Raw genomic sequence first — 57,671 nt, 5'->3', positions numbered from 1 at the left:
GTGAAACGGCGCGTTTTACCGTCAGAACTTTTTCAAGCTGGTTCCGCTCTCCTTCAGCGCTGCTGATATAATAGGCGGCAAGCCGCTGTTCAAGTGAAGCAGGCAGCGGTTCCTGCCGCTCCGCCCAAGGCGCGGGCCGGTCTGATTCGGGAAATTCGGCTTCGGCCTTTTTCCAAATGGTTTCCGCAAATTCTGTGCGGCCTGTCCCGTAGGCTGAGGCGGCAAGCCAGTAATAAAACGTTTCGTCGCCTTCGAACCCGCTTTTGTAAAGAGAACGGAGCCATTTATAACCGAGATCATGTCTGCCGACAAGCGCAAGCGTCGCCCCCAGCTTATAACGCTGTTCGAATAAAATCGGATACACGTTGGCGAGTTTTCCGCTCAATTCTCCGACTTTTTCATCTTCCCTCTCGTAATAGCAGAATACAAGGAGGTTGCACAGGGCATGGAGATTGCCTTCATTTTTCTCAAGCACTTCGAATACCGTCTGTTTCGCTTTTGTAACATTGCCTGAGTAAAAGTAAGCGAGCGCCAGGTTGTTGTATGCAGACCAAAGCTCGGGGTAATCGGCCGTAATCTCTTCAAGCATGACAACCGCTTCATGAAGCTGGCCGCTCTCAAGAAGCATTTTTGCCCGGTCCTGCCTGATCAGCAGCTCATCCTGGTCATAGAGCGATTCGTTTTCACCCGCTTCGCCGAAATCCAAAAGCTCCATCAGATTTTCAATCTCTTCGCTGAATTCCCCGTCCGGATCGGCATCTGAATAAGCCGCCGCTTCTTTGTATGCTTCCTGAAAGAGCCCCAAATGCGCGAAATTATTCGCTTTAAAATAATGACACTCGGGCATTTCTTCTTTCAGGTTCACCAAAATAAAGTCGAACAGCTCATTTGACTGCTGGTAGTGGCCCATTTCAGAATAAATCACGGCCAGCCGTGACAGCATTTCGGAATCATTCGGCTCGAGGTGGACGGCCCGCTGAATCAGTTTGCTGGCCCGTTTTAAATTCCGCTCTTTATATGCTTTTAAGCCTTTATGAAAAAAATATTGTCCATCCTGAAGCAGCTGGACAATTTGCGCGTGCTTTTTCTGTTCAGAAGTGTGTTTTCCCACAAATATCCTCCGTTTTATACGTATTACCGTCAGTAGTATACCATAAAACGGTTTCGCCTCAATAGTTCAAAAGACAGGATCGGCTTCGTTTTTTACTGGCTGGTTCGACCAGATTTTAGCTGTTTTTTTCACGAGGCTCGGCTGGAAGAATGACGCGGAAAAGGGTTCCTTCGCCGCGCTTGCTCTCAACCTCTATCGAACCGCCGTGCAGCTCTGCGATTTTTTGGGCGATGGACAGGCCGAGCCCGCTTCCCCCTGCGTTTCTCGCCTTATCCGCTTTATAAAACCGTTCAAATACACGCTCCGCCTGTTCAGGCTCCATTCCGATTCCGTCGTCGGCGATTTCGACAGCCGCCGCTCCCGGCAGATCAACAATTTTAACGGAAATGCGGCCGCCTTCACCGGTAAATTTTACGGCATTGTGAATCAGATTCATCCATACTTGGCTGAGCAGCGCTTCATCTCCGTACACATACGACTCCTGTAAATCAATGAGAAACTCAATCTGTTTGGCGGACCATTCAGGCTCACAGGTCAATATGGTGCGCCGCAGCTGTTTGTCAATGCGGAACGGTTTTTTTTGTATCGGTTCGGTTTGGCGTTCAAGCGCAGTGAGCTTCAGCAGATTTTCACTGATTTTTGATAATCGTTCTGTTTCTGTCTCGATGATGTGTAAGTAGCGCCCCCGCTCCTCATATGATAAATCCGGTTTTTTCAGAAGATGCGCGTAGCCCTTTAATGAAGTAAGCGGAGTTTGGATTTCATGGGAAACGTTCGAAATAAATTCTTGTTTCAGCTTTTCCATTTCACTCAGTTCCGCGGCGAGTGTCGACAGTTCATCAGCCAATTTCGTCACGGGGTGGTCCCGTTCAATCTTCTCCATTTTCCGGGAAGCGGCCGCTGTGAAGTTGCCGCTCGACATTTGCTTGATCGTGGCGGTCAGCGAATCCCAGATCGCATGATGTCTTTCACGTGCTGACTTTGAAAAAATAAACATCGTTACAAACAGCAGGCCGAAAACAAGCCAAAGCGTCAGAATCTGCTCGGCGTACGGCACAAGCAAAATCGGCCATATGAGACCGAATCCCTGAACGATCAGGTGAGCCGCCAGCCATAAGAATGCGGTGACGGTGAGAAGGATGATGATTTTTCCAGCCGTTCTGAAGATCCGTTTCATTCTGTCACCACAAACCGATACCCGAGCCCCCGCACCGTATGGATGGCAAACGGATAGTCCTTTTCCGGAAACCGTTCCCTCAGCCTTTTAACATGCACATCAACCGTCCGCTCGTCACCTTCATAATCAAAGCCCCAAATATCTTCTATTAATTGTTCTCTTGAAAACGTCTTATTCGGATAACCGGCGAGCTTAAATAAAAGCTCAAATTCACGCCGGGGCAGTGTCAATCCCGCTCCGCCGCCGCGCGTTACGGTGCGGGATTGCTTATCTAATGTGACATTTCCGATGGTCAGCAGTTTTTCAGCGGTGATCCGGTACCGTTTCAGCAATGCTTTGACCCTTGCTTCCAGCTCAAGCGGCTCAAACGGTTTGACGAGATAATCATCCGCTCCGGAAGTAAAACCTTGCACTTTGTCCAGCGTTTCGCCTTTTGCCGTCAGCATCAAAATCGGAATGTCCGTAAAGCTGCGGACGGCTTCACTGACTTCAAACCCGTCCATTTTCGGCATCATCACATCCAGTATGATGAGATCAATAGGTGCTGATTCGATCAGCCTCACCGCCGCTTCCCCGTCTTCCGCTTCTGCGACGTCAAAGCCGCTCTGCTCCATCATGAGGCGGACAAGCTCACGGATATGGCGGTCGTCATCCGCAACCAATATGACAGCCATGAAAATCCCTCCTTCTGCTTTTTTGCCTGTCTTCTTTTAATGAATCGACATGATGTCTATTAACCGTCTTATTTTTTCATTGTCTCCTGTATCGACAGACACTTTTTTTGTATGGCGGATCATTTCCTCCGTCACTTCTTTCATTACGCCTTGATCAGTATCTTCACGAGACTCCCAGCGCAAAGGAACATTGTATACCTGAATGGTGCCGTCACCATTGCTGCTGTAAGTGACTGACCCATCGACTAACCGGGAGCCTGCTAACTGCGTAACATCTTCCGGATAGCGGGCGCTCGTATGATCGTCAGGGTTGACGAGTGCTCCGGCCGGAATGCGGCGAACGTTCAATTCATCTATCTGCTGATTTTCCCCAAGCTGCAGCCAGATGCGGGCATATTCAATTTGCAGAGGAGAATAATTTGCCGACATGTTGTTCGGTTCGCTTTTGTCCGCAGAGATGTGATGTGAATCTTTGATTACGGGTTCTTTTTTTTCTGCCGCTGATGCTGTTTCAGCCTTGTTGATGCCGCTGATTTCTCCGGCCGGACTTGAAGAATGGCTCGGCTCTTCATCGTTACCGTCCGTACACCCGGCAGTCATGAATACGAGCAGTAAGGCCGCGTGACAATAAAAAATCTTTGTGCGTTTTTTCATAATTCACCCCCCGCTTCCAATGAATAGGATTCCGGCTGCAAAATAAAAAGCAGCTTTTTCAGCTGCTTTCTATTCATAAAGTCTTGCTTTACACAGCTTTGTTTTCTAAGTCGGCATTCAGCTTCAGCTGCTGCTCCGCAAAATCGCGGTACAGCGAATGGGATGCCATTAATTCATGGTGTGTGCCCCGTCCGGTGATTTCACCCTGTTCGACAAAGAGAAGCTGATCTGCATCCACAACCGTGGATAAACGATGGGCGATCACAATCGTGGTGCGGCCTTCCATTAGAACTTCCAGCGCCTGCTGCACCCATTTTTCAGATTGGCTGTCCAGACTTGATGTCGCTTCATCAAGCATCAGAATGCTCGGGTTGCGAAGGAGCGCTCTGGCAATGGCGATGCGCTGGCGCTGTCCGCCTGACAGCATAATTCCCCGCTCACCGACCTCTGTTTCAAATTTCTTCGGTAAGTCTTCAATAAATTGCAGGGCGTAGGCCATGTCAGCCGCTTGCCTCAGTTCCTCATCGGTCACCTCGCGTTTTAATCCGTAGCAGATATTGTCGCGGATGGTGCCTGACATTAACGGGCTTTCTTGCGACACGTAGCCGATATGCTCCCGCCATGACTCAAGGGAATACGCATCAATCGGTTCATTTCCGAGCAGGATGCTGCCCGCAGTCGGATTGTAGAATCGTTCAAGCAGCTTAAATAACGTTGTTTTTCCGCCGCCGCTCGGTCCGACGATCGCGGTGACTTTGCCGGCCTCAATCGTAGCCGTAATGTCTTTTAAGATGGTTTGATCTGTTTTGTAGCCGAATGAGACTTGTTCGAGCTTAATCGGCTGATCTGCGTTTTCAATGGCTTTTCCGGTTTGGATATCTTCTTCTTTTTCTGCAAGAATATGAATCATCCGTTCCGTTGCGCCGACGGATTTTTGAAGCTGTGTGAAAAATGAAGTGATCTGGCCCATCGGCATAATGATCTGAAACAAATACAGGATAAAGGCAACGAGTGCGCCGGCTGTCAATTCACCGGATGACACCTGCATCCCGCCGTACCCGATGACAGCGACCAGCGCCGCCATTAATACAAGTGTAATAAGCGGGCCTACGAGCGACTGCACCTTCGCTTCACGCAGCCCGAGTTTAAAGAGCGCCATGATGCCTGCTTTTCCGCGTCCGTATTCCGCTTCTTCAGCGTTTGACGCTTTTACAAGTCTGATTTCCGGGAGGATGTGGTTTAATAATCCGGTGAATCTCGCCGTTTCATCCTGTGTTTCCCGAGAAATTTTAAACATTTTCCGGCCGATCGGCACTAAAATCACCGCAGCCAGCGGCACGACGACCAGCACGAGCAATGTGAGCTTCCAGTTCATGAAAAATAAGATCGTCAGTGACCCGATAACGGAAATGATTCCGGTAATAAATCCGCTGATATTGTTTGTGATCAGCTCTTTTACCACCATTGTGTCATTGGTGACACGGCTGATCGTTTCTCCCGTGGCGTTTTTGTCAAAATAAGAGACGGGCAGTTTAATTAATTTCTGCCACAACAAATCACGCAGTCCCGAGATGATTTTCTGGCCGCTGTAGTTCAGGGCGTAGGTGGCGTAGGCGCTTAATGCGGCCTGTACGATGAACACGGCTGCGATGATTCCGATTTGCACGCCTGACAGCGACGACACGGAAAAGCCGTCAACGAGCTGCTTTGTCAACAGCGGAATCAGCAGGCTGACGAGCGTTGTCACAATACTGAGAGACAGCGCGAAGGCCAGCATACCGTATGATGGTTTTGTTTTTTTGACTAATGAAAAGAATGAGCTGAATTTCCCTTTTGGTTTTGGTTGTTTATTCGGCATATGTTTTCCTCCTATATCACTGTTTATACTATAACGGATGTGCATGAACGGAATATGAACAAAACGTATATTTTTGATAAAAACCAAAATAAACTCTATTAGTCAATATTATCAAATTCATCTGCCTCCAGTTGCGGAAATAAGGAATATTTTATTGATTGTTTAAGTTTGACAGAATAAAAACCTCACGGATCTCTCCGTGAGGTTTGTTTTACTCAGATGCTGAATGGCGTTTCGCAAGGACGTCAAGCACGTCATCCAAAGGAAGCGACTGCTCACGCAGAAGAACGAGCAAATGATACAGCAAATCCGCCGCTTCCCATTTTAATTCTTCATGGTCGCGGTTTTTTGCGGCGATAATAACCTCTGCGGCTTCCTCGCCGACTTTTTTGAGGATTTTATCGACGCCTTCCCGAAACAGGTACGTTGTGTAGGCTCCGTCAGGCATCTCCGCCTGCCGTTTGGCGATCACGCTTTCCAGTTCATTTAAGATGCCGAAACGATCCTGCGCGTCTGCTTTTTCCGTGGAAAAACAGCTGTAGCTTCCCTTATGGCATGCGGGTCCTAAGGGCTCCGCAAGCACGACGAGGGCATCTTGATCGCAATCATAACGGATGGCTTTCACCTTTTGGGTATTCCCCGATGTCGCTCCTTTATGCCACAGCTCTCTGCGTGAACGGCTGTAAAACCAGGTTTCTTTCGTTTCTATCGTTTTTTCGTAGGATTCTCGGTTCATATAAGCCAGTGTCAGCACTTCTTTGCTTGCCGCATCCTGTACGATGGCGGGTATCAGTCCGGCCTCGTCAAACCGCAGTTCATCTGCCTGTTTCATCTCACATTCACCCCGTGTTTCTTCATATAATCTTTCACTTCTTTTATAGATGTCTCTTTGTAATGGAAAATGGAAGCTGCAAGCGCGGCGTCCGCTTCACCGACTGTGAAGGCTTCAAGCATATGGCGCGCGCTGCCGGCTCCCCCTGACGCAATGACGGGCACCGGGACGGCACGTGAGACAAGCTGTGTGAGCGTATGATTAAAGCCTGTTTTCTCACCGTCTGCGTCCATGCTTGTCAGCAGGATTTCACCCGCTCCCCGGCTGACGGCTTCTTTTGCCCAGGCCGTGACTTCCCACTCGGTTTTCTTTCTGCCGCCGTGTGTGTACACTTTATAGCAATCCGAATCTTCGTCATACTTTGCGTCAATCGCCGCTACGATGCATTGCGAGCCGAAAAACTCAGCTCCTTCCGTAATCAGCTCGGGACGGAGAACGGCCGCTGTATTAACGGATACCTTGTCAGCGCCGGCGCGAAGCATTCGTTTCATATCGCTTAATTGATTGATTCCGCCGCCGACCGTAAACGGAATCGCCAGTTTTGCCGCAACTTGTTCTACGACGTCTGTCATCGTCTTGCGGCCTTCGTGAGAGGCGGAAATGTCGAGAAAAACAAGTTCGTCAGCGCCCTCCCTGTCGTAGGCTTCGGCCAGCTCGACAGGATCGCCCGCATCTTTCAGCCCGAGAAATTGAATGCCCTTGACGACGCGTCCTTCTTTCACATCGAGACACGGAATGATTCGTTTCGTGATCATGCGTCCTTCACCCCGCTGAGCGCTTCAGCCAATGAAAATTGTTTTGTATACAGCGCTTTTCCGATAATCGCTCCCGATACGCCGGCGTCTTTGAAGCGGGCCAGTGCTTTGAGGTCGGCGACTGAGCTGACTCCGCCTGAAGCGATGACGTCTTTTCCCGTTGCTTTTGCGAGCTGAACAGTACTTTCGATGTTCGGTCCTGACAGCATGCCGTCAGTTGCAATATCCGTGAAAATGAAGGTTTCCGCTCCTTCGGCCGCCAATTCACGGCCCAGATCGGCCGCCCTTACCGAGGATGTTTCCAGCCAGCCTTCCGTCGAGACATATCCGTTTCTTGCATCAAGGCCGATCGCGATTTTGCCGCCGTATTGTTTCAGCATGCTCTTCACAAATGCCGGATCGGAAACGGCCGAGCTGCCGAGAATGACGCGATCAACGCCTTGTGATAAATAACCGTACACATCCGCTTCAGAACGGATCCCGCCGCCGATCTCGACTTTGATATCAAGCTGCCGCGCAATGTCAAGAACATGCCTGTCGTTTACTTTCCTGCCTGCTTTCGCGCCGTCAAGATCCACGAGATGAATCCATTCGGCGCCTTCTTGTGCAAATTGCGCTGCCATGTCTAAAGGAGAGTCACCGTATATCGTTTCCTTGCCGTAATCGCCTTGGGTGAGGCGGACGCATTTGCCGTTTCTCATATCGATTGCCGGATATAATGTAAAAGCGTTCATTTCTTCACCTTCTGTTCCGCTGCCATTTTTGTAAATTGTGTTAAGATCGCCATTCCGGCTGTACCGCTTTTTTCCGGATGAAACTGTGCACCGAAGACATTGCGTTTCCCGACGACAGCCGGAACACGAACGCCGTACTCAGCGCTTGCCAGAAGATCGCCGTCTTCCATCCCGTCTATATAATAGGAATGGACAAAGTAAACGAATCCTTCTTCCGATTCCGAAAGCAAAGGAGACGTTTGGTGAAACGTCAGCCGGTTCCAGCCCATATGCGGCACCTTCAGCTTGTTTCCTTCGGCATCTCTGTCTTTGAGTCTCACAGCTTTTCCGGCTAATAAACCAAGTCCTTTTGCAGAGCCGTTTTCGGCGCTCTCTTCGAAAATGAGCTGCATGCCGAGGCAGATGCCGAGGAGCAGCTTACCCTCGTCAACCATACGGTGTATGAATTGATCAAGCTTCGTGCTGCGTAAATTGTCCATGGCGTCACTGAATGATCCGACACCTGGAAGAATAAAAGCATCCGCTTTTTCAAGCTCTTCCGGCCGGTCTGATACGACATACGGGACGCCGACGCGTTCCAGCGCTTTCGACACGCTGAATAAATTGCCCATACCGTAATCAATTACACCGATCATTTACAGCATTCCTTTCGTAGACGGCACACCCTTGACGCGCGGATCAATGGATGACGCTTCATCAAGCGCTCTGCCAAGCGCCTTAAACACGGCTTCTATCATATGATGGGTATTCGTGCCGTAATGAACGATGACGTGCAGATTCATTCTCGCTTCGAGCGCCAGTTTCCATAGGAATTCATGTACCAGCTCGGTATCAAACGTTCCGACTTTCGCTTGCGGAAATGCAGCGCGCATCTCAAGGTGCGGCCGGTTGCTCAGGTCTACGGCGACTTGGGCGAGCGCTTCGTCCATCGGCACAAGCGCTGATCCGTACCGTTTGATCCCTTTTTTATCACCGAGCGCCTCCAAAAAAGCCTGCCCTAAACAGATGCCGATATCTTCAGTCGTATGGTGATCATCTATCTCCGTATCGCCTTTTGCGTCAACAGTTAAATCGAATTGCCCGTGCTTTGTGAACAAATCAAGCATATGAGTCATAAACGGCACATCCGTGCTGATGTCGGCTTTTCCTTCTCCGTCTATTTCGAAAGCCAGCTTAATATCCGTCTCATTTGTTGTTCTGGCGCGTTCCGCTTTTCTCATCGGTCATTCCTCCGTTTCTCGCTTCAATCGATCTTGCGTGCGCTTCAAGCCCTTCCAGTCTCGCAAAGGCGGCAATGCTGTCCGCGTGCGTTTCAAATGCCTTCCGGCTGTAAGAGATGATGCTCGATTTCTTTTGAAAGTCTGTTACATTCAGCGGGCTTGAAAACCGCGCCGTTCCGTTTGTCGGCAAAACGTGATTCGGTCCGGCAAAATAATCGCCGACCGGTTCAGCGCTGTATCGTCCTAAGAAAATCGCCCCCGCGTGTCTGATGCTTCCAAGCAAAGCCTCCGGCGAATGCGTCATGATTTCTAAATGCTCGGGCGCCAGCGCATTCACCGTGTCCACCGCATCTTCCATCGATTCCGCGATATAAATGCGGCCGTGATCCCTGATCGACGCTTCGGCGATTTCTTTACGCGGCAGGGTCTGAAGCTGTTTATTCACCTCATCTGATACCGCTTCGGCAAGCTTCTGTGAATCGGTGACAAGCACGCTTGAGCTGAGCATATCGTGTTCGGCCTGTGAAAGCAGGTCAGCGGCGACTTCTTCGGGCACCGCCGTATCGTCTGCCAGGACCACGATTTCACTTGGCCCGGCGATCATGTCAATATCCACAACGCCGAAGACTTCGCGCTTCGCGAGCGCTACAAATATATTTCCGGGGCCCGTGATCTTATCAACAGGCTGTATCGTTTCCGTTCCGTAAGCGAGCGCGGCAACCGCCTGCGCGCCTCCCGCCTTGTAAATTTCCTTTATGCCGAGCTCAGAGGCCGCCGCCAGAACGCCTGGCGAAAGGCGGCCGTCTTTTCCCGGAGGACTGACGAGAACGATCCGTTCCACTCCCGCAGCGAGAGCGGGGATGACATTCATTAAAACGGAAGACGGATAAGCGGCCGTCCCGCCCGGCACGTATACGCCCGCGGAATCGAGCGCCGTTATTTTCTGTCCGAGCATCGAACCGTCTTTGCGATGGTAAAACCAAGAGGATTGCAGCTGGCGCTCGTGATATTCTTTAATATTGGCAATCGCCTGCCTGATCACTTCCAGCAGCTGATCATCAAGCAGACGGTATGCCTCGGTGATTTCCTCTGCGCTCACGGCCATTCGGTTCAGGCTGATGCCGTCAAATGTTTTTGTATAGGCCAAAACGGCTTTGTCACCGTTTTGTCTGACGTCTTCAATAATCCCCCTGACGGTTTTCCGCTGCTCTTCGGTTCCGCTGTCGATGGAACGCTTCAGTGAAAACCGCTCGCTTCTTTTTACTGCGGTTATTTTCATTTTGCCGTTTCTCCTTCCACAACCCTGGCCAGCCTGGCCGCCATTTCGTCGATTACATCATCCTTCATGCGGTAGCTGACCGGATTGACGATAAAACGCGATGTGATGTCACAAATATGTTCTGATTCAACGAGACCGTTTTCCTTTAATGTCCGCCCGGTTGATACGATATCTACGATTCTGTCAGCAAGCCCGATTAAAGGCGCCAATTCAATGGAACCGTTCAGCTTAATGATTTCCACCTGTTCGCCCTGCTCTCTGAAATAACTCGACGCAACATTCGGATATTTCGTCGCAATCCTCGGGGCGACTCCGTTCCAATCCGCTCCGGGAAGCCCCGCAACGGCGAGATGGCATTTGCTGATTTTCAGATCGAGCACCTCATACACGTCACGCTCTTCCTCAAGCATGACATCCTTCCCGGCAATACCGGCATCAGCGACGCCATGCTCGACATAAGTCGTAACATCCATCGGCTTTGCCAGAATAAAGCGGAGATTTTCTTCAGGAACGTCAATGATCAGCTTTCTCGATTCTTCAAACTCCTCGGGCAGCCTGTATCCGGCCTGCCGCAGCAACCCGGCCGCTTCTTCGAATATCCGTCCTTTTGGCATTGCCATTGTGAGTACCTTACCCATTCCGCTCTTCCTTTCTGGCACCGATAAAGTATGTGACGTTTGCGAATGATTTTGTCATATGATCGATATTTTCAATGCCCGCTAGATCCTGCAGGACGACTTTTCTGCCTCGCGCCCTTTCTTCCTCCGCGAATAAAATGGCCTGGGCCCGCTGCTCCTTGCTGAAAATCACGGCGTCCGCTTCACTTGTTTCTTCCTGAATGCCGAGCGCTTCAATCAGCCTGTCGATACGGAGCCCGAAGCCCGTGGCGGGAGCGGGATTGCCGAAATGGCCGAGGAGATTGTTATAGCGTCCGCCGCTTCCGATGACGAAACCGACATTTGCCGCGTACACTTCGAATAAAATTCCCGTGTAATAACTCATATGGCTTACCATATTCAGATCAAGGCGAATATGCTCGGCACACCCGTAATCCTCAAGAATGTCCCACAGGTCTTCCAGCTCCTGAATTAAGCTTTGTCCGGAGATTCCGATGATCTCCTCCGCTTTGGCGCATATCTCTTTCCCGCCCCGCAATTCCAGAAGTGCGAGCAGCCGGCTTTTGTCTATTGAAGAAAGCGGAAGCGATTTGACATGTTCCCTGTATCCCACGTAATTCTTTTCAAAGAGAAAGCGCCGCAGAACATCCGCCCGCTCGGCATTGCCCAAAACCTCGACAAACAGCTCATCAGCGAGTCCGGCATGGCCGATCGCGATTTTAAACCGGTGCAATCCCGCGTTTTTCAAAGCGCCGGCCGCCAGCGCAATGACCTCGGCGTCCGCGCTTGTTGATCCGTCGCCGATCAGCTCCGCGCCGACCTGTTCGAATTCGGCCGGACGTCCGCCTTCCCGCTCCTGAGCGCGATAGACGCTTGCCGCGTACCCCGCTCTGAGCGGATGATTGTGTTTGTGCAGCTTAGATGCCGCCACCCTGGCAATCGGTCCGGTCATGTCGGGTCGAAGCACAAGCGTTTTTCCGTCCTGATCGAGAAGCTTAAACAGCTGCTGTTCTTCAATGGCTGACTGGACGCCTACTGTTTCATAGAATTCAAGGGTCGGCGTCTCCATAAACTGATAACCCCATTTATCAATTAAATCCGTCAGTGTGGAACGGACTTTTTTCTTTGCTTCGTATAAACCGGGCAGCGTATCTCTCATGCCATGCGGTTTCTCAAACATAAACATTTGCCTTTTACACCTCCGCTTTGTCTGAAGGAAAATTCCGAATCCTTTAGTTCGCTAATATGATAATATGTTAGCAGATAAAAGAATGGATTGCAACGCCCAATGTCCGCCTATTCTTTTCCATAAACATGGCTAAAGAATGAACAAACCTGTAAACATATCGGAACAATCGAATCATATTGAGCAGAAGTGCTATAATACATAGAACAGCTTCATCAGAAACAAGGGAGAATAATTGATAATGAAGACGCTTGGAACATTATGTGTGCTGATTCTGACAGCCGTCCTTGTCTATCTGGGATATAACATCTATACAAACGATATTCATTTAAATTTTTTCAATCAGCAGTCCGACGAGCCTGATGAGAAAACACCGTTAAAAGGGAGCGCGTCACCGCTGAATGTCGTTCTGTACAGACAGATGGATTCTCCCAGACTGTACAATGGCTGTGAGGTGACAAGCCTTGCCATGATTTTGAACAATGCCGGATATCATGTGTCAAAAAATACATTGGCGGATAAAATCAATAAAGTTCCGCTCACATACAGCAGCGGGCTGAAGGGAGATCCGAATGAAGGATTTGCCGGAGATATGGAAAACGGCCCGGGTTTAGGCGTTTATCATGAGCCGATTGATAAACTTGCCAAAGAATATGCGGGAAACAAAGTATACGATCTTACGGGAAAAGACATTTCTTCAGTGTACCGCCAGCTTGAAAAAGGGCGGCCGGTCTGGGTGATTACCACCACATCCTTTAAGCCGGTTGATCATATGCAGACTTGGGATACGCCGAACGGAAAGATCGACATTACGTTCAGCATGCATAGCGTAGCCGTAACCGGTTATGATCACGATTATGTATACGTTAATGATCCTTACGGCTATAAAAACAGAAAAACAGACCGGTCTGACTTTGAAAAAGCCTGGAAGCAGATGGGCAGCCAGGCCATTGTGATCAAGTCATAAAAAAACCCCGCTGACGTTAATCTGCGGGGTTTTCCATTCGTTTTTTCATTTCTTCGCGCGTATAGATCAGCTTCATCGGGTTTCCTCCGACAAACGCCCCGGCCGGGACATCTTTGTGCACCAGCGTGCCGGCTGATACAACGGCTCCGCTCCCGATGGTGACGCCGGGCAGAATGGTTGTGTTTGCCCCGATCATCACCTCGTCACCGATTGTGACAAAACCGGTCCGGTACTCATGTATTAAATATTCATGAGCCAAAATCGTCGTATTGTAGCCGATAATGCTGTTTTTTCCGACAGTGATTTTTTCGGGAAACATGATATCCGGCATCACCATCAGCGCGAATGACGTCTGTTTTCCGACATTCATTTTCAAAAAGGTTCGGTACAGCCAGTTTTTCACGCTTAAAAACGGCGTATACCTTGCAATCTGAATGATGATGAAATTTTTCATCACCTTCAGGAAGGGAACCGTCTGATAAACATGCCACAATGAATTTGCACCTGAAACAGGATGATGGCGGTCTGTTTTTCTCACGGGTTACTTCACTCCGGTGATGTGCAATAAATCACTCATTTTCTCGAGCATATAATCGGGTTCATAAGCGGAAAGCGTCTGTGCGCCTTTAATCGTCCACGCGACGCCGGCTGTTTTCGTGCCGGCGTTTTTTCCCGCCATGACATCGTGATAATTGTCACCGACCATGATGGCTTCCGACGGATCGCACCCAAGCCGGCTGAGCGCAAGCCGCACAGGCTCGGGGTCAGGCTTCGGCTGCTTAACATCATCAAGCGTGACGACAGTATCGAAAAACGCCCCGATGCCTGTCAGCTTCAATCCCATATTGACTGTATCCCTCAGCTTTGTGGTGACAATACCAAGCTGATAGCCCGCTTTTTTCAATTCATCCAGCGTTTCATAAACCGTTTCGTACTCCTTGACGAGCTCATCGTGCTTTTCATGGTTGAATGCTCTGTACATGCTGATCATGTCATCGCACTTTTCGGCATTAATGCCTGAAAACGTTTCGTACAGAGGCGGGCCGATAAACGGAAGCACATCTTCCCTTTTGAACTGCCCCGGGCAATAATGATCAAGCGTATGAAGGTAAGAAGCGATAATCAGTTCATTCGTGTCAATCAGCGTGCCGTCGAGATCGAATAAAATGGCGGTTACATGTTTATCAGTCATCTTATGTCCTTTCCGATTTCAGTCGTCAGTCCGTGTCAGCATACCGCTTATCGGCATACCCCTTCATGCGTCTGAAAATCATTAAAATAATCGCAAGTACAATCAGCACAATGGAAATGACCTGCGCGATCCGAAGCTGGCTCGTAAGCATCAGGCTGTCCGTCCGCATTCCCTCAATAAAGTATCTGCCGATTGAATACCAGATCACATACGTCAAAAACAGATTGCCCCTGCGCAGGTTCACGCGGCGGAGCAGAAGCAGAATCACGACGCCCGCAAAACTCCACAGCGATTCATACAAAAACGTCGGGTGATAATATTGTCCGTCTATGTACATCTGATTAATGATGAAATCCGGAAGATGCAGACTTTCCAAAAATGACCGGCTGACCGCTCCACCGTGAGCCTCCTGGTTGATAAAGTTCCCCCAGCGTCCGATGGCCTGGCCGAGCAGAATACTCGGCGCGGCAATATCCGCCAGCTTCCAGAATGAGATGCCTCTTACTTTTGAAAAGACAATTCCCGTTGCGATCGCGCCGATTAATCCGCCGTGAATCGCGATGCCGCCTTTCCAAGTTTTAATGATTTCCCCGGGGTGTTCCGAGTAATAGCTCCACTCGAAAAGCACATAATATGCCCTTGCGCAAATGATTGCGATCGGGATGGCGAAAAGAACAAGATCAATAAAAATGTCCTTTTTCAGCCCCCGCTTTTCACTCTCCCTCATGGCCATCCAAAGCCCTAATAACGCGCCCGCGCCGATAATGATGCCGTACCAGTGCACGGATAAAGGCCCGAGCTGCAAGGCAATCGGATTGATCGGTGTTCCAGCTTCATTCATATTATTGCCAACTCCTATTCGTCTTGTTCGCCGTCCTCAATGACATCCGCCAGCTTATTCGTGAATTGTTCGGCAGCATTTAAGCCCATCCGCTTCAATCTGAAGTTCATCGCCGCAACTTCGATAATAACGGCGAGATTCCGCCCCGGGCGGACGGGAATGGTCAGTTTTGTAATTTCCGTATCAATGATTTTCATTTTTTCTTCTTCAAGTCCGAGACGGTCGTATTGCTTTCCTTGCTCCCAAAGCTCAAGGTCCATGACGATTGTAATTCTTTTATTGCTTCTGACTGCGCCCGCCCCGAACAGCGTCATGACATTTATAATGCCGAGTCCCCTGATTTCGAGCAGATGCTCAATCAGATCAGGCGCGTTCCCGACAAGGGTATCCTGATCCTCCTGCCGGATTTCAACGCAGTCATCCGCGACAAGACGATGGCCTCGTTTGACAAGCTCCAGCGCCGTTTCACTTTTACCGACGCCGCTTTTTCCCGTAATGAGCACGCCGACGCCGTATATATCCACAAGCACGCCGTGAATGGCCGTTGTCGGCGCGAGACGGCTTTCAAGAAAATTCGTCAGCCTGCTTGACAGCCTGGTTGTTTTCAGAGGGGATCTGAGCACAGGCACGCCGTTTTGCTCGGAAGCTTCTACAAGCTCCGGCGGGATCGGCATATCTCTGGAAAGTATGATAGCCGGCGTCACATCGGTGCACAGCGATTTCATCCGCTGTTTCTTATCTTCCTCGGGAAGCTGATCGAAAAATGACAGCTCCGTTTTTCCTAAAAGCTGCACCCGTTCTCTCGGGTAATATGTAAAATAACCGGCGATTTCAATACCGGGCCGTGATAAATCACTCATCGTAATCGGGCGGTTAATCCCTTCTTCTCCGCTGATCAATTCTAAATGGAACTGCTCCATTACGTCTTTGGTCCGAACCTTTGCCAAGATATGTTCCTCCTGTTCTGGGATGTTCCGAGCTTTGAACAGTTATATTTTATCACTTTACTGTCTGAACCAAAACAGATTTATACAATTCCGGCATAACTGGTCTAGATAACTAGTCTGAAAAGGAGTAAAATAAAACTAACAACTAACCAGAAAGGCGTGTTTTAAAGTGGCTGAAAGCTTGTTAATCAGCGGTGCGGACATCGTAACAGAAAAAGAAATCATCCGAAACGGATTTCTCGGTATAAAGAACGGCATCATTTCTTACGCGGGGAAAACAAGACCGCAAGAAATGTATGAGAATGAATGGAAGGCGCCCGCGGGCTCGTATGCGCTTCCCGGAATGATTGATATTCATATTCACGGCGGATACGGCGCGGATACGATGGATGCCGATGTTGCGGCTCTTGATATACTGTCCGCCCGGCTGCCCGAAGAAGGAACAACCTCTTTTTTAGCGACAACGATCACACAGCAGCACGAAAACATTGAAAAAGCGCTCATCAACGCCAAAAAATGGGCGTCTTCCTCACCGCAGACCCAAAAAGGCGCTGAGTTGATCGGCATTCATTTAGAAGGACCGTTTGTCTCTCCGAAAAAGGCGGGAGCACAGCCGAAACAATGGATTACGCCGGCCGATGCCGGGCTCTTTCAGAAATGGGAGCGGCTCTCGGGAGGGCTGATCAAAATCGTGACGCTCGCGCCCGAAGAAGATCCTGATTTCAGCCTGATCCGTTATTTAAAAGACCAAAACATCATCCCGTCAATGGGACATACAGACGCAGGAGCCGAGCTTTTACAAAAAGCGGCGGATGCCGGGGCGGTGCATATGACGCACCTCTTCAACGCCATGAGCTCCTTTCATCACCGTGAGCCGGGGGGCATCGGCACGGCTCTCGCCTGCGGCCGCATCACGGCGGAGCTGATCACTGACGGCATTCATTCTCATCCTCTGGCTGTAAAGCTTGCCTATTTGGCGAAAGGAAGCCAAAACCTGATCATGATTACAGACTCCATGCGGGCAAAAGGGCTTAAGGACGGAGAATACGAATTCGGCGGGCAAACAGTCACCGTTCGCGGGGACACGGCGCTTCTCTCTGACGGAACGCTGGCCGGTTCCATTTTAAAAATGAATGAAGGCGCGGCGCTCATGCGCAGGTTTACAAACTGCTCATGGCTGGATATAGCAAATATGACATCGGCAAATGCGGCCCGCCGCCTCGGCATATTCGACCGTAAAGGAAGCATCGCCGAAGGAAAAGACGCCGACGTTGTTCTGACGGACGGACAGTGCGGCGTGCTGGCCACGATTTGCCGCGGAAACACCGCATATATCTCAAGGGAGGCTGATTGGACATGAATGTTATCACATGCAGACATTATGAAGAATTAAGTGAAAAAGCCGCAGCGATTATTGCTGAAACAGTGAAACAAAAGCCGGATGCCGTTCTCGGCCTTGCGACGGGGGGCACTCCTGAAGGCGTATACAAAGAACTTGTGCGGATGCACCGCTCAGAAGGCTTGTCATTCCGGAATGTCACGACGATCAACCTTGATGAATACGCCGGGCTTTCTCCCGAGGACAAAAACAGCTATCATTATTATATGAATACACATTTTTTTGCACACATCGACAGCCGAAAGGACCGCCACTTTCTCCCTGACGGACGGGCAGACGATCTTGATGCCGAATGCGGACGATATGACCGATTGATTCAAACACTCGGCGGAGCGGATATACAGCTTTTAGGCATCGGACACAACGGCCATATCGGCTTTAATGAACCCGGGACGCCATTTGAATCCCGAACCCATGTCGTTGAGCTGAATGAAGAGACAAGACAGGCGAATGCGCGGTACTTTCCGTCAATTGATCAAGTCCCTGAAAAAGCCCTGACAATGGGGATCGGGACGATTTTGTCCGGCAAACGGATTTTGATCATGGCATCCGGAAAAAGCAAGGCCCAAGCGGTGAAGCAGCTTCTGGACGGGCGCGTCAGCGAAGCATTCCCCGCCTCCTCCCTGCACGCGCATCCGGATGTGACGGTCTTGATTGATGAAAAGGCTGCGGGCGGCGATTGAAAGGATTTGACCTATGCAGATTGATAAACAATCTCCGATTCCGATTTACTTTCAGATTATGGAACAATTGAAAACACAAATCAAAAACGGCGAGCTGAAAGCGGATGCGCTGCTTCCGTCGGAGCGGGAATACGCCGAACAATTCGGCATCAGCCGCATGACGGTGCGTCAGGCGCTTTCCAATCTGGTGAATGAAGGATTTTTATACAGACAGAAAGGCCGGGGAACGTTCGTCAGCAAACTGAAGATGGAACAGCCGCTTCAAGGGCTGACAAGCTTCACCGAAGATATGAGAAGCCGGGGCATGAAGCCGGGGAGCAGACTTGCCGAATACCAGCTGATTCAGGCGACGGAAGAATTATCTTCTATCCTGGGATGCGGCTATCCGGCAACGCTTCATAAAATCATCCGCGTCCGGCTGGCAAATGATATCCCGATGGCGATTGAGGCATCGTACATCCCGTTTGACAAGGCGGGAAAATTGGATGCCTCCCATTTTCAATCATCCATGTATGAGCATATTGAAGCGTACAATCAGATGCCGATCTCACGGGCAAAACAAGAGCTTGAACCGGGAGCCGCTTCTGAGGAAGAAGCTGAGCTGCTCGGTATTCAGCCCGGCGCGCCCGTCCTCTATATCAAGCGGACCACTTATCTGCAGGACGGCACTGCCTTTGAGCACGTCAAATCCGCCTACAGAGGCGACCGCTACACATTCGTGCATTATATGGACAGGGTGAAATGAAACATCTCCAACCGTTACGGGTTGGAGATGTTTTTTTGATCTGCCATTTTCAAATCAAGCCGGTGAATGTTCTCTATGACTCTGTCAAAACGAAGAGGCTGGGGTTCCGGTATCTATTTTTATAAAGAAAAGAGTAATAAAATGCTATCCTCTGTTTTGGACAATATACGGAACCTGCTTTGAAATCAGCAGCAGCGGTTCTTTGTTTTTATGAGCCAATGAAAACATGATTGCGCCTTCAATCATCGAGTTGATTGTCATCCCAAGCTTCTCCGCTTCCTCTTGTTCAAACCCATGCTCAAGAAATTTTGCCGCAAACACATCCGTCCACTTCTTGAACACCTCAACACATGTGCATCTTAACGTTTCATTGATCAGAGCGGTCTCACCCGCCAGCAATCCAACCGGCACGCCCTCAATATTCTGCGGATCATTAAACTGTTCAGCCGTTACATGAATAAAGTGCTGAATCGCTTCTACAGGGTCCGCGGATTGAGACATACTATTCTGTATCTGCTTTTCAACGCATCTTCCCGTATATTTGATCGCCGCAATGGCGAGTTCTTCTTTTCCGTTTGGAAAGTGATGATACACGGACCCTCTGGGTGCTCCGCTCTCTTTTATAATTTGATTCAAACCAGTCGCATGGTATCCCTGAATCTGAAAAAGATATGCAGAGGTTTGAATAATTCTTTCTTTTGTCCCGGTTTTACTGTTCATTATGTTTCCTCCTGCATATTACGAAAACCAATCGATTTTAGTATAGAAAAGGGACATAAAAAAGTCAAAAACACTTAGTACCGCCATTCATGTTACAGAAAAAATCCTGCTGACCGTCAGATTTTCTTCTGACCGATCAGCAGGCTGTATGTTTTCGTTATGGGTTTGAGGCATGCCTGAAATCAAACTGATCCGGAGCCGGGTGATACGGCGTATTTCCCGTTTTGAACATCCACAGCGGTGATATTGTTTTGCCGTTGTACGGGTCCTTCACGACGGTATACCAGTAATAAACGGAATCAGGCTGCAGGCCGTCCCAGACCCAATTTGCGGTTTTTCCGCTTTTTACGTGTTTTTTATGACCGAGCAGTTCGTTCGTATAAACGTTGCATTCAAAATAATCGGTCGCTACCCTTTTCCTCTTCGGCTGTAAATCCATTTCTGCTGAGAATTCGTCTTTATCAGCGAACAGATCGGTGTCATAGTAATTGATGTCATCCGTGTACGGCGAGTAGGAGAACATGTGAACCTGATTGGCGGCCTGATCAAATTGCATTATGCGCATAAAGCCCTGCCCCCCTTCCGGACCGTCCTGGTAGTCGGTCAGAATTTGGTGGACGAGGCGGTCCGGTTTTCCGTCTCCGTCATCGTCAAGCGCATCGGTTTTTTTCATGGCGTTATGGTAATGGCCGCTTAATACCATCGCCACATTGCGATTCGGCTTGACGACTTTTCGATAGATCGTCTCCCCGATCGGGCTTCGAATTCCGCTCACAAGCAAGTACTCATGAAAGCATAAGATGGCGGTTCGGTCCGGATACCTCTTCAGCACTTGATTGATCCAGTCAATCTCTTGTTCCGTAATGCCCCAGCCCATATAAATCATAATAAAATCGTTCCCGCTTGCCGACAGCAGATCATAATGCCCGCGGTTATTTTTGTATGATCCGCCGTAATGCATGTTCTGTTCAAACCGGCGGCTCCCGAAGAAATCCCCGAAGGTTCGGTATGTGCCGTCTTTATGGCCGACGTCGTGATTGCCGGCAAGCACTCCGTACGGAATCCCCGCCTTGTCAAGCGTCCGCATGGAGTGATCGGCGTTTTTCCACTGTTTCATCACCATTGAATCATCGACAATATCACCGGTATGAAAGACATATTTAATATTGTGCTTGTCCTTATTTTCTTTGATCCACTCCGTCATTTTGTCAAAAATGTGCGGGTGCCCTTGTGCGTAATACTGTGTATCCGACATCCAGACAAACGTGTAATTGCCTTTCGCCGGTATTTGATCCTGCACGATGACATTCATTTTTGAGTTCTTCACCACATCCGCTGCGGAAACGGCGGCTTTTAATGTAAACGGCTTTTTATCTTTGGCAAGGACGCTGTCCGCCTCCTGCCAGCGGCTTGTCCGGTAATTCCAAATATACATGGTTACCTTTCGGCCGGGCAGAGAGCTTCCTTTCCAGACCGCCTCGGCCAGATCCGTTTCGTCGATAGACGGGTCAACGGAGACTTCGAACCGGTGATAAGGAAAACGCTCCACACTTTCCGCCGAAACGGTTTTTCCGTCATTTGCCGAGATACGGTTCATTTCCGGCAGGGTAAACGGCATTTCATTTTCTTTTACGCCCTTCGGCGGTTCCGTTAATGAGGCGTGTTTATACACTTTCACGCTGCCCGGATTCCGCGCGGTATAACGGAAGCCGCGATAAAATGATACATTCATGTCATCCTTCGTCGGGTCTTTTACCCGGACGGACAGCTTTGCTTTGCGGGCGCCGATTTTTTGACCGGCAAGCTCCGGCTGGTTCGGCTCCTCCCGTTTGATATGGAAGGTGCGGACGGACGTTGTTTCATTTCCGGCAAGGTCTGCCGCAATGATGGTAAGGGTGTGCTTTCCGGGCTTGAGATCGGCTGATGACGTGTGATGCGGGAGCGTAATGCTTTCTCCGTCCAAAAACGCTTTCACCTCTTCCACTTTGCTCCATTTATCACGGATGTCCGCATTCAGCTCAACATTACCTTTCAGCGCCGCGCCTTCTTTAATACCCGGGACAATCTTCGGCCCCGAATTGTCCACCCTCACAGATTGGCTCAGCTGCTCCTCACCGTCACTGACAAAAATATGGTGATAGCCTTCCGAAAGCTTCGCCGTGTTCCACGGCAGCAGCCGTGACGTAAACAAATGATCCGGCAGGCTGAATGAGAAGGTCTTCTGCAGATTCGCCCGCCTGCCGTCACCGATAAACAGCTGCTCGGACGGATCGGTCTTCCCGTTTTTGATCACCGTTCCGTCCGAAAGCACCAGACGGGCATGTTTCACGACAAAATCATCCCGATTCTCTCCCGTGTCATACGGAGAAACCTTTGAGCCCGAACGGATGGATACTTTCTGTGTTTTGCCGCCTTTTTGCAGCAGACGTTCCGGAAGCAGAACCGAGTGCGTTCTGTAGCGGTGAGACGGATCGTCAAAAATGTGCAGCACCTCGTTTTCCATCATGACGGTGTTTTGAAAATAAAGATTCGTTTTCCGGGCATCGAAGGCGAAATAGACCTCTTTTTCCAGCGCCGGACGGGTCTCCTGCCGCTTGCCGTCAATCCACAGCTTGATCTTATCGGCGCTGACGTCGGAAGTCGCTTTGAGCAGATAGGTGCCGGATATCGTATCTTCGGGTTCAACATTCATTCTGAGTCCGTGTGATTTGCTCGTCTGTTCAATGTCAATCATCTTGACGGGCGTTTTTGCTTCATTTTCTCCATCACTGGCTGCGATATAATACTCAAGCTGATCCTGGCCGAGCAGTTCCGGGGAATAAAGAATGTGATGGTATAAGCTGTCGTTGCGGTCTTTTTCGGCCAGAATTCGTTTGAATGGTTTTTTCTCATTGGTCCGGTAATAAAACGCGGCTGTTTTGACAAGGTTTTTGTCTTTTATGTCAGCCTTTAATTCAATGCTTTCAGCGGGCCGGACGGGCTTTCTGTCTGTAAGGTCTTCAATGACCGGTTTTTCCTTGTCGGGTTTTATCACCCTTTTCTGCTGCGGAATCTGCGCCTGAAAAACGGAGCCCGGTGACGGCTTATGCTCGCTCGTGGAGATCTTCAGCAATTCTCCCGTTCCGTTCAGCGGATATTTGTACAGCAAAGAAGTCAGCCGGCGGAAAGCGTGTTTCCGGTATTGCGCTGAGGCGATATCCTTGCCGGTATTTGCCGACAGCACGACCGTACGCGGGCGGCCGTTGGACATTCCGTCCGTCCCTTCGATGACGGCGAGATGTTCTCCTTCCTTCAGACGTGTCCCGTAATAGCGGTTGAAATCATCTATCGTCAGTTCTGATGCGGCGCGTCTCAGCCAAAACACGTAAGTCCCGCCTGACGGAATGACGGTATCTTCTTTCGGCCTCCATATCATATCTGATTCCGGCCCTTCCTTCGGATAGCGGTAGCGGATATGATAGTCTTTAAAATGAATGGGCCTGTCCGTCGTGTTATACACCTCGATAAATTCATAGGCATCAGCGCCGTCTTCATTTTTCGTATCAACCGCAAGCTCCGTAATCATCAGCTCGGGAATATGATTCAAATCGGCTTGATAGCCGTCCAGCTTCAGCCGCTTTTTCTCCGATTCCGCCCGCTGTCTGCCGTTGGTGAAAACGAGGTAATATTCCAATTCTCCATTCCAGATATCCCGTTTTGAAACCTGGGCCGTAAACAGCCGGATTGCGCCTGGCGCTGGCTCCATCGGCACCATCTTAAACCCCAGCTCATTGCTTTGTTTATAAAAAAGAAACGCCGAAAACGCTTGATAGTCAGCATTCCGTACATGAGCCTGTATGAACAGGTTTCTTTTCATTTCCGCCTTTACTTCGATTTGGGGAGGATTCTCCAGAAGCGGTATGTAATGAGGCGGCTGTCCGAATTCCTGCTGATTCACGGGGATTGCCGATTCTTTGCGCGCCGCATCCGCAGAAGGACTCACACAAAGCAAACCAATCAGAAAAAAGAGCGTCATCACAAGTTTCATCTCATTACCTCCCTATGCATTATGTTGCGTCAGGAGGCTGCCGCTTATGTAAACCGCACATAAAAAAGCTGCCCTCTCGGGACAGCTTGTTTTTTATCCTTTTCTAAGCGGCTCCAATATGCCTTTTTGGATCAGCAAGTGGAAAACGGACAGCACGACGGATGCCCAAATGGCGGTGCCGAACCCGTCAATCTGAAAGCTGTCTCCCATCAAGGCTGCGGTCATCATTAACGTAATGGCATTGATGACAAACAGAAAGAGGCCGAGGGTCACAACCGTGACAGGCAATGTCAATATGACGATGATCGGTTTGATCAGCACATTTAACACAGAAAGAATCACACTGGCGATGACAGCCGCTCCGATACTGCTGATATGGACGGAATCAAAATATCCCGCGATAACGATTAATAATAAAGCATTTACTAAAATGCTGACTGCCCATTTGATCATTTATTTCAAATCTCCTTCTAATGGTACAACAAAACACCAGATAATATATACAATCGGCACGATTCCGCTCGTGACAAGCGCTAATACAACGGTTATAATGCGCAAAAGCGACGCATCCATATTGATGTACTCCGCCAAACCGCCGACGACGCCGGCGATTTTACGGTTTTTTTCTGAACGGTAAAGTCTTTTCATCCAATCACCTCTGAGTATGCTTGAGCTTAATGGCTCCTGTTAACGATTCTGAGAAAATCGAGAGATGCTGATCATGGCCTTGATTTGATGCCAGCATCAGTTCTTTTTGAATGGTATCATTCTTTTCCTTTAAAATTTCCGCATCAATCAGCTCATGGCTGAGAGAGCCGAGATTGCTTTTGAGCTCCGCTTTCACCGCCGAATCATCAGGCAGAGCGATCTCCACGTTTCCGGTCGTCGTTTTCGTGTAGATGGAGCGGCAGTGCGGCGCTGTCACGGTAAGCATGATATTGCCGTTAAAGCTTTGAACGTCAATGGATTCACTCGATCCGCGCAAATCAATCAAGCCGTTGATCGTTTCCGCTTCTATCGCGCCGCATTGATGTCCGGCCAGCTTGATTTGTCCGTTAGCCGTTTCCGCCGACGCTTTCTCAGCCGTCAAATGAGAGAATGACAGAACGCCGTTTGTCGTTTTCGCCGAGAATTCTTTTACATGTAAATGTTCCCCTCTGATCGGTCCGTTAAACAGCTTCACTCTTATCTTATCGTACTCTTTCTGGGGAACATAAAGCGTAACATTGGTTTTCATCGTTTTCTTTTCCGTGCGGACAAAAAACTTATTGCCCTTCACTTCACACTCAATGTGCTGAAGAAATGCGGTGCGCGCCGCCTCCTGACTGTCCGCCCGGTACACTTTCGCCTGGCACTCCGCTCTGATATCTTCATCCGCCCACGGCACGATATTGACGCTGCCGTTTGCAATCTGCATATCAATGGCCGAGAATTCACTGTCTTTAAATTGAAAAATATGCTGCACTTCGTGTGCGTGGCCGAAATTCAGATCAAGATCCGCTTCCTTCACTTTTTTGACGGCAGAATCAATCCAGTCGAACAGCTTCGCCCCGAGCGACGGCTTTTGGCTTTCTTTTGCCCCGCTTTCGAAATCTTCCGCAGGTTCCTGAACCTCCGCAGATAATGCGGTGATCTGCTCTTCTTTTTCTTTATATTCATGATCCAGTTTTTCAATGAGCGTCAGTGCTTCCTGCGCCGTCAGCATCCCGTCTTCCACAAGCTTTAAAATCCGTTCTTTCTCCTGTTTCATACAAAACTCCTCCCCCGACTTTTCTTACACCTGGCGTAACACCTTAATTCCCTGCACGATATTCCAAATGACCATTCCGATGAGGATCAGAAAATAAACAGCTGCTCCTGTTATCATAACAAAAACGGGCACCATACTCTCCCCCTGGGCCGTAATCAATCCGCCGACAACACCCGCGGTCACAATCAGCAAGCCCGCAAACGGAATGATATGGGAAATCAGAGCGCGCATGGCATGCCGCTTCGTCTCTTTTTCATCGACGACAAAATAAGCCACAATCGGAAGAATGAGCGGCGCGAGAAACACGCTGAAATAACAGATTGATGCGATAATCGCTTGATTTCGGTTCAATAAAAACACTCCCTGTGCCGTGATATAAAAAACCCTTCCTTATACATACGTATGACGAATGAGCGGGTTTCATTTTCATGCTAAGGACATGCTTCGTTATACGTAATTTTTGGTTTCAGAGATTTCACTATAGAATCTTTTCCCCGAACCGATTACAATATGTAACAAAGCCTGACCGTATGCAAGGAGGACATACAAATGGAGAAAGATCCCGAAAACGCCCAAGTAACGGAAGAGAGTCTTCGAAATTTAATTCGCGAACAGAAAAGAATGAACAGCGAAATGCTGGCTGAATTGGAACAGATCAAAGCAGCCCCTCTTCCCATTTCCCATGATATCCAATATATAAAAGTGCTGCTGGACAGCAGCAGCACCCATATTCTGCAGGACTTAATGCATTTAAGCAGACAGCTTCCCCAACAGAAAAAAAGCCTGTAACAACAACAGCCCAAAACCGATGAGTTTTGGGCTGTTGTTATTGATCTATTACGTGGCTGCCGTTTCTTTTTCGGCCAGCAATGTTTTCATCCGTTTTTTATCGCGTTCCATTACCGGTTTCAGATAGCGGCCCGTATATGATTCTTTCACTTCGACAACTTCTTCGGGCGTCCCGGAGGCTACGATCATGCCGCCGCCCGCTCCGCCTTCAGGTCCCAGATCGACGATGTAGTCCGCCGTTTTAATGATATCGAGATTGTGTTCAATGACCAAAACGGTATCACCGTTATCGACGAGTCTTTGAAGCACAACCAAAAGCCTTGCGATATCATCAACGTGGAGGCCTGTCGTCGGTTCGTCCAGAATATACAGCGTCCGGCCGGTGGAACGCTTATGCAGCTCGGAAGCGAGCTTGACGCGCTGCGCTTCTCCGCCTGACAGCGTCGTCGCCGGCTGGCCGAGCGTCACATACCCAAGTCCGACATCAGCAAGCGTTTGAAGCTTGCGTTTGATTTTCGGGATATTTTCAAAGAAAGACAGAGCATCTTCCACCGTCATATCCAGAACGTCGGAAATGCTTTTTCCTTTGTATGTGACCTCAAGCGTCTCCCGGTTGTAACGTTTGCCGTGGCACACTTCACACGGAACGTACACGTCAGGAAGGAAGTGCATCTCAATTTTGATGATGCCGTCGCCGCGGCAGGCCTCACAGCGCCCGCCTTTTACATTAAAACTGAACCGGCCTTTTTTATAGCCGCGCACCTTTGCTTCATTTGTCTGCGCGAATACATCGCGGATATCATCAAACACACCCGTGTAAGTTGCCGGATTTGATCTCGGTGTCCGGCCGATCGGCGCCTGGTCGATGTCGATCACCTTATCAAGATGGTCAAGGCCTTTGATTTCTTTATGGCTTCCCGGTTTCGCTTTGGCTTTATGAAGCTTTTGCGCAAGCGCCTTATGCAGAATTTCATTCACAAGCGTGCTTTTTCCCGAACCGGACACACCTGTCACCGCCGTAAAAGTGCCGAGCGGGAATTTGGCGTTCGCTTTTTTCAGGTTGTTTTCTGAAGCGCCTTTGATTTCAATGAACCGGCCGTCAGGCTTTCTTCTCTCCGGAGGCATCGGGATGAATTGAGCCCCTGACAAATAACGTCCGGTCAGAGAATCCGCATCATTCATCACTTCTTCAGGCGTCCCCGCCGATATGACGCGGCCGCCGTGAATGCCGGCGCCCGGGCCGATATCTATCAAGTAATCGGCAGCCATCATCGTATCTTCATCATGCTCCACGACAATCAGTGTATTGCCGAGATCCCTCATGTTTTTCAGCGCGCTGATCAGACGGTCATTGTCACGCTGGTGAAGGCCGATGGACGGCTCATCAAGAATGTACAGGACGCCTGACAAACGGGAGCCGATCTGCGTCGCAAGCCTGATACGCTGGGCTTCTCCGCCTGACAGCGTTCCCGCCGCCCTGCTCAGCGTCAGGTAATCAAGACCGACTTTATCTAAAAAGCTGAGACGCTCCACAATCTCTCTTAAAATTAAATCGGCAATCTGCATATCTTTCTCAGACAGCGTCAGGTTTTTGAAAAATTCCAGCGCATCGCCGACGGAAAGCTCGGTAATGGTGCCGATGTGGCGCCCGTTGACCAAAACGGCAAGCGCTTCTTTCTTCAGCCGGTAGCCTTTGCACGTCGGGCACGGCTTCTGTGACATGTACTGCTCCATCTGTTCACGGATATAATCGGAGCTTGTCTCTTTATACCGTCTCTCAATATTGCGCAGCACACCTTCAAATTCAATTTCATTTTCGCGCACTTGTCCGAAATCATTCTCGTATTTAAAGTAGATCCGTTCATTGCCGCTGCCGTACAGCACTTTATCAAGCTGATGCTTCGGCAGGTCTTTGACCGGAGTCTCCATATCAATGCCGTAATGGCGGCAGACCGCCTGAAGCAGCTGCGGATAATATTGTGAACTGATCGGCGTCCACGGCGCGATGGCGTGTTCCTTTAACGACAGTTCAGGATTGGGAATGACGAGCTCAGGGTCCACTTCCAGCTTCAAGCCGAGACCGTCGCAAGTCGGGCAGGCGCCGAACGGGCTGTTAAACGAAAACAGCCGGGGTTCAAGCTCCCCGATAGAAAAACCGCACAGCGGACAGGCGTGATGCTCGCTGAACATCAGCTCTTCCTGACCGATGACATCTATCATGACACGGCCTTCCCCTAAGCGGAGCGCGCTTTCCAGTGAGTCGGAAAGCCTGGCGGCAACCCCTTCCTTGACGACAATCCGGTCAATGACTACTTCAATGGAATGCTTTTTGTTTTTTTCAAGTTCAATATCGTCGGAAAGCTCGGCCATTTCTCCGTCAATCCGCACCCTTACGTAACCTTGCTTTCTGATTTGGTCAAGCACTTTGACATGGGCGCCTTTTCTGCCTGAGATGATCGGCGCAAGCACTTGAAGCTTCGTCCGCTCCGGATATTCAAGAATCCGGTCAACCATCTGTTCGATCGTTTGCGACGTAATTTCAATGCCATGCTCCGGGCAATGCGGCTTCCCGACCCTCGCGTACAGCAGCCGGAGATAATCATAAATCTCCGTTACCGTTCCGACGGTTGACCGCGGATTGCGGCTTGTCGTCTTCTGATCAATGCTGATCGCCGGAGAAAGCCCTTCGATCGCATCAACGTCCGGCTTATCCATCTGCCCTAAAAATTGGCGCGCATAGGCAGAAAGCGATTCAACATACCGCCTCTGTCCTTCCGCGTAAATGGTGTCAAAGGCAAGGGATGATTTTCCCGATCCGGACAGCCCCGTCACGACGACGAGCTGATCCCGGGGAATCGTTACATCAATGTTTTTTAAATTGTGCGCCCTTGCGCCTTTCACCTCGATCCGGTCAATTGCCATGTGTTCATCATCCTTCCGCTTTAAGCTCTAACAGTAAATCACGAAGCTCTGCCGCCCGCTCGAAATCAAGCGCTCTGGCCGCCTCTTTCATTTCGTGCTCCATTTGCTCAACGACTTTCTGGCGTTCTTTCTTCGTCATCTTCGCCAGTTTAGGCGCGGCTTTTGTTTTATATTCTTCTTTATCCTCAGCGGCCTGCGTCGCGCGGATCACATCGCGGATTTCCTTATTGATCGTTTGCGGCGTAATGCCGTGAATTTCGTTAAAGCGCTCCTGCTGTTCCCGGCGGCGCTTCGTTTCATTAATCGCGATTTCCATCGAATTCGTGATTTTATCGGCATACATGATGACGCGGCCTTCCGCGTTTCTGGCCGCCCGTCCGATCGTCTGAATCAGCGAACGTTCAGAACGGAGGAAGCCTTCTTTATCCGCATCGAGAATGGCGACAAGTGACACTTCCGGAATATCAAGCCCTTCCCTCAGCAGGTTGATGCCGATTAACACATCATGTTTTCCGAGGCGGAGGTCACGGATGATTTCAATCCGTTCAAGCGTCTTAATCTCGGAATGCAGATAATTGACCTTGATGCCGATTTCCTTGAGGTAATCGGTCAGATCCTCTGACATTTTTTTCGTTAAAGTCGTCACGAGAACGCGTTCATTCCGTTCAATCCTCGCCTGAATCTCGCCGATCAGATCATCAATCTGTCCTTCGATCGGACGGACGTCAATGAGAGGATCGAGGAGTCCCGTCGGTCTGATGATCTGCTCGATCATTTCCGGCGTATGCTCAATTTCATACGGTCCCGGAGTCGCCGACACGTACACGATATTGTGCATATGCTTTTCAAATTCCTCGAATCGGAGCGGACGGTTGTCAAGCGCTGACGGCAGGCGGAACCCGTGATCGACAAGCACCTGTTTTCTCGCCTGGTCACCGTTGAACATGCCGCGCACCTGCGGAATCGTCACATGTGATTCATCAACGACGATCATAAAATCGTCCGGAAAATAATCAAGCAGCGTATACGGCGTAGAACCAGGAGGACGGAGCGTCAAATGTCTTGAATAGTTCTCGATCCCTGAGCAAAAACCCATTTCCCGCATCATTTCAAGATCATACCTCGTCCGCTGCTCAAGCCGCTGCGCTTCAAGGAGCTTGCCGTTTTCGTGCATCACTTTCAAGCGCTCCTCAAGCTCCTGTTCAATATTCAGAATCGCTTTTTCCATCTTTTCCGCCCGGGTGACGAAGTGGGAAGCCGGGAAAATCGCGACATGGTCACGGTCGCCGAGAATTTCTCCGGTCAAAGCGTCGACCTCCCTGATCCGCTCAATTTCGTCTCCGAAAAATTCCACTCTGATACAATGTTCGTCACGGGAAGCCGGGAAGATTTCCACAACGTCTCCGCGCACGCGGAACGTCCCGCGCTGAAAGTCGATATCATTGCGGGCATACTGGATATCCACAAGCTTTCTCAGAAGCTCGTTCCGCTCAATCTCCATTTCCGGTCTGAGCGACACGACCATTTCCCGGTATTCTTCAGGCGAACCGAGACCGTATATGCATGACACACTCGCGATAATAATGACATCTCTCCGTTCAAACAGAGAGGATGTCGCGGAGTGCCTCAATTTATCAATTTCATCATTAATACTAGCGTCTTTCTCTATAAATGTATCCGTTTGAGGCACATACGCCTCCGGCTGATAATAATCATAGTAGCTGACAAAATACTCGACAGCGTTGTTCGGAAAAAATTCCTTGAACTCGCTGTACAGCTGTCCGGCAAGGGTTTTGTTATGGGCAATGACCAGTGTCGGTTTATTCACTTCTTTAATCAGATTGGACACGGTAAAGGTTTTGCCCGTCCCTGTCGCACCCAGGAGAGTCTGGTGTTTTCTGCCTTCCTGTATGCCTTTGACAAGCTTCTCAATCGCTTGCGGCTGATCTCCCTGGGGCTGATATTTCGAGACTAACTCAAAACGATCTTTCACAAAAAAGCCTCCGTTTCTTTACGAAATCTTCCTATTGATATAGTAACACAATGACGGGCAAAATCACTAAAAATACGAACTAAAGTTCGATGGTTTATTTTTACCAAGTTAATTTTTGTATAAAAAACCTGCTTTTATGGCGTAAAAGCAGGCATTCTATTTCATATTCACCATGTCAGGCATTGTCTTTCTTTTTGTCTGCTTCTTTTTTGGCCATGTACAGCCCTCCGGCCACCAGCGATACGACATCCAATCCAACGATAAAATACGTTTCGGTGTAACCCTTTAAATAGGATGCGAAAAGCAGTGCGGCTGTGAGAGCGATCGCCACATAGTGGTTAAACGTGACGCGCGTAAAAAGGACGACCAGCATAAAAGGGAAACATAATGCAAAAACGGCTTTTGTAATCACAAAAACCCTCCTCGGGAATTCTTCATCTCATCTGATTATAGTAAAAAATGAAGAATCGGACAATCGTTCCCCTGCTATCACAATACCCTTTTTCGGCAGTCTTCAATCATCTGTCAAAAAAAATGTGAATATAAATCCATTGAACCATTAACCAGATGAATCGAATTACCTTTCTTCAGCCGAAAGGATGAGAAGGTTTAGGTCTTTGTATCTTTGACAGTTTCTTCCTCCCTCTTTACAATGTAATGATAGTGTTTACTATCATTTTCTTGGATGAAGAAAAAAGGGGGTCATACCGCATGTATTCAGTGCGATTTCAAAAAGCGGAAGAATCGAGCCGCTCTGCAGGAGCAAAAGGAATGAACCTGATTAAACTGACGAAAAACGGGCTGCCCGTTCCCGGCGGTTTTATCATTCAGACGAATGCCCTGACACGTTTTATGGAAGACAACGGGCTTCAAGCAGATCAGGAACAGATGGAGCGCGCCATTATGAACGGCACGTTTTCAAAAGAGCTTCGGGAGGAACTGACCGCGTCGTTTTATGAATTGAGAGAATCATACGCCTCTGTCGCCGTACGTTCCTCCTCCGCGTCCGAAGATCTTGAAGGCGCTTCTTTCGCGGGCCAGTACGAAACCTATTTAAATATCAAAACAGAAGAAGAGTTTCTCGGAAAAGTGAAAGAGTGCTGGGCTTCCTTCTTCTCGGCGCGGGTCAGCGGTTATAAAGAGAAAATGAACAATGACACCGCAGAACCGTTAATGGGCGTTGTCGTGCAAGGTCTGATCAATTCCGAGGTTTCAGGGGTCATTTTCAGCCGCAACCCCGTCACACACGATGACGGAGAACTGATGATCAGCGCAAGCTACGGCCTCGGAGAAGCAATCGTCTCCGGCAGCGTGACGCCCGACACATTTATCGTCAATAAAGACACATTTCAGATTGAAAAAGAAATCGGCTTAAAAGAAATGTATATCGTTTCTAAAGACGAAGGCGTGACGGAAAAAGAGACGTCCGCTGACATGAGAAGCCGCTTCTGCCTTGATGACGAGAGCATCAAAGAGCTTGCCATGCTGACAATAAAGACGGAAGAACTGTACGGTTATCCCGTGGATCTCGAATTCGGATTTGCCGAAAATAAGCTGTATCTGCTTCAGGCCAGGCCGATTACAACGATCGCGCAGGATCAGAAAGCGGCAGACGAAGAACGGGAATTTATCATGACACCCCGGGATCAGAAAGATTTTTGGCTCAATATGGAGGCCAATATAGAAGGTCCCGTCAGCCCGTTATTCGCTTCACTCATTGTGCCGGCTTTGGAATACGGCCTCAAAGAGAGCACGAAGGCCTTCCCTGTGATGGGCATCGAGATTGAGCGTGTCAAACTTCATCAGGGCCATGTTTTTTCCAGACAGCATAAGACGGACGACAAGCTGCCCGCAGAACAGTTAGAAGCGCTTTTCCCCGTCTTGGCTGACCGCATGTACGATATTATTCAGGAAACCTTTCTGCCTTTTTATCAAAAGCTGGACGAACTGGCGCATACAGACCATACACCGGAGACTGCCCTTGATGCGTTCCGAAACCTGCAAGACTTCTATTTAAAAGGATACGAAGAACATTTCAATATTGTCTTTCCGCAGGTTGCGTTAAACATGATACTGGAATCTATGTACGGACAGGTTGAGAAAGAAAACACCTCCCTTCTGTATGAAATGCTGGCCGGCGTCATGAATAAGTCATTGGAGACCGACAGACAGCTCTGGCTGCTTTCCGGACAAGTAAAAGACAGCCCTGAACTGCGGCGCGTCTTTACGGTTTCTCATGCCGATGAGCTGCATCAGACGCTTCTGCAATCAAATGAGGGAAAACGCTTTCTCGAACAAGTCGGCGAATTTTTGCAGGAATACGGCTGGAGATCCGTGAAAAGTCATGATCTCATTGAACAAACTTGGGCGGAAAACCCTTATTTCGCTTTGGCCAACATTCAGAACTATGTCCGGAACGGATACGATTTTGACAGTGAGTTTCATAAAACGATAGAAAAACGAAAACAGCTCTACGCCGACTTTATGGATAGAATTGAAGATGACGGCTTCCGGAAGACGTTTGACCGCTATTATCAGTGGACATTGTCTTCATCCGTCATCAAAGATGATCACCATTTTTATATTGATGCGATGCTGGACGCCAAAGCGCGCCTTTGCCTTCTGAAAATCGGCGAGCTGCTTCAAAAACAAGGCGTAATCGATGATCGGGAGGATATGTGGTACTTATACAGCGATGAAGTCGAGAAAGCGCTGGCGTCGCCGGTTCCGATGCAGGAAAAAGCCGCTGAACGAAAACAGCTCTTCCAGCAATATCAATTGCTTGAAGCCCCCGCTTATCTCGGGACTCCGACTTCGGAACAGCTGAAAACGGCTGAACAGATTACCGGCTCCATCACAGAAGATGAAAAAAACACTGAACATCAAATTTACGGACTTGCAGCGTCAAGCGGAATCGCAAGCGGACCGGTGAAAGTCATTCGTGACGCAAGTGAATTTTCCCGTTTTTCAACAGGAGACGTGCTTGTCTGCAAAATGACGACACCGCTTTGGACCAGTCTGTTCCAGGATGCAAAGGCCGTCATTACGGACACGGGCGGCATCCTGTCACATGCGGCGATCATCGCGAGAGAATACGGGCTCCCGGCCGTTCTCGGCACACGTGCCGCGACTGACAGGCTCAACGACGGAGATATCGTCACGGTAGACGGGACAAACGGCAAGATTACGATTGTCAAACGCGCTTCATGCTAGGTTTCCCTCTTTATTGGCGGGCAGGGCGGGTGTATACTTGTCCTGCCAGTATTTACGCGAGGTGAAACATGTTGAGAACGACGAACAAGAGAATTATTGACGCCGCGATGAATCTGATCATCAAAAAAGGATACCGCGCAGCGACAACAAAGGAAATCGCAGAAAAAGCAAAAGTAAGCGAAGCAACGATTTTCCGTAATTTTAAAAACAAACAAGGATTAATGAAAGCCATGATTGAACAGCAGACGCCGGTTCCGGAAAGCATGATCACCAAGGCGGAAGGCGATCTGTATGAGGATCTTCTTCATTTCGCCGCGACCCTTCTGCAGCAATTGGAACAAAAAAAAGAAGTATTCCGCATCTGCCTGCGCGAACCGGAACTATTCGAAGACGTCCTGCAGGATATTGTCGTATATCCGCAATCCGTGAAAAAGCATTTAATCGTTTACTTTAAGGAGCTGACAAAGAAAAATATGATAAGCCCCGGCAGCGAAGAAGCTAATGCAGACGTCTTTATGACGATGATTTTCGGTTATTTTATACACCGGCTGCAGCTGGGGAAAAGAGTCATTACTCTCTCTGAGGAAACGATGCTGAAACACAGCACTGAGATTTTCATGAAAGGCATTACCGGCCGGTCATTTTCCGGCTCCAAGGAGGATGAAGGATGGGTTCAAAGAAAGAATGGGCGCTGATCGTTTCGCTTTTGCTGGGAGCCATACTCGTTCCCATCAATTCTACGATGATCGCAGTCGCCCTTTCGTCCATTTCCCGCTCATTCAGCGAATCAATTGCCAGCATCACATGGGTAGTGACCGTGTATTTAATCGTGATGGCCGTGACACAGCCCATCGCCGGCAAACTCGGTGATATGTACGGAAACAAAAAAATGTATTTATGGGGCGTCGGCCTTTTTCTCATCGCATCATTGGGGTGCGCCCTCTCGCCAAGTCTTTTCTTATTGATTTTCTTCCGGGCGCTTCAGGCTGCCGGCGGCGCTTTGCTTACGCCAAACAGCATCGCCATCATTCGCCATGTCGTGTCTGAAAAACGTCTTCCGAAAGTATTCGGCTTTTTCGGCCTCGGTGCCGGGCTGGGCGCGGCTCTCGGTCCGTTTATCGGCTCTCTTTTAATTGAGAGCTTCAGCTGGCATTCGATCTTTTGGGTCAACATTCCGTTTCTTGCGATCGCACTCGTGACGGCATTAATGATGTTTCCTAAATATAAAGAAGAAACGTCCGACGCTCCGCTTGATATCATCGGGTCCGTTTTGCTTGCCGGAAGCATTGTGTCTATTATTCTTCTGACGAAAAATGAAAGCTCTTTGGGCTATTGGGTGTACGCGCTGCTCATTCTCGTATTTGTTCCGCTATTTTTCAGACGGGAGCTGCGCACGAAACATCCGATTATTGATTTTGATCTATTTAAAAACACGACATTTACGAGCGCCAATCTGTCGGTTCTGTTAAGCAATTTAATGATGTACGCCGTTTTATTGATTATGCCGCTCTTTATGACCGGCCACTTCAGCATGAACACGTCGCACAGCGGCATGGCGCTGTCAGTCTTTTCTGTTTTCATGTCCGCCAGCAACTGGGGCGGAGCTCAGCTGCATCAGAAATGGGGCGCGCGAAGAATGATTTTTCTGTCCTTCGGGCTGATGGCCGTAGCCAATCTCTTATTTTTGCTTTTGGTTTATTCCCATTCCGTTCCGTTTCTTATGGCATCGCTTATTGTAGGAGGCATCGCGTCAGGTGCGGGGCTGACGAGCATGCAGGTATCTTCTCTTGCAACGGTAGAACCGGGCATGTCCGGCATCGCATCCGGGATTTTTTCCACCTTCCGTTATTTCGGAAGCATTATTTCTTCAGCACTGATCGGTTTAATCTCCGGGTTTCATATTCTGTTTATCATATTGATCGGAGTTTCTGTGATCGGCTTGTTCGTATCGCTTGGAATTAAGTCCGGGGAAACCGTTCAGACGAAAAAAAGCCATTCGGCATAACGAAAAAGGTTCCGTAAGCATCTGCTTTCCGGAACCTTTTCTAGTTTTCCTTCTTCATTTTCTCTCTCAAAGTGTCACCGCACTCCCCCGATGCATAGAGTATCGCAATGCGGTTTTGCTCTATGAGATTCTTTTTATTTAAAAGAGAAAAGGGGAATGTAAATCGCTAAGAGCTCAGATCAAGTTCGGCCGCTTGCGCCGTAATCCGGCCGTAAAAAAAGCCCGGCCGCCGTGTTGTTAGCGGCACCAGGCTTTTTATATGTGATTTTTCATAATTAATAAAACTGAAAGCTTATTATTTCCAATGTTTTTTCTTAATTTTTTTCATAATTCTCCTTACTAAAACCTACCTAAAACAATTATTGAATATTACTTTTATAATTAAGCAAAATTAAGTAACAATCATTGAAGGATTCTCAGACTGATAAAATTTATTTTAAATATAATATTTCAAAACACATTCAAACTGTACAAAGAAAAGAAAGTCTAAATTTTTATTTTTGGAACTTGATTGGGACAAGAAAGTCTAAACCAAAATCTTTTTAGATTTATATAATAACACGTCTGTCGATTATCCAAATTATACCAAAAAAAAAAAAAACGAATGCAAAAGAGAGATTCCTCTTTTACAATGTAAGTTACCACACCAACATTGACGAAACGAGGAATCTCTCATGAACAAGAATAAGTCTCTGTATCTTTAACAATAGTATTTACAATATCATTAGGATACCGATTCAAAAAAAAATGTTCTCCTTTAAACTTATGAAATTTCACGTTTCCTTCAACAACTTCACTCCATTTATGCATTTCATTGATATGAGTCGAAAAATCGCTATCCGCATAAAAAACGCTTACTCCACAACTTATTTTTTCTGCTTTGGGCTGAAACTTATAATTGTCCAAAATTATAAAATCTGCTCGCAAAATCGGAAGAAACATATCCATAATCTCTTTTGTATAAAACTCCTCTGGTATTCCCCCATATTGTTCCACCTTTGTCAAGAAAGTTTCATTAGTCATATTTTCAATGTCTTCTCTCTTTTCAAAAATATGTGGAGCATCTCGCCCAGAAAAAAACAGATTCCTTGGTTCCTTAGTTCCCATTTGCTTAAGTTTATAATATATCTCATAAGTCAATAAGGCTCCCATGCTGTGTCCAAATATAACATATTCATCGTCATATTCTAATTGTTCACTTATTCTTTTGGCGATATCTTCACTTGCTTCACCAACAGACTGGTAACAAGGCTCTGTGAATCGAGTTCCTCTTCCAGCCAATTCACATATACACAATTCATATCTATCCGGCAGTAGTTTTTTCCATTCATAATATGCATTTACCGACGCTCCAGCATATGGAATAGGAAATACTTTTATTTTATTTATTTCACTCACTCCTATGTTCAACTTGAGCCCACTATCATTACTATATAAACCTATAAGTATTCAAGATACATTTAATTGTACTTCTCTATCTCTCGCTGCTCTGCCAGCAACAAATTCACCATATCACTATAGCTATTCAAACCGTCTGTCTGATTATTTGCCTTCAGATATACATCATTTACATTTCTTGAAATACTTGAAATAACACCCTCATACTTATCCCGGTACTGCTCATTTTGTTCTATATCATGCTGCACCGCCTTGGACAGACTGGACATTATGTCAGACGCCTGATCTGGATCCACTTTCTTTAGCTCAGATATAGAATAATCAAATGCTAGAAAAAAACCACTGTAAAGTATCATTGGATCATCCTGCCGCTTACATGCCAGATATGCTATAAAATTTGCCTCATCCTCATGCATGAAACCACTCTGATGTGCCAATTCATGTGCCATAGTAGCAGGCACCAAAAAAACTGGCACATTAACATTGATATTGGATTCATAAGTAAAAGGGACAAAAATACCATGTATCCCTGCATGCGACATTAGTTTTGACATCACCACTGGTTTTGGTGTTGAATATGAATGCTCCAAAACAGGATATTTCTTTGATAACATTTGCATCGAGAACACTGCGTGTTGTGCATAATAATCAAAAACCTCTGGTACATGAGCCAAAAGATCAGTATCCGCTAACTTTTCCCTTGCCAATTCCATTTCAACGGCAAGCGACTTACTCAATTTGACCAGTTCCTCCTTGCTGTAGTTCTCTTCTTTATATTCGGTATAAGACAAAAAAGAATATCTGTAATAGTTTATTCCACCCAAAATAGTATAACAAAAATATATCACGCTACAGATCGTAACGATTCCTAGAGCACCACGATAAACTACCATCCTACGTGCACCTTTACTCATGATGACCTTGCGCACATAATAAACGATATAAAATAGAAAAAGTAACACAACCAACACGACGAGCCATTCACTAACAGAAAATGTGACCCAAGAAGGTACAAATCCTACTATTTTTGACAATAACGGATATACAGACCTACTGTATTTCTCCGCCCAATCCTGATGGTTCTGCGCGTATTTTGTCAGTATATAAGCTATAACTCCAAGTGAGATCAACGGCAATCTCTTAAGTAAAAGCTTTTTTATAATGTACTCCCCCTATCCAACATAACCATTATAATCAGTTATTCTTAATATATATCCTGCTAAAGATTCATCTTCTAAAGGTTTTGGAGTTAGCAATAACCTTTCCAAAAGCCATACCTCTCCTTCATTTATTTTTTTATTATTTTCAAAATAAAACAGCTAAGAAAATATAATTTTCTTAGCTGTTTTATTTTGAAATCTAGTTTAGGAGTTCTTGAAACTATTCCGAATAATTATGAAAAATCACATTATAATGCTGTCATTTCTTCGTGCTCGTGTTCATCCTGCACGAATAAAATACCTAATTCATGATGTTCGCCTTCATAGGACGCGCGCTGATCAAACCGGATCTCACCGTTCAGGCCGATGATCTCCATTTTTACAAATGCGCGGTTTTTTTGAAGTGCTTCATAAAAATCCGATACATGCTTCACGGGGATGCCGTTTACTTTCGTAATAATCTCACCGATCTTCAGCTCAAGATCGTCCGCGGGTGTATTCGGAATGATGCCGAGCACCATTAAGCCCTGATCCCGCTTAGAGAAATAAAACGGAGCCGCGTTATCGTTCAGCCGCTGTCTCAATGATAAAAACAGGCGTCCGAGCACCGCAATACAAGCGGCAGCTCCGGCAAGCGGAGTCCACCAAAGGGCAGCTGCCCCGAATGCGGTCACGATAACCCCGAGAATCATGACGCGTTTCGCCGTTATCCTTATGCTGACTTCCGGAAGTGACCCCTGCACACGCTGTCCGAAGCCGGCGATATAAGGAATCCAGATCAAATGGAAAGAGCCGCCCGGCACGGTAAAGACAGGCCACCAAGAAAGGTGTGACTCAAGCCCGCTGCCCGGCACCAATAAGAAAAGCGGAAGCAGCCATGCGCGATTCGCCAATTGTCGGCCGATGGGCAGGCCTCTGTTGCTGACGACAAGCGCCGGAGATGTTTTCAGATGCGCTGAACGGCAGGCAGCCGCTCCCTCCGTGATAATCAAAAGGCCCATAAACACGGCCGCCGACGCCCAATTCACACCGAATGCCTGCGGAAACCGATCCGCAAACGGCACTGTGTGGGTATACTGAAGGATAAACGCAATGAACATGCCGGCGCTGACAATATAAGCTGAGGACAGCCAATTCATACGGAACGTCAGCGAAGCCAAAGCCGTCACGGCCGCGATTATGCCGAGAAGACCGAATGGAATCGAAATTCCCAGTCCAAAAAATAATATGGAGAGAAGAATACCCGGTATAAGTCCTTTTATGTATGTAAAGATAAGCTCGTCATACATATCCGCGATTTTTGTATGAAACGTATGGCGTTCACGTTTGATCCGCAAATATCCGCATGCGAGACTTATGATGATAAAAAACCAGAACATCGGGTGCAAAAAAAACAGACCGATACTTTTCAGAAGTTCAATTCCCCATTGAACAGACACTGCTTTCACCGCCTCAAGCCAAACATTTTAATTCTATTCTACCAAATAATCATTGGCTTGAATATCTCAAACGTCTATCTCTCTTCCGTCATCCACAGCGTTACATTTGAGAGAGAGAAATCTTTCAGATAGTGGTCAACCTCCACCTCGATCACGCCGCTGATCAGAAGCATGGACCGCTTAATATCCGTCAGATTGATTCCTAAACGTTTATGGTTTTTCATTAAGTAAGTGAAATAATGCTTCGCACACTCTTCATTGATTTCGTGAACGCATTCAACATTTGTGTAATTGACCAGGTATCTGCTGAACAGCATAAGAAGACTTAGTGCTTTTGTTGATGAAAATGTGACGTCTTTTGTTCTGTCTTTTAGTTGTTCCACTAATTCATAATATTTTTTTTCACGCACAATACTTGCCCTCTTCAATTGTGAACCCCCATTTTTTTATCCAGATAAGCACGGGTGATTACAGCTGCCGTGCTGAAGCGCCGCAAACACTTCTGCTTTCGATACTGAAATGCAGCTGCCAAACTAAAACTGTTCTCTATTAGAACCTTCTTTTATTGTAAGAACTAAAACTGACTGAGGCAACTTTCAAAAGTTTCATTTTGAATACATATTAACTCGGCATAAAGTCTCTCTTCTCTATAAATATCGGGTAATGTTTGTCCTTTATAAATGTTTAAATGTGAAAATTTTTTTAATATCTTGTCAAAACCGTCATAATTATATGCCTTTTGGTTCATTTTTTACGAATGACAAAAGAAACAGGAGACGCAAAAAACGCCTCCTTTTCATTTATTTTACAAATAATGATTTTAACGCCATTTGCAGCTGCAAATCATTTTTTTCGTCAGATTTCTTCTCATTCATCAGCTGATTCATTTTTTCCGCTGTCTTTTTATCAATGACTGCTGTTTTATCAAGCTTGTACCGGTCTTGAAACGCCAGAACGGCTTTTTTCATTGGTTTGCTGAAATAGCCGTCCGCTCTGCCCGGGTCGAAGCCTAGGCCTTTCAGCAGGATTTGGGCGTGTTTGACATCCGCGCTGTTCATATCAGGCTGAAGCGGCTGTTTCAGCTGAAGCGGTCCCGCCGCAAAATAATCCGGCTGGCTCACGGCGATTGTCGGAGCAATGCCTTTTTTGTGAATCCAATTGCCTTTCGGTGTCAGCCATTTGTAAAGCGTCAATTTAATGTTGCTCCCGTCTCCCATAGGCACGGCCTGCTGAACCGTTCCTTTACCGAAAGAAGTGTCGCCGACAACGTCATAATGTCCCGCTTCTTTTAACGCGCCCGCAAGAATTTCTGAAGCGGAGGCGCTTCCTTTATCTGTTATAATATTGACGGGATACGGCTTCTTATGTTTTAAGGTTGAGAAATATTGTTTTTTATCGCCGTTACGCTCCGCAATTTGGATATACGGCATGTCTTTTGTGATGAAATGCTTTAAAATTTGTTCGACGCTTTGAAGGTAGCCGCCGGGATTCCCCCTTACATCAAGGACGAGACCGTCAATCCCTTGTTTTTCAAGCTTTTTCAGCGCCGCGGCGAAGTCCTCGGCGGTATGCTCGGAAAATGTCGATATGCCGATGTAGCCGACATGATGACCGCCTGATTCTTTGCGGGAAGCAAATACGGTTTCAAGCGGGATTTCCGCTCTTTTAATCCGGAATGACAGCTGTTTTTCAGTACCCGGACGCTGTATTTTAATAGAAACCTTCGATCCTTTTTTTCCTCTGATTTTCAGCACGGCTTCGTTTAAATCTTTCCCGTTCATTGACACGCCGTTTATACTGATGATTTCATCATTCGGCTTGAGGCCCGCTTTTTCCGCCGGAGATTGCTTAAACGGTGATACGATAATGATTTTATTGTCTTTCATACCGACTTCAGCGCCGATCCCTTCGAAAGAAGAATCAAGAGAATCGGAAAACTGCTTAGCGGTCTGCTTGTCCATATAAACGGAATAAGGGTCGTTTAATGTAGACAGCATCCCCTGAATCGCTCCTTCAAGAAGCTTTTCTTTATCTACATTTTCCACGTATTCGTTCGAGATCAGCTCATATGCTTTTTCGATTTTTTCCATTGCCCGGCTTCTTTCTGCGTCTGATGAATTCGGCTGTGCCGCCCCGGCAATATGGGCTCCGCCGCACATCATGCTTAGGGCCGCTATCACTGCGATCATTTTCTGCTTCATCGTTTACCTCCTCTTAGTCCTTTTACGAAAACCTGGAGATAGTATGTGTAAATTGCAAAGAATTCATGTAACGGCAACAAAAAAATGAAAATGCGAGATTGTTTCATATATATGGGTGACGTATAATATTTTGTATGCAATTCATTATATATACAGGAGAATGCGATATGAAAATAAAATTATCGATTTTATCCGCGGCGGTTCTGGCCGCAGGCATTACCGCCTTTGTCTGGCCAAAAACAGAGGCCAATGAGAAAACGCAGACGGACGCCCTGTATGTTTCTCCCGCAGGCAGCGACCAAAATGAAGGAACGAAAGAAAAGCCGTTCCGCACATTAAAACATGCGGCTGAAAAGTCAGAGGCCGGAACAACCGTATTAATTCGGGAAGGGACATATGATGAAACGTTTGAAGTAAAGCACAGCGGCACGGCCGAAAAGCCGATTACATTTCGGAACTATCAGAATGAGCATGTCGCCATCAGCGGCAAATCTGCGCCAAAAAGCGATTCTGAAACTCCGTTAATTCAAATCCGCAATAAACAGTACATTACCATTCACGGCATTACGCTTGAGAATCTCTCCGTATCATCAGAAGATGCGACGGCCATGGGGATCTGCGTCACCGGATCAAGCAGTCATATCAACATTGACGGCAACCATATCCGGAACATTAAAACCACGGCTGATGAAGGAAACGCACACGGCATCGCATTTTACGGCACAGGCGCCATGAAGGATGTCAGCATCACAAATAATACGGTTGAAAAACTGACGCTCGGCGCAAGCGAAGCGGTCGTGCTGAACGGAAATGTTGACGGATTTAAGATTGCCGGCAATACCATCCGGGACAATAACAATATCGGGATTGACGTGATCGGATACGAAGGAACATCCAAGCAAAACGACTATGCGCGAAACGGCATCATTGAAAACAATACGGTGAGCCATAACTCTTCTTACGGAAATCCCGCTTACGGAGATGAATATTCAGCGGGCGGTATTTACGTTGACGGCGCAGAACATGTGGACATTAAGAAAAACACCGTTTACAACAATGACCTTGGGATTGAAGCCACCTCTGAGCATAAAGGGAAATACGCACGAGATATCCGGATCACGGATAACAAGGTGTACGGCAATGCTTACACCGGTATTTCAATCGGAGGCTATGACACGAAACGCGGCGGCACCATCAATTCGGTGATCGCTCACAACATCATGTACCGAAATGACACGAAGGACCTTGACGGCGGCCAGCTGCTCCTGCAGTACGGCACAAAAGGGAACACGATCGAAAAAAACATCATGACGGCAAGCGATTCACGGATTTTTATCGCAAATGATTTTACGAAAAACGAAGAAAATACCGTTAATCATAACGTCTATCACAAAGAAGAGGGAAAAGACGGTATCTGGAATTGGAAGAACAGAGAATATGATTCATTCACAGCGTACCGAAAAGGAACGGCAAACGATTCGGATTCCATTTATGCGGACCCGATGTACCGAGACGAATCGTCTTATGACTTTACATTAAAGCCCGGATCACCGGCCCTGCCCGTCATTCAGTAACGAGACCATTAAAAAAAGCCAGTCTATATCAGACTGGCTTTTGTATTTATACACGAAGGAATTTCCGGATGGAAGTCAGACTTCCCCATACCCCGATCACCGCGCCGATCAGAATGAGCACAAGTGATACTTGGAACACAAACGGACTGTACGGCAGAAGTGAAACAAATGATCCCTGAACTTTCGGGGCCACCCAAGCGACCATCGACTGGTACGTACTCAGCACGAGAGCGATCGGTATGACAGAACCGAATACCCCCAGCAGCAGTCCTTCCAGGAAGAACGGCCAGCGGATAAACCAGTTTGTCGCGCCGACAAGCTTCATGATTTCAATCTCTTTTCTTCTGGCGAAAATCGTGATTTTAATCGTATTCGAAATTAAGAACATCGCCGTGAACAGAAGGCCGATGATTAACGCAATCCCGATGTTGCGTGACACCCCGACGATCTTAAACAGACGGCTGACTTCTTCTTTCCCGTATGTCACTTTATACACATGATCAAGCTTCTCAATTTTTTTCGCGACTTTCGGCGTATCATGCGGATCTGTCGTTTTGACGATAAACGCGTTGTTCAGCGGGTTTTCCTGATCTTGCATTTTCATGGCCTTTCCGCTGTCGCCGAAGCTTTTGACCAATTGATCAAGCTCTTTATCTTTAGATGAAAACTCTACGCTTTGGATACCCGAGATGTCTTTAATCTCATTCTGCAGCGTATCCTGCGTTTTCTTATTTGACGTCAGATCGATTAATACTTTAATTTCCACTTCTTTTTCAGCATTTTTAGCCATGTTGTTTAAGTTCAGCATAATGACTAAAAACACGCCGACCAAAATCAATGTAACGGTAACGGCACTGATGGATGCAAATGTCATCCACGTGTTTCTTCCGAGAGACTTAAAACTCTCACGCAAATGGCGCCCGAGAATTTTAATCATAAGAACCATACTCCCCTCTTGACTCATCACGCACAATAATTCCGTCTTCGATCGCGATGACCCGTTTCTTCATGGTGTTTACTATTTCTTTATTGTGTGTCGCCATCACGACGGTCGTTCCGCGGTTATTAATCTCTTCCAGTGTCTTCATCACTTCCCATGATGTTACCGGATCAAGGTTGCCCGTCGGTTCGTCAGCTATCACGACGTCAGGATTGTTGACGATGGATCTTGCGATGGAAACACGCTGCTGTTCTCCTCCGGAAAGCTGGTCGGGAAACTGCCGCGCTTTATGCTTCAGCTGCACAAGATCGAGCACTTCGAGCACGCGTTTTTTAATGACTGACTGCTGCTCTCCGATAACCTCAAGCGCAAACGCTACGTTTTCAAATACCGTCAATTTCGGAAGAAGTTTGAAATCCTGGAAAACAACACCTATTTTACGCCGCACGAAAGGAATCTCTTTTTCTTTCACAGCCGCGAGATCTTTATGATTAATCAATATTTGCCCTTTTGTCGGTTTTTCTTCTCTGTAAATCATTTTAATAAAAGTAGATTTACCGGCTCCGCTCGGTCCTACGACATATACAAATTCTCCGGGATGAATCATGACTGACAGCCCGTTAATCGCTTTTACACCGTTCGGATAGGATTTATATACTTCTTTCATCTCTATCATGAAATCACCTAATCTTTTATTTATGTCTTGCAGCCATAGAGTTCGCAAACGTACAGCGGTTTATGGCCGATTCGTCAGGAAACAGATGAAAAATCTGAAAGTTCCTTTTCCTCAGTACACTTCATTATACGTCAAATTTAGACATATTACTATTACAGTTTCTTTTCATTCCCAGACCGAGAAAAAACCTTGCCCCTATAACAGGCAAGGTTTTTCTGTTATTTTTTCTGTGACAGCCATTTTGCGATCTTCGCGGCTTCCTCATCATTTACAAGATGGCTCGGCATATTGCCGCGTCCGTTTTTAATGATGCTTTCAATTTTAGCTTCATCATACTTCCCGCCGACTTCCTGTAAATTCGGACCTCCGCCGCCTTCTAAGTCTTTACCGTGACAGCCGATACAGCTTTGCTGATAAAGTTCTTCACCCGCTGACGCAGATGCTTTTGATCCGCCTGAGCTGTCAGAGCTTTCTTTTTTCGATTCATTGGATCCGCCGCATGCCGCCAGCAGGACGGACATGGTCAGAACCAGCGCCAGCAGCGCCCATTTTGATTTCATATGTAAGATGCACCCCTTCGCTATTATAACCTCGTTCACGCGCGTTTGAAACCCTCGCCGAGCACCTCGCTTGCGTCTGCGACAATGACAAAGGCTGACTCATCAATTTGTTTGACGATTTGTTTCAGTTTTGTGAATTCGGTCTGACCGACGACACACATTAAGATCGGCCGGTCATGTTCCGTATACCCGCCGACTGCGGAGATCTTCGTCACACCCCTGTCGATTTCTTTAAACACAGCCGATCTGACTGCTTCTTCATGCTGCGTAATGATTAAAGCCATTTTGGAGCGGTTGAACCCGACCTGCACGACATCAATCGTTTTGCTCGAAATAAATACCCCGAGCATCGCATACAGCCCCTGCTCCACTCCGAAAACGAGCATCGCGCTCAGCACAATTAATCCGTCCATGATGGCAAGGCACGTTCCCAGCGACAGCCCCGTGTATTTGTGAATGATCTGCGCCGCCAGAGCCGTTCCCCCTGTTGAGCCTTTGCCGAGATACACGATGCCGATTCCCGTTCCGATCCCGACGCCTCCGAAAATCGCCGCCAGCAGTTCATGGGTCGTCGCGGCAGGCAGATCTCTTGTTAAAAAGACGGCGAGCGGCAGAACGATGGAACCGACCAGTGTCTTCATTCCGAACTTCCCGCCGAGAATGATCACTCCGGCGATAAACAAAGGGATGTTAATAATCCACTGCACGTAAGCCGGTTCAAAACCAAACGTTTCTAAAATGGTGCTGATCCCGCTTACTCCCCCCGCTGCTATACGGTTCGGCAGCAAAAATACGTTAAACACGACCCCCGTAATCGCCGCGCCGATCATGATATATATGTAATCTTTGATCAGACGGAGCGGCTTATTGTGATTCACATCCATGCAAAATCCTCCGTTCTCCGATTTTCTCTCGATAGCATTTTAAGTCTTCCCGGCTTAGAAGTAAATAACAGCCAAATACCGTATTAATTTGCTAAAGCGCTGTTGTGAAAAATGGAAAAAGAGAACGGATAAAAAAAACACACCTTGCCAAAGGCAGGTGTGTTCCCGGATTACGACAGTTTAGAACGTAAATAGGCGTCAATGAAGATATCGATATCTCCGTCCATAACCGCCTGCACGTTCCCCATTTCCGTATTGGTGCGGTGGTCTTTCACCATGGAGTACGGATGGAAGACGTACGAGCGGATTTGGCTGCCCCAGCCGATTTCTTTCTGTTCGCCGCGGATTTCGTCAAGCTCCGCCTGCTGTTCTTCAATTCTGCGCTGATACAGCTTCGCTTTGAGCATTTTCATCGCCCGGTCGCGGTTTTTGATTTGTGAGCGTTCCGTCTGGCACGTGACGACTACATTTGTCGGCAGGTGGGTGATCCGAACGGCTGAATCAGTCGTATTGACGTGCTGTCCGCCGGCACCGCTCGCCCGGTACGTATCAACTTTAATATCTTCGGTACGAATATCAATGTCGATTTCTTCATTGAATTCAGGCATGACTTCACATGACACGAATGACGTGTGACGGCGGCCTGATGAATCAAATGGAGAAATCCGCACGAGACGGTGTACGCCTTTTTCCGCTTTTAAATAGCCGTATGCATTGTGACCTTTAATAAGCAGTGTGACAGACTTAATTCCTGCTTCATCTCCCGGGAGATAATCAAGCGTTTCAACTTTGAAGCCGCGTCTTTCCGCCCAGCGGGTATACATTCTGAGCAGCATGGAACCCCAGTCCTGAGATTCCGTACCGCCGGCGCCCGGGTGAAGTTCTAAAATCGCGTTATTTTTGTCATATGGTTCACTGAGCAGCAGCTGAAGCTCAAATTCATTCAATTCCTTCGTTAATGACTTCAGCTCTTTCTCAAGCTCTTGCTGAAGGTCCTGGTCAGGTTCTTCTTTTAAAAGATCATGTGTCATTTGCAGCTCTTCGTGAGACTCGCTCAGCTGATGGTAGGAGTTCACGTATTCTTTCAGACCGTTCGCTTCGTTGATGACGGTTTGGGCCTTCTGCTGGTCATTCCAGAATTCCGGTTCCGCCATCTTTTCATCTAATTCTGCAATGCGGGCTTCCTTTGATTCGAGGTCAAAGAGACCCCCTGAAGTCCGCTAAACGAGAAGCCATATTTTCGAGCTCTGCCCTGATTTCTGATAATTCCATTCCATTCACCTCATTAAAAGATCCGGGGCGCCATAAGACGCAGACCCGGTCATGTTCGCTTCATACAGTCCAGACTATTCTGTCCGGCCGCAGCAATTTTTATATTTTTTTCCGCTTCCGCAATGGCAAGGCGCGTTGCGTCCGATATCCACAACTTTGCGGACCGGCGCTTTTTTCGCTTGTTTGGCCTCATCGCCGTCCTGCGGCTGATGAGCCGTCGTTTGGCCCTGAACAACTTCTTCGCGTTCCAGATTGCTTTCAATCTCGGCCTTCATGACGAATTTCGCAACTTCGTCCTCAATGGACTCAATCATGTGCTCAAACATTGCGAAGCCTTCCATTTGATATTCACGCAGCGGATTTGTCTGCGCATAAGCGCGAAGGTGAATTCCTTGACGCAGCTGATCCATCGCATCAATATGATCCATCCATTTTGAATCAACGGCACGCAATACGATGACTTTTTCAAATTCACGCATCTGCTCTGTACCGAAATTCTCTTCTTTTTCATTATATTTCGTCATGATGCGGTCCATGATCATCTCATGCATTTCGTCCGGTTCTTTTCCGAAGATATCGCTCTTTTCAAGCGCGCCTTCATCAAGATACGTTGTATTCACCAGCTCCACGAGGCCGTCAAGATTCCATTCTTCCGGAAGCTCCTCTTTCGGCGTATAAGCGGCAATCGCACGCTCCAGAGAAGACTTGATCATGCCTTCCACAATGTCGCGCAGGTTTTCAGAGTCAATGACTTCAAAACGCTGCTTGTAAATGACTTCGCGCTGCTGACGGAGCACGTCGTCATATTGAAGAAGCTGTTTACGTGAATCGAAGTTGTTTCCTTCGACACGTTTTTGAGATGATTCCACGGCGCGTGACACCATTTTGCTCTGAATCGGCGTGGAGTCATCCATACCGAACCGGTCAAGCATCGCCATCGTCCGTTCAGCTCCGAAACGGCGCATCAATTCATCTTCCATTGAAAGATAAAATTGTGTGATGCCCGGGTCTCCTTGACGTCCTGAACGTCCGCGGAGCTGATTGTCAATCCGGCGGGATTCGTGGCGTTCCGTACCGACGACTGCAAGACCGCCAAGCTCTTTTACGCCTTCGCCGAGTTTAATGTCGGTTCCGCGTCCCGCCATGTTGGTCGCAATCGTGACAGCGCCTTTTTGTCCCGCTTCTTCAATAATCTGAGCTTCACGCTCATGGTTTTTGGCATTCAGCACCTGATGCGGAATCCCTTTGTTTTTCAGAAGTTTAGAAATCAATTCAGACGTTTCAACGGCAACCGTACCGACAAGAACCGGCTGTCCGGTCATGTAGCGCTGGGCGACATCCTCCGCCACCGCCTTGAATTTCCCTTCCATTGAGCGGTAGATCAAGTCCGGACGGTCGTCACGGATGACCGGCTGGTTGGTCGGGATGGATACAACCTGCATGTTATAAATATTGCGGAATTCTTCCTCTTCCGTTTTTGCGGTACCGGTCATACCGGCCAGCTTCTCGTACATACGGAAATAGTTTTGGAACGTAATCGTCGCCAATGTCATGCTTTCATTTTGAATCTCCAGGCCCTCTTTCGCCTCAATCGCCTGGTGAAGACCTTCGCTGTAGCGGCGTCCTTTCATCAGACGGCCGGTGAAGGAATCAACGATGACGACCTGGCCGTCCTCAACAACATAATCCACGTCTTTCTGCATCGCCGCATGGGCTTTTAAAGCCTGGTTGATATGGTGGTTCAAGGCCACGTTTTTGACATCAAACAGGTTGTCGATGCCGAACGTTTTTTCAGCCTTCGTCATTCCTTCTTCCGTCAGCTGAACGCCTTTCGTTTTGACGTCATACGTATAATCCTGATCTTTCTTGAGTGTGCGGACAAACGCATTTGCCTGCACGTACAGTTTTGTGGACTTCTGAGCTTGTCCGGAAATAATCAATGGCGTTCTCGCTTCATCGACTAAAATTGAATCAACTTCATCAATAACGGCAAAATGAAGCGGGCGCTGCACCATTTGTTCTTTATAGAGCACCATGTTGTCACGCAAATAATCAAAGCCGAGTTCATTGTTCGTTGAATACGTGATATCGGCTGCGTAAGCTTCGCGTTTTTCGTCTTTTGACATCGAATTCAGGTTCAGGCCGACTGTAAGCCCGAGAAACGCAAAGATTTCTCCCATTTGCTGGGCATCACGGCTCGCCAGATATTCGTTGACCGTTACGACGTGAACGCCTTTTCCCGTCAAGGCATTTAAATACACGGGAAGCGTAGACGTCAGCGTTTTCCCTTCCCCTGTTTTCATTTCGGAAATGTTCCCCTCATGAAGGGCGATGCCCCCCATGAGCTGCACTTTAAACGGGAACATGCCGGTTACGCGGCGGGAAGCTTCACGAACGACGGCAAACGCTTCGACAAGAAGGTCATCCGTCGTTTCTCCTTTTTCAAGCCGCTCTTTAAATTCTGCCGTTTTATTTTTAAGCGCCTCGTCAGAGAGATTTTCATAATCTCCTCTTACGGCATCAATGTCATTTGCTATTTTTTCGTATTTGTTCAGCGCACGTTTGGTCGGATCAAACATTTTATTTAAAATCCCAAGCATCTATAACGCTCCTCTATGTTCACATGCAGATTTTGCATGGAATAAATGATAATTTTCTGTCCATGTATACCTCTCATTATCATAACATACCTTTTGCTATTTCCAAAGAATTTGCAGATAAAGATAGAGAAAAACCTTCCGCGCGTTCACGGAAGGCTGGATGGGTTTATTCAGTCGGTTCAATTAATCCGTATTTGCCGTCATTTCTGCGGTAAACGACATTTGTGAGATTCGTCTCCGCGTTGGTGAATACGAAGAAATTATGTCCGAGCATATTCATTTGGAGAATCGCTTCTTCATTATCCATCGGTTTTAAATTAAAACGCTTTTGACGGACAATTTCCGGGCTGTCATCTTCAATTTCGTCCTGAACCGCTACGCCCGTATCAGCAGCGCTGCCGTTCTCGAAATAATGTTTCGGAAGACCCTGCTCGCGGAATTTTCGGTTGACTTTTGTTTTATGCTTTCGGATTTGACGTTCCAGCTTGTTTGTTGCGAGATCAATTGCATTGTACATATCCTCGTTATGCACTTCAGAACGAAGCGCCAGATCAGTCATCGGAATAGTGACTTCAACTTTGGATTCCTTATCGTTATAGAATTTTAAGTTGACGTTCACATCGGCATTGACGCTCTGCTCGAAATATCGTTCCAGCTTGCCGATTTTTCTCTCCACATGATCCTTTAACGCAGGTGTAACCTCAATGTTTTCTCCTCTGATATTGTAGTTCATCAAAGAACGCCTCCCTTTATCTAAGGATATGTAACTATTTCTCTTTTACCCCTTCTGATCCCTGCTGAAACGTTAAAATAATGTGTAAATTCGGTGAACGACGACGAATGGTGTCGGTTTTATCCGGCAGCGTCCGGCAGGATTATAAGTATATGCAAAGGACGCAGGCAAAAGACCTGCCGCTTGCAGCAGGTCTAGTGAAGAACATACGGTTTGATGCAGTCGTGCGTCTGCTCCATCCATAGCTTATAATGCGGCAGAAAGATGGTTTTTAAAAACTCCTGAAAAGGGGCGGACGGGAAATCATAATCATTTAACATGCTGAAATCCTGAAAGATCTCGTCAAATGAGCGGATCGCCGTCTCCACGCATCGGCACTCAATGATAGACAACAGAAGCGCATGAGAAGAATCGAGATGAAAAAAAGCCTGAATCAAATCGTTGTAAATCCGCTCGCCCTCCGTCTTAAAAAAATCGTCCTGCGTGTCCAACAGGTAGCAAAGCCCCTCATCAATCGTAAAAAGAAGCTGGTAATAGGCTGACACCAAATGGTAATCGTTCAAACTTCTCAAAACACTCACCTATTTGCGTTTGTCGTAATAACGGCCGTCACTTGTCGTTTGCTGATACGGATTGAAATACGTATTATGGTAGATTCGTTTTTTCTTAAGCGTTTTTATTTCATTTCGGATGCCATCCTGAATCCGTTTCACTTCGCCGGTAATCAGACGGTCCATCGCGGCCACCTGCTGAAGCAGCGTTTTTTCTTCTTCGGAAAAAGGCGGCTTTATGCCCGCAAGCATCTCCTCCCTTTTCTCCGTAAATGCCGTAACGCTGCTGATGAGGCCGTCGCTTTCCGGGGCGTCCTTCAGTGCGGCGTACATGTTCTTCGTTTCGTTATACAAAGAAAAGACATTGCTGTTCATCAGGCAAGGCCGCCCGCGCCATGGCTGTTTTTCCGTTCACTCTGCATGGCCTGCTTCCACGTGTCGCGAAATTCAGTAACGAGCTTTTCCGCTTCATCTAAAAACTCTCCGTTATTCTGCACGTTCGCATCGATCAGCCGGCGGCGGATGTAATCATAAATGGATGACATCTGCTCGGAAATCTCAATCTCCCGGTTTAACGTGATGCTGAGCTCTTGAATGATGTTTTGCGCCTTTACGATATTTTCATTTTTGGCTTCAAGGTTGTTTTGCTTCATCGCCTGCCTTGCCAGCTTAATGAATCGCAGGCAGCCGTTATAAAGCATAAGGGTCAGCTCTTCCGGAGCGGCTGTAAAGACGGATGTCTGCTGATAAGCAGCAAAAGGATTATTTATTGCCATTTTTATAAAACCTCCAAGGTTATGATGTTGAAGATCCTAACATTGACGTGAGATATGAAGATTGGCTGTTCAATTTCTCCAATGCCGTATCCAGTGCGCTGAACTTTTTATAATATCTCGTCTCGATGTCATCCAGCTTCGTTTTCATATTGGAAATATTTGTTTCTATTTCATCCAGGCTTTTTCCGATGGCAAAGCTGGTTGATACCGAGCTTTCCGTACCCGCCTGTTTTGAAATTTGAATCTGCATTTTATTTAATGTGTCTTTTAATCTCCGGGCAATCCCCTGTTCCTCCGGGTTTTTGGTTTTCGCTGTATCAGGGCTGTCTGCATTAAACAGTTTAGCCACGAGAGCAGGATTCTCGGTAATTTTCTGTTTCAGTTTCGCTTCGTCTTTAATGACAAGCTTTCCTTGATCCGTATAACTATCAGACGTCTCAATTCCGAAATCGGCAAGCTGATATTTTTTCCCGTCAATCGTAACGGTTGAGTACAGATCAAGCCGCATCTCCGCCAAACCGTTCTGCAGCGTGCTGTCACTCCGTAATAAACCGCTTTTAGCTTTTGCCTCCCACTGCTCAATCTGCTTATCGGTCATCGCTTCTCTTTGTTCATCGGTTAGCGGCTTATAATCACGGTATTTTGATTCTGTCACCTTCTCGTTTGCGCTTTTAATTAACGTATTGTATTTATCAACGAAATCTTTAATGTTGTTAAAAATGCCGTCCGTATCCGTCGTGCTGTTAATCGTAACCGTTTTATTGCTGTCCGTCACGCTGTTCAGCGTGTATTTGATGCCGTTGATCGTAAAGTTATTGGACGTTTTTGTCATTTCAAGCCCGTTGAACGTAAACTTCGCGTTTTTCCCTTCGGCATTGGCCGTCAGTTCATTTGTTGCATCATCAACGGCAAAACCGAGCTGATCTTTCAGAAAGCTTTTGGTCGCGTCATCACCTGCTGAAAGGGTAAACCCTTCCCCCGTTTTATTGGAAGTGAACGCAATCGTGTCCACATAATCCGAGCCGTTAGAGATTTTCTCTTTTAAAGCCGTCACTCCGAGACCCGAGCTGTTCAGTTTAGAAATGACATCGTCAATCGTATCGGTTGCGGCGATCGTGACGTTTACCTCAGTCGGCTTCGTTTCACCCGGATTTGTGACATTGAATTTCAATGTTTGGCTCTGACCCGAAGTGAAATTGATAGCGCCCGATGATTTATATGTCGTCGGCGTAGCCAGCTGCTGTACAGACATGCTCGTTGAAATATTCTGTTCAGCACTGACAGCCACCGCGCTGACACTGGAATCCGAACTTGTTACTGTTTTTTTATTCCAGTTTGTGGACATCAGCATATTATTAAATGTAGTAGAATACATGTCGGCAATCTGGGTATTCATTTCCCGATAAGCATCGCGCTTCCATTCAAGCGTCTGCTTTTGCTGGTTTAATTTATTAAGCGGCTGCTTTTCGGCATCCATCATTTTTTTCACCAGAGAATCTACATCAAGACCGGAATTAAGGCCTGTGATTCTTGTGACCATATGTACCCTCTCCTTTTCGGCGTTTAGTCGTAGACGGCTCTATGACAACAGTGAGTTTCCGACTGTTTATCATATCACAGCTCCATAAATGTATGATCTTATTCTTATATCGGTCATATTAAAAGGTTTTCAATAATTTAACTGCAAAATATAATGTTTCATTTTGTCAATAGGGTTCTTCGGCATGATGAAGGGGGAAATAGCTGAGGAAATAAAAAAAGACCCTGGAGAACCAGGATCTTTCCGTCATTAACCTTTAAGCAATTGAAGAACTTGCTGAGGCTGTTGGTTAGCTTGCGCAAGCATAGCTTGAGAAGCCTGAGTAAGGATGTTGTTTTTCGTGTACTCCATCATCTCAGAAGCCATGTCTACGTCACGGATACGTGATTCAGCAGAAGTCAGGTTCTCAGAAGAAGTACCAAGGTTGTTGATTGTGTGCTCTAAACGGTTTTGAACCGCACCAAGTTTAGCGCGCTCGCTAGATACTGTGTCGATAGCTGTTTTGATTGTTGTAAGAGCTGAAGACGCAGCTTTAGCTGAAGAAGAGATGTCGATACCTTTTGTTACTTTAGAATCTGCAGCTAATTTTTCAGATGCAACGACTTTACCGTCAGTATCATAATAGCCGGCTGCTTTTGTAACCTTACCATCTGGATCTGTTACTTCATCCGCCCAAGTAGCAGTGCTTTTTCCGTCAGTTGATGTCAATGTATTTTGATCATTGGATACTGTATAAGTCGTACCAACTTTCAGGCTTTCAGAGTCCATTTTATTGATAGACAGGCTCATTGTTTGGCCTTCGTTAGCTCCGATTTGGAACGTCAGGTTTTGCGCAGTTCCGTCAAGAAGTTTCTTCGTGTTGAACTCAGTGTCAGTAGAGATTCTTGTTACTTCAGACGCTAATTGGTCCATCTCTTTTTGAAGCTCAGAACGGTCAGAATCTGTGTTTGTATCGTTAGCTGCTTGTGTAGCAAGCTCGCTCATACGCTGAAGAATGCTGTGAGTTTCGTTCAATGCACCCTCAGATGTTTGGATAAGAGAGATTCCGTCTTGAGCGTTTTTAGACGCCATGTCTAAACCGCGGATTTGAGAACGCATTTTTTCAGAGATCGCAAGACCCGCAGCGTCATCACCAGCGCGGTTGATGCGAAGACCTGAAGATAATTTTTCCATGTTTTTTGCAGCAGAGTTTGAACCTGCATTCAGCTGACGGCTAGTGTTAAGAGCCGCGATATTGTGGTTGATTCTCATTTTGTATTTCCTCCCTGAATTGTTTTTCGCACGTCCTTGTGCATTTGCGCAGCGTCATTTCTGAAGAAAATATTTCCTCTCATTGGCTACAATATATATATCGGATGGCCGCTTCTATTGTTTATATTGAAAATAAAAAAATCCTCACTTTTTTTGTGAGGATAAGTTAAGTAATAAATCAGTATTAAAAGATACGGCTCTGTTGTTCTCTTCCAGGATTGACAAGTAGATTTCTTTCCGGTGAATATCTACGTGCTGAGGCGCTTCAATGCCCAGCTTCACTTGTTCTCCTTCGATGGCGATCACCTTTATTTCAATATCCGGCCCGATCTGAATGGACTCATTCACTTTTCTTGAGAGAACTAGCATGATCCTCCTCCTATCAGATGTTTTGTTTCATAGGAAGCATCATGTAAAATGATTTGTTTCGCCTTCATTTCCTTTTTATTGACGATAATCGGCGCTTTTAAATTGGCGGTCGTTTTTTCAAAAGGCTCTTCCAGCGTTAAAATCGCCATCACTTCGACGTCCTCTATATCTTCAATGTGCAAAAGCTCAAGCGTCGCTTGGTCAATGTCAAATTCGTACCCTTTAAAGAAAATAAACGGACTGGCGACAATAAAGGCGATGTGCTCCTGTTTCACAGACTGCAGCGCCAAAAACGGTGAATCTTCCGACAAAGGAAGAACAACAAATTGAGTCTCTTCATTAAATCCCGGCAGGCCGTTTTCAAATGAGATAATCTGCCCTTCATCTATTCTGATTTCTCCGTGATATTTTGTTTTAATTATCATGCTTCACAATCCTTTACCACTTTCATCTTTTATTCTGCGTTGCCATCATCAACCGAAATCGTCACCTTAGGGTCTTGCATCATATCAATCTGAACTTTCCCCGGCGTATAATTCCATACAGGTTTATTGACGGCTGCTTCAATTGAAGGTTTGCGGGCTTCAATATCAATCGTAAGCTTTGAAGGAATGCAGTCAATGTCGACGAGAAACTGCGCAGGCAGAAAGTCGCTGAATTCGCCGAATGGATCGGGCGGCCTGACATCTGCTGCCTGCCGGGCCATCACATTGCCCGTTTTCTTTTCGATAGCCGCCATTTCCTTCCCTTCCCTGACTGTTTTTGCGATAAACTCGCTGCAGGCTTCAGCACCTTTTTGAGCGGCTTCAGCGTTCAGCTTTTCAAATGATTTGAGATTCAAGTTCTCCCACGCCCTCGTCTGATCAATCGTCAGTTTGGCCGGCGTGCTTTCAATGTTCAGCTCTGCCGGCGGCTGCTCGATTTCCAGGTCAGCGGGCGGCTGTTCCATCTCGATTTCTTCCTTTTGAAAGGTTATACCGATTTTAGCAGGCACACTGTCAATAATCAATCTCGGCATCTGCACAGAGATCCCTCCTGTTTATAGTATTTTAGTAAAAAAAGCGATCTCCCTGTTGTGAGTCGCTTTTTTTATATATTGAAGACGATAGTTATATTATTTCAGGAAGTCGATCAGTGACGGCTGAATGATATTCGCATTCACTGACAGCGCTGCTCTATGAACCGTCTGTTGAGATAAATAATCAACAATTACATCTTCCATTTCTACATCCTCATTATCCGACAATACTTTTTCAGCGGTTGCCGCTTGTGATTCCAATCTTGTCTGAATGAGTTCCAACCGGTTTGTGCGTGCGCCGATATTGGATTTTTCAGCATTCATTTTGTCAGTAAAACCGTCGATATCTGACAGAATTTGATTTGAATCTGCTTCGGACAGCGTGCCTTTGCTTAAAGAAGCTTCTAAGGAGTTGAGAAATTCAAATACATTATCTCCA

At 47.3% G+C, this 57,671-nt stretch carries 56 protein-coding genes (2 of these 56 running past the window's edge); 9 read left to right on the top strand and 47 right to left on the bottom strand.

Annotation, left to right across the window (positions count from 1 at the left end):
- The 13 genes from ACWJJ4_RS03120 to ACWJJ4_RS03060 all read right to left on the bottom strand — a co-directional run.
- A protein-coding gene (locus tag ACWJJ4_RS03120) for a tetratricopeptide repeat protein (RefSeq protein ID WP_060674008.1) crosses the window boundary here: on the bottom strand, positions 1-1,111 show its 5' portion. Its footprint begins 344 nt before the window's first position; only the first 1,111 of its 1,455 coding nucleotides appear in the window; its start codon is at positions 1,109-1,111; its stop codon lies beyond the left edge, outside the window.
- A gap of 115 nt (positions 1,112-1,226) precedes the next feature.
- Positions 1,227-2,288: a sensor histidine kinase gene (locus ACWJJ4_RS03115; RefSeq protein ID WP_176283549.1), complete on the bottom strand. Its 1,062-nt coding sequence runs from the start codon at positions 2,286-2,288 to the stop codon at positions 1,227-1,229.
- Positions 2,285-2,962: a response regulator transcription factor gene (locus tag ACWJJ4_RS03110; protein ID WP_015387652.1), complete on the bottom strand. Its 678-nt coding sequence runs from the start codon at positions 2,960-2,962 to the stop codon at positions 2,285-2,287. Before ACWJJ4_RS03110 ends, ACWJJ4_RS03115 begins: the two co-directional genes overlap by 4 nt.
- Before the next feature lie 36 nt (positions 2,963-2,998).
- The gene (locus ACWJJ4_RS03105; protein WP_454021421.1) at positions 2,999-3,616 is read right to left on the bottom strand and encodes a hypothetical protein; all 618 of its coding nucleotides are present in this window, start codon (positions 3,614-3,616) and stop codon (positions 2,999-3,001) included.
- Between the two features lie 88 nt (positions 3,617-3,704).
- Positions 3,705-5,474, bottom strand: coding sequence for an ABC transporter ATP-binding protein (locus ACWJJ4_RS03100; RefSeq protein ID WP_454021420.1), 1,770 nt, complete (start codon positions 5,472-5,474; stop codon positions 3,705-3,707).
- A 211-nt stretch (positions 5,475-5,685) separates the two neighbouring features.
- A complete protein-coding gene (gene hisIE / locus ACWJJ4_RS03095; protein ID WP_454021419.1) occupies positions 5,686-6,306 on the bottom strand; it encodes a bifunctional phosphoribosyl-AMP cyclohydrolase/phosphoribosyl-ATP diphosphatase HisIE in 621 nt (206 codons plus the stop codon).
- Positions 6,303-7,061 carry an imidazole glycerol phosphate synthase subunit HisF gene (gene hisF / locus ACWJJ4_RS03090; protein ID WP_070082436.1) on the bottom strand — a complete coding sequence of 253 codons (759 nt, stop codon included), beginning with the start codon at positions 7,059-7,061 and terminating at the stop codon, positions 6,303-6,305. The genes hisIE and hisF overlap by 4 nt, the downstream gene beginning before the upstream one ends.
- The gene (hisA, locus tag ACWJJ4_RS03085) at positions 7,058-7,795 is read right to left on the bottom strand and encodes a 1-(5-phosphoribosyl)-5-[(5-phosphoribosylamino)methylideneamino]imidazole-4-carboxamide isomerase (protein ID WP_454021418.1); all 738 of its coding nucleotides are present in this window, start codon (positions 7,793-7,795) and stop codon (positions 7,058-7,060) included. The genes hisF and hisA overlap by 4 nt, the downstream gene beginning before the upstream one ends.
- Positions 7,792-8,430 (bottom strand): imidazole glycerol phosphate synthase subunit HisH, encoded by a 639-nt coding sequence (gene hisH / locus ACWJJ4_RS03080; protein ID WP_454021417.1) that lies wholly within the window; start codon positions 8,428-8,430, stop codon positions 7,792-7,794. The genes hisA and hisH overlap by 4 nt, the downstream gene beginning before the upstream one ends.
- A complete protein-coding gene (gene hisB / locus ACWJJ4_RS03075) occupies positions 8,431-9,015 on the bottom strand; it encodes an imidazoleglycerol-phosphate dehydratase HisB (RefSeq protein WP_014418974.1) in 585 nt (194 codons plus the stop codon).
- A complete protein-coding gene (gene hisD, locus ACWJJ4_RS03070) occupies positions 8,981-10,294 on the bottom strand; it encodes a histidinol dehydrogenase (protein ID WP_176283552.1) in 1,314 nt (437 codons plus the stop codon). Before hisD ends, hisB begins: the two co-directional genes overlap by 35 nt.
- Positions 10,291-10,932, bottom strand: a complete 642-nt coding sequence (gene hisG / locus ACWJJ4_RS03065; RefSeq protein WP_015387648.1) for an ATP phosphoribosyltransferase — start codon at positions 10,930-10,932, stop codon at positions 10,291-10,293. The genes hisD and hisG overlap by 4 nt, the downstream gene beginning before the upstream one ends.
- Positions 10,925-12,097 (bottom strand): ATP phosphoribosyltransferase regulatory subunit, encoded by a 1,173-nt coding sequence (locus ACWJJ4_RS03060; protein ID WP_070082440.1) that lies wholly within the window; start codon positions 12,095-12,097, stop codon positions 10,925-10,927. Before ACWJJ4_RS03060 ends, hisG begins: the two co-directional genes overlap by 8 nt.
- Before the next feature lie 241 nt (positions 12,098-12,338).
- Here ACWJJ4_RS03060 and ACWJJ4_RS03055 point away from each other — a divergent pair, with 241 nt between their 5' ends.
- The gene (locus ACWJJ4_RS03055) at positions 12,339-13,064 is read left to right on the top strand and encodes a C39 family peptidase (RefSeq protein WP_015418306.1); all 726 of its coding nucleotides are present in this window, start codon (positions 12,339-12,341) and stop codon (positions 13,062-13,064) included.
- A 16-nt stretch (positions 13,065-13,080) separates the two neighbouring features.
- On the opposite strand, the gene ACWJJ4_RS03050 is transcribed toward ACWJJ4_RS03055, so the two are convergent.
- Genes ACWJJ4_RS03050 through hprK form a run of 4 tightly spaced genes read right to left on the bottom strand, consistent with a single transcriptional unit; the run spans position 13,081 to position 16,044 of the window.
- Positions 13,081-13,602 (bottom strand): acyltransferase, encoded by a 522-nt coding sequence (locus tag ACWJJ4_RS03050; RefSeq protein WP_454021416.1) that lies wholly within the window; start codon positions 13,600-13,602, stop codon positions 13,081-13,083.
- Positions 13,603-13,605: 3 nt separating this feature from the next.
- A complete protein-coding gene (ppaX, locus tag ACWJJ4_RS03045; protein WP_252206624.1) occupies positions 13,606-14,256 on the bottom strand; it encodes a pyrophosphatase PpaX in 651 nt (216 codons plus the stop codon).
- A 25-nt stretch (positions 14,257-14,281) separates the two neighbouring features.
- A complete protein-coding gene (gene lgt, locus ACWJJ4_RS03040; protein WP_003151457.1) occupies positions 14,282-15,097 on the bottom strand; it encodes a prolipoprotein diacylglyceryl transferase in 816 nt (271 codons plus the stop codon).
- A 14-nt stretch (positions 15,098-15,111) separates the two neighbouring features.
- Positions 15,112-16,044, bottom strand: a complete 933-nt coding sequence (gene hprK / locus ACWJJ4_RS03035; protein WP_003151456.1) for an HPr(Ser) kinase/phosphatase — start codon at positions 16,042-16,044, stop codon at positions 15,112-15,114.
- A gap of 169 nt (positions 16,045-16,213) precedes the next feature.
- On the opposite strand from hprK, the gene nagA reads away from it, so the two are divergent.
- From nagA to ACWJJ4_RS03020, 3 genes are read left to right on the top strand one after another with little or no spacing between them, the layout of a single operon-like run.
- On the top strand, positions 16,214-17,404 hold the full coding sequence (gene nagA / locus ACWJJ4_RS03030; RefSeq protein ID WP_454021415.1) for an N-acetylglucosamine-6-phosphate deacetylase: 1,191 nt from the start codon (positions 16,214-16,216) through the stop codon (positions 17,402-17,404).
- Positions 17,401-18,126, top strand: a complete 726-nt coding sequence (gene nagB, locus ACWJJ4_RS03025; RefSeq protein WP_101562472.1) for a glucosamine-6-phosphate deaminase — start codon at positions 17,401-17,403, stop codon at positions 18,124-18,126. The genes nagA and nagB overlap by 4 nt, the downstream gene beginning before the upstream one ends.
- A 13-nt stretch (positions 18,127-18,139) precedes the next feature.
- Positions 18,140-18,871, top strand: a complete 732-nt coding sequence (locus ACWJJ4_RS03020; RefSeq protein ID WP_012118554.1) for a GntR family transcriptional regulator — start codon at positions 18,140-18,142, stop codon at positions 18,869-18,871.
- A 144-nt stretch (positions 18,872-19,015) separates the two neighbouring features.
- Here the strand turns inward: ACWJJ4_RS03020 and ACWJJ4_RS03015 are convergent, their stop codons facing one another.
- The 6 genes from ACWJJ4_RS03015 to ACWJJ4_RS02990 all read right to left on the bottom strand — a co-directional run bounded on the left by ACWJJ4_RS03015 (position 19,016) and on the right by ACWJJ4_RS02990 (position 25,719).
- Positions 19,016-19,591 carry a TetR/AcrR family transcriptional regulator gene (locus ACWJJ4_RS03015; RefSeq protein WP_014305913.1) on the bottom strand — a complete coding sequence of 192 codons (576 nt, stop codon included), beginning with the start codon at positions 19,589-19,591 and terminating at the stop codon, positions 19,016-19,018.
- Positions 19,592-19,748: 157 nt separating this feature from the next.
- The gene (locus tag ACWJJ4_RS03010; protein ID WP_454021414.1) at positions 19,749-23,618 is read right to left on the bottom strand and encodes a metallophosphoesterase; all 3,870 of its coding nucleotides are present in this window, start codon (positions 23,616-23,618) and stop codon (positions 19,749-19,751) included.
- 93 nt (positions 23,619-23,711) lie between these two features.
- Complete coding sequence (locus tag ACWJJ4_RS03005) at positions 23,712-24,071, bottom strand: phage holin family protein (RefSeq protein WP_014418984.1); 360 nt, start codon at positions 24,069-24,071, stop codon at positions 23,712-23,714.
- Complete coding sequence (locus tag ACWJJ4_RS03000) at positions 24,072-24,266, bottom strand: PspC domain-containing protein (RefSeq protein ID WP_003151448.1); 195 nt, start codon at positions 24,264-24,266, stop codon at positions 24,072-24,074. It lies immediately after the preceding gene.
- 4 nt (positions 24,267-24,270) lie between these two features.
- Complete coding sequence (locus tag ACWJJ4_RS02995) at positions 24,271-25,368, bottom strand: DUF4097 family beta strand repeat-containing protein (RefSeq protein ID WP_070082446.1); 1,098 nt, start codon at positions 25,366-25,368, stop codon at positions 24,271-24,273.
- Between the two features lie 24 nt (positions 25,369-25,392).
- Positions 25,393-25,719 (bottom strand): hypothetical protein, encoded by a 327-nt coding sequence (locus tag ACWJJ4_RS02990; protein ID WP_003151444.1) that lies wholly within the window; start codon positions 25,717-25,719, stop codon positions 25,393-25,395.
- Between the two features lie 198 nt (positions 25,720-25,917).
- On the opposite strand from ACWJJ4_RS02990, the gene ACWJJ4_RS02985 reads away from it, so the two are divergent.
- Positions 25,918-26,157, top strand: a complete 240-nt coding sequence (locus ACWJJ4_RS02985) for a hypothetical protein (protein ID WP_003151443.1) — start codon at positions 25,918-25,920, stop codon at positions 26,155-26,157.
- 48 nt (positions 26,158-26,205) lie between these two features.
- Here ACWJJ4_RS02985 and uvrA read toward each other — a convergent pair whose 3' ends face one another.
- The 3 genes from uvrA to ACWJJ4_RS02970 form a co-directional block, all read right to left on the bottom strand.
- Positions 26,206-29,079, bottom strand: a complete 2,874-nt coding sequence (uvrA, locus tag ACWJJ4_RS02980) for an excinuclease ABC subunit UvrA (RefSeq protein ID WP_454021413.1) — start codon at positions 29,077-29,079, stop codon at positions 26,206-26,208.
- 7 nt (positions 29,080-29,086) lie between these two features.
- On the bottom strand, positions 29,087-31,072 hold the full coding sequence (uvrB, locus tag ACWJJ4_RS02975) for an excinuclease ABC subunit UvrB (protein WP_003151439.1): 1,986 nt from the start codon (positions 31,070-31,072) through the stop codon (positions 29,087-29,089).
- 175 nt (positions 31,073-31,247) lie between these two features.
- Positions 31,248-31,484 carry a CsbA family protein gene (locus tag ACWJJ4_RS02970; protein ID WP_003151438.1) on the bottom strand — a complete coding sequence of 79 codons (237 nt, stop codon included), beginning with the start codon at positions 31,482-31,484 and terminating at the stop codon, positions 31,248-31,250.
- Positions 31,485-31,783: 299 nt separating this feature from the next.
- Between ACWJJ4_RS02970 and ACWJJ4_RS02965 the strand changes: the two genes are divergently transcribed.
- From ACWJJ4_RS02965 to ACWJJ4_RS02955, 3 genes are all read left to right on the top strand, one after another.
- A complete protein-coding gene (locus ACWJJ4_RS02965) occupies positions 31,784-34,285 on the top strand; it encodes a PEP/pyruvate-binding domain-containing protein (RefSeq protein WP_454021412.1) in 2,502 nt (833 codons plus the stop codon).
- 71 nt (positions 34,286-34,356) lie between these two features.
- On the top strand, positions 34,357-34,980 hold the full coding sequence (locus ACWJJ4_RS02960; protein WP_454021411.1) for a TetR/AcrR family transcriptional regulator: 624 nt from the start codon (positions 34,357-34,359) through the stop codon (positions 34,978-34,980).
- Positions 34,953-36,290, top strand: coding sequence for an MFS transporter (locus ACWJJ4_RS02955; protein WP_063636489.1), 1,338 nt, complete (start codon positions 34,953-34,955; stop codon positions 36,288-36,290). Before ACWJJ4_RS02960 ends, ACWJJ4_RS02955 begins: the two co-directional genes overlap by 28 nt.
- A 672-nt stretch (positions 36,291-36,962) precedes the next feature.
- Here ACWJJ4_RS02955 and ACWJJ4_RS02950 read toward each other — a convergent pair.
- From ACWJJ4_RS02950 to ctpB, 5 genes are all read right to left on the bottom strand, one after another.
- Positions 36,963-37,700: a thioesterase II family protein gene (locus ACWJJ4_RS02950; protein WP_165409313.1), complete on the bottom strand. Its 738-nt coding sequence runs from the start codon at positions 37,698-37,700 to the stop codon at positions 36,963-36,965.
- Between the two features lie 50 nt (positions 37,701-37,750).
- Positions 37,751-38,818, bottom strand: coding sequence for a DUF3810 domain-containing protein (locus tag ACWJJ4_RS02945; RefSeq protein ID WP_454021410.1), 1,068 nt, complete (start codon positions 38,816-38,818; stop codon positions 37,751-37,753).
- 278 nt (positions 38,819-39,096) lie between these two features.
- Positions 39,097-40,287 (bottom strand): S1C family serine protease, encoded by a 1,191-nt coding sequence (locus tag ACWJJ4_RS02940; protein WP_070082452.1) that lies wholly within the window; start codon positions 40,285-40,287, stop codon positions 39,097-39,099.
- A 74-nt stretch (positions 40,288-40,361) separates the two neighbouring features.
- The gene (gene swrA, locus ACWJJ4_RS02935; RefSeq protein WP_014305920.1) at positions 40,362-40,715 is read right to left on the bottom strand and encodes a swarming motility protein SwrAA; all 354 of its coding nucleotides are present in this window, start codon (positions 40,713-40,715) and stop codon (positions 40,362-40,364) included.
- A 372-nt stretch (positions 40,716-41,087) separates the two neighbouring features.
- Complete coding sequence (gene ctpB, locus ACWJJ4_RS02930; protein WP_404977408.1) at positions 41,088-42,449, bottom strand: carboxy-terminal processing protease CtpB; 1,362 nt, start codon at positions 42,447-42,449, stop codon at positions 41,088-41,090.
- Between the two features lie 206 nt (positions 42,450-42,655).
- Here ctpB and ACWJJ4_RS02925 point away from each other — a divergent pair, with 206 nt between their 5' ends.
- Entirely contained in the window at positions 42,656-44,062 is a 1,407-nt protein-coding gene (locus ACWJJ4_RS02925) for a DUF1565 domain-containing protein (RefSeq protein ID WP_454021409.1), read from the top strand.
- Positions 44,063-44,108: 46 nt separating this feature from the next.
- Here ACWJJ4_RS02925 and ftsX read toward each other — a convergent pair whose 3' ends face one another.
- The 16 genes from ftsX to flgL all read right to left on the bottom strand — a co-directional run.
- On the bottom strand, positions 44,109-44,999 hold the full coding sequence (ftsX, locus tag ACWJJ4_RS02920) for a permease-like cell division protein FtsX (protein WP_013353766.1): 891 nt from the start codon (positions 44,997-44,999) through the stop codon (positions 44,109-44,111).
- Positions 44,992-45,678 carry a cell division ATP-binding protein FtsE gene (gene ftsE / locus ACWJJ4_RS02915; protein ID WP_003151418.1) on the bottom strand — a complete coding sequence of 229 codons (687 nt, stop codon included), beginning with the start codon at positions 45,676-45,678 and terminating at the stop codon, positions 44,992-44,994. Before ftsE ends, ftsX begins: the two co-directional genes overlap by 8 nt.
- Before the next feature lie 218 nt (positions 45,679-45,896).
- Positions 45,897-46,238, bottom strand: a complete 342-nt coding sequence (gene cccB / locus ACWJJ4_RS02910; protein ID WP_003151417.1) for a cytochrome c551 — start codon at positions 46,236-46,238, stop codon at positions 45,897-45,899.
- Between the two features lie 35 nt (positions 46,239-46,273).
- Entirely contained in the window at positions 46,274-47,122 is an 849-nt protein-coding gene (locus ACWJJ4_RS02905; RefSeq protein WP_058906389.1) for a YitT family protein, read from the bottom strand.
- Positions 47,123-47,292: 170 nt separating this feature from the next.
- Positions 47,293-48,394, bottom strand: a protein-coding gene (prfB, locus tag ACWJJ4_RS02900) for a peptide chain release factor 2 (protein ID WP_096034905.1) whose coding sequence is annotated in 2 segments (ribosomal slippage) — positions 47,293-48,321 and positions 48,323-48,394 — 1,101 coding nt in all. Because the reading frame shifts where the segments join, the coding sequence is not laid out codon by codon here.
- A 74-nt stretch (positions 48,395-48,468) separates the two neighbouring features.
- On the bottom strand, positions 48,469-50,994 hold the full coding sequence (gene secA / locus ACWJJ4_RS02895; RefSeq protein ID WP_071392358.1) for a preprotein translocase subunit SecA: 2,526 nt from the start codon (positions 50,992-50,994) through the stop codon (positions 48,469-48,471).
- A 166-nt stretch (positions 50,995-51,160) separates the two neighbouring features.
- On the bottom strand, positions 51,161-51,727 hold the full coding sequence (hpf, locus tag ACWJJ4_RS02890) for a ribosome hibernation-promoting factor, HPF/YfiA family (RefSeq protein WP_003151413.1): 567 nt from the start codon (positions 51,725-51,727) through the stop codon (positions 51,161-51,163).
- A 194-nt stretch (positions 51,728-51,921) separates the two neighbouring features.
- The gene (locus tag ACWJJ4_RS02885) at positions 51,922-52,299 is read right to left on the bottom strand and encodes a hypothetical protein (protein ID WP_003151412.1); all 378 of its coding nucleotides are present in this window, start codon (positions 52,297-52,299) and stop codon (positions 51,922-51,924) included.
- A gap of 9 nt (positions 52,300-52,308) precedes the next feature.
- Positions 52,309-52,653, bottom strand: coding sequence for a flagella biosynthesis regulatory protein FliT (gene fliT, locus ACWJJ4_RS02880; RefSeq protein WP_003151410.1), 345 nt, complete (start codon positions 52,651-52,653; stop codon positions 52,309-52,311).
- On the bottom strand, positions 52,653-53,054 hold the full coding sequence (gene fliS / locus ACWJJ4_RS02875) for a flagellar export chaperone FliS (RefSeq protein WP_003151407.1): 402 nt from the start codon (positions 53,052-53,054) through the stop codon (positions 52,653-52,655). Before fliS ends, fliT begins: the two co-directional genes overlap by 1 nt.
- Before the next feature lie 19 nt (positions 53,055-53,073).
- The gene (locus tag ACWJJ4_RS02870; RefSeq protein ID WP_015387632.1) at positions 53,074-54,594 is read right to left on the bottom strand and encodes a flagellar hook-associated protein 2; all 1,521 of its coding nucleotides are present in this window, start codon (positions 54,592-54,594) and stop codon (positions 53,074-53,076) included.
- Positions 54,595-54,843: 249 nt separating this feature from the next.
- Entirely contained in the window at positions 54,844-55,845 is a 1,002-nt protein-coding gene (locus ACWJJ4_RS02865; RefSeq protein WP_003151403.1) for a flagellin N-terminal helical domain-containing protein, read from the bottom strand.
- Positions 55,846-55,989: 144 nt separating this feature from the next.
- Positions 55,990-56,214 (bottom strand): carbon storage regulator CsrA, encoded by a 225-nt coding sequence (csrA, locus tag ACWJJ4_RS02860; RefSeq protein WP_003151402.1) that lies wholly within the window; start codon positions 56,212-56,214, stop codon positions 55,990-55,992.
- The gene (fliW, locus tag ACWJJ4_RS02855) at positions 56,208-56,639 is read right to left on the bottom strand and encodes a flagellar assembly protein FliW (protein ID WP_454021408.1); all 432 of its coding nucleotides are present in this window, start codon (positions 56,637-56,639) and stop codon (positions 56,208-56,210) included. Before fliW ends, csrA begins: the two co-directional genes overlap by 7 nt.
- Positions 56,640-56,668: 29 nt before the next feature.
- Positions 56,669-57,238 carry a DUF6470 family protein gene (locus ACWJJ4_RS02850; protein ID WP_007407476.1) on the bottom strand — a complete coding sequence of 190 codons (570 nt, stop codon included), beginning with the start codon at positions 57,236-57,238 and terminating at the stop codon, positions 56,669-56,671.
- A gap of 90 nt (positions 57,239-57,328) precedes the next feature.
- On the bottom strand, positions 57,329-57,671 hold the 3' portion of the coding sequence (gene flgL / locus ACWJJ4_RS02845; RefSeq protein ID WP_003151396.1) for a flagellar hook-associated protein FlgL. It continues 575 nt past the right edge of the window; 343 of the gene's 918 nt are visible here — the last part of the coding sequence; its start codon lies beyond the right edge, outside the window — the gene reads right to left on this strand; it ends in the stop codon at positions 57,329-57,331.

The organism is Bacillus sp. JK62 (assembly GCF_053663455.1).
The sequence above is the reverse complement of the archived record's forward strand: the minus strand, read 5'-3'. Positions and strand labels throughout refer to the sequence as shown.

What these genes read in the sequence shown, in the direction of transcription:
- ACWJJ4_RS03115 (WP_176283549.1), bottom strand. Translation starts at nt 2,288, where the DNA reads ATGAAACGGATCTTCAGAACGGCTGGAAAAATCATCATCCTTCTCACC.
- ACWJJ4_RS03110 (WP_015387652.1), bottom strand. Translation starts at nt 2,962, where the DNA reads ATGGCTGTCATATTGGTTGCGGATGACGACCGCCATATCCGTGAGCTT.
- ACWJJ4_RS03105 (WP_454021421.1), bottom strand. Translation starts at nt 3,616, where the DNA reads ATGAAAAAACGCACAAAGATTTTTTATTGTCACGCGGCCTTACTGCTC.
- ACWJJ4_RS03100 (WP_454021420.1), bottom strand. Translation starts at nt 5,474, where the DNA reads ATGCCGAATAAACAACCAAAACCAAAAGGGAAATTCAGCTCATTCTTT.
- hisIE (WP_454021419.1), bottom strand. Translation starts at nt 6,306, where the DNA reads ATGAAACAGGCAGATGAACTGCGGTTTGACGAGGCCGGACTGATACCC.
- hisF (WP_070082436.1), bottom strand. Translation starts at nt 7,061, where the DNA reads ATGATCACGAAACGAATCATTCCGTGTCTCGATGTGAAAGAAGGACGC.
- hisA (WP_454021418.1), bottom strand. Translation starts at nt 7,795, where the DNA reads ATGAACGCTTTTACATTATATCCGGCAATCGATATGAGAAACGGCAAA.
- hisH (WP_454021417.1), bottom strand. Translation starts at nt 8,430, where the DNA reads ATGATCGGTGTAATTGATTACGGTATGGGCAATTTATTCAGCGTGTCG.
- hisB (WP_014418974.1), bottom strand. Translation starts at nt 9,015, where the DNA reads ATGAGAAAAGCGGAACGCGCCAGAACAACAAATGAGACGGATATTAAG.
- hisD (WP_176283552.1), bottom strand. Translation starts at nt 10,294, where the DNA reads ATGAAAATAACCGCAGTAAAAAGAAGCGAGCGGTTTTCACTGAAGCGT.
- hisG (WP_015387648.1), bottom strand. Translation starts at nt 10,932, where the DNA reads ATGGGTAAGGTACTCACAATGGCAATGCCAAAAGGACGGATATTCGAA.
- ACWJJ4_RS03060 (WP_070082440.1), bottom strand. Translation starts at nt 12,097, where the DNA reads ATGTTTATGTTTGAGAAACCGCATGGCATGAGAGATACGCTGCCCGGT.
- ACWJJ4_RS03055 (WP_015418306.1), top strand. Translation starts at nt 12,339, where the DNA reads ATGAAGACGCTTGGAACATTATGTGTGCTGATTCTGACAGCCGTCCTT.
- ppaX (WP_252206624.1), bottom strand. Translation starts at nt 14,256, where the DNA reads ATGACTGATAAACATGTAACCGCCATTTTATTCGATCTCGACGGCACG.
- lgt (WP_003151457.1), bottom strand. Translation starts at nt 15,097, where the DNA reads ATGAATGAAGCTGGAACACCGATCAATCCGATTGCCTTGCAGCTCGGG.
- nagB (WP_101562472.1), top strand. Translation starts at nt 17,401, where the DNA reads ATGAATGTTATCACATGCAGACATTATGAAGAATTAAGTGAAAAAGCC.
- ACWJJ4_RS03020 (WP_012118554.1), top strand. Translation starts at nt 18,140, where the DNA reads ATGCAGATTGATAAACAATCTCCGATTCCGATTTACTTTCAGATTATG.
- ACWJJ4_RS03015 (WP_014305913.1), bottom strand. Translation starts at nt 19,591, where the DNA reads ATGAACAGTAAAACCGGGACAAAAGAAAGAATTATTCAAACCTCTGCA.
- ACWJJ4_RS03010 (WP_454021414.1), bottom strand. Translation starts at nt 23,618, where the DNA reads ATGAAACTTGTGATGACGCTCTTTTTTCTGATTGGTTTGCTTTGTGTG.
- ACWJJ4_RS03005 (WP_014418984.1), bottom strand. Translation starts at nt 24,071, where the DNA reads ATGATCAAATGGGCAGTCAGCATTTTAGTAAATGCTTTATTATTAATC.
- ACWJJ4_RS03000 (WP_003151448.1), bottom strand. Translation starts at nt 24,266, where the DNA reads ATGAAAAGACTTTACCGTTCAGAAAAAAACCGTAAAATCGCCGGCGTC.
- ACWJJ4_RS02995 (WP_070082446.1), bottom strand. Translation starts at nt 25,368, where the DNA reads ATGAAACAGGAGAAAGAACGGATTTTAAAGCTTGTGGAAGACGGGATG.
- ACWJJ4_RS02985 (WP_003151443.1), top strand. Translation starts at nt 25,918, where the DNA reads ATGGAGAAAGATCCCGAAAACGCCCAAGTAACGGAAGAGAGTCTTCGA.
- uvrA (WP_454021413.1), bottom strand. Translation starts at nt 29,079, where the DNA reads ATGGCAATTGACCGGATCGAGGTGAAAGGCGCAAGGGCGCACAATTTA.
- ACWJJ4_RS02965 (WP_454021412.1), top strand. Translation starts at nt 31,784, where the DNA reads ATGTATTCAGTGCGATTTCAAAAAGCGGAAGAATCGAGCCGCTCTGCA.
- ACWJJ4_RS02955 (WP_063636489.1), top strand. Translation starts at nt 34,953, where the DNA reads ATGGGTTCAAAGAAAGAATGGGCGCTGATCGTTTCGCTTTTGCTGGGA.
- ctpB (WP_404977408.1), bottom strand. Translation starts at nt 42,449, where the DNA reads ATGATGTGCGGCGGAGCCCATATTGCCGGGGCGGCACAGCCGAATTCA.
- ACWJJ4_RS02925 (WP_454021409.1), top strand. Translation starts at nt 42,656, where the DNA reads ATGAAAATAAAATTATCGATTTTATCCGCGGCGGTTCTGGCCGCAGGC.
- ftsX (WP_013353766.1), bottom strand. Translation starts at nt 44,999, where the DNA reads ATGATTAAAATTCTCGGGCGCCATTTGCGTGAGAGTTTTAAGTCTCTC.
- ftsE (WP_003151418.1), bottom strand. Translation starts at nt 45,678, where the DNA reads ATGATAGAGATGAAAGAAGTATATAAATCCTATCCGAACGGTGTAAAA.
- cccB (WP_003151417.1), bottom strand. Translation starts at nt 46,238, where the DNA reads ATGAAATCAAAATGGGCGCTGCTGGCGCTGGTTCTGACCATGTCCGTC.
- ACWJJ4_RS02905 (WP_058906389.1), bottom strand. Translation starts at nt 47,122, where the DNA reads ATGGATGTGAATCACAATAAGCCGCTCCGTCTGATCAAAGATTACATA.
- secA (WP_071392358.1), bottom strand. Translation starts at nt 50,994, where the DNA reads ATGCTTGGGATTTTAAATAAAATGTTTGATCCGACCAAACGTGCGCTG.
- hpf (WP_003151413.1), bottom strand. Translation starts at nt 51,727, where the DNA reads ATGAACTACAATATCAGAGGAGAAAACATTGAGGTTACACCTGCGTTA.
- fliT (WP_003151410.1), bottom strand. Translation starts at nt 52,653, where the DNA reads ATGAACAGCAATGTCTTTTCTTTGTATAACGAAACGAAGAACATGTAC.
- fliS (WP_003151407.1), bottom strand. Translation starts at nt 53,054, where the DNA reads ATGGCAATAAATAATCCTTTTGCTGCTTATCAGCAGACATCCGTCTTT.
- ACWJJ4_RS02870 (WP_015387632.1), bottom strand. Translation starts at nt 54,594, where the DNA reads ATGGTCACAAGAATCACAGGCCTTAATTCCGGTCTTGATGTAGATTCT.
- ACWJJ4_RS02865 (WP_003151403.1), bottom strand. Translation starts at nt 55,845, where the DNA reads ATGAGAATCAACCACAATATCGCGGCTCTTAACACTAGCCGTCAGCTG.
- csrA (WP_003151402.1), bottom strand. Translation starts at nt 56,214, where the DNA reads ATGCTAGTTCTCTCAAGAAAAGTGAATGAGTCCATTCAGATCGGGCCG.
- fliW (WP_454021408.1), bottom strand. Translation starts at nt 56,639, where the DNA reads ATGATAATTAAAACAAAATATCACGGAGAAATCAGAATAGATGAAGGG.